Annotated in this window: 69 protein-coding genes and 1 pseudogene (1 of these 70 cut by a window edge); 24 read left to right on the top strand and 46 right to left on the bottom strand. The window is 38.8% G+C overall.

All coding sequences use genetic code 11. From position 1 onward, the window contains the following. The 26 genes from ACKTT2_RS44550 to ACKTT2_RS44425 all read right to left on the bottom strand — a co-directional run. A protein-coding gene (locus ACKTT2_RS44550) for a hypothetical protein (RefSeq protein WP_407898769.1) crosses the window boundary here: on the bottom strand, positions 1 to 54 show its 5' end (the start). 72 nt of this gene lie to the left of the window's left edge; 54 of the gene's 126 nt are visible here — the first part of the coding sequence; it begins with the start codon at positions 52 to 54; the stop codon falls past the left edge of the window. A 260-nt stretch (positions 55 to 314) separates the two neighbouring features. Beyond that, complete coding sequence (locus tag ACKTT2_RS44545; RefSeq protein ID WP_407898767.1) at positions 315 to 464, bottom strand: hypothetical protein; 150 nt, start codon at positions 462 to 464, stop codon at positions 315 to 317. A 294-nt stretch (positions 465 to 758) separates the two neighbouring features. After that, positions 759 to 1,169 carry a hypothetical protein gene (locus tag ACKTT2_RS44540; RefSeq protein WP_407898765.1) on the bottom strand — a complete coding sequence of 137 codons (411 nt, stop codon included), beginning with the start codon at positions 1,167 to 1,169 and terminating at the stop codon, positions 759 to 761. Positions 1,170 to 1,266: 97 nt separating this feature from the next. Continuing rightward, positions 1,267 to 1,440 (bottom strand): hypothetical protein, encoded by a 174-nt coding sequence (locus tag ACKTT2_RS44535; protein ID WP_407898763.1) that lies wholly within the window; start codon positions 1,438 to 1,440, stop codon positions 1,267 to 1,269. A 94-nt stretch (positions 1,441 to 1,534) separates the two neighbouring features. Continuing rightward, on the bottom strand, positions 1,535 to 1,930 hold the full coding sequence (locus ACKTT2_RS44530; protein ID WP_407898761.1) for a hypothetical protein: 396 nt from the start codon (positions 1,928 to 1,930) through the stop codon (positions 1,535 to 1,537). Between the two features lie 927 nt (positions 1,931 to 2,857). After that, positions 2,858 to 3,226, bottom strand: coding sequence for a hypothetical protein (locus ACKTT2_RS44525; protein WP_407898759.1), 369 nt, complete (start codon positions 3,224 to 3,226; stop codon positions 2,858 to 2,860). Between the two features lie 64 nt (positions 3,227 to 3,290). Further along, entirely contained in the window at positions 3,291 to 3,524 is a 234-nt protein-coding gene (locus tag ACKTT2_RS44520) for a hypothetical protein (RefSeq protein ID WP_407898757.1), read from the bottom strand. 10 nt (positions 3,525 to 3,534) lie between these two features. Further along, positions 3,535 to 3,831, bottom strand: coding sequence for a hypothetical protein (locus ACKTT2_RS44515; RefSeq protein ID WP_407898755.1), 297 nt, complete (start codon positions 3,829 to 3,831; stop codon positions 3,535 to 3,537). 323 nt (positions 3,832 to 4,154) lie between these two features. Further along, the gene (locus ACKTT2_RS44510; protein ID WP_407898753.1) at positions 4,155 to 4,340 is read right to left on the bottom strand and encodes a hypothetical protein; all 186 of its coding nucleotides are present in this window, start codon (positions 4,338 to 4,340) and stop codon (positions 4,155 to 4,157) included. Then, positions 4,331 to 4,519 (bottom strand): hypothetical protein, encoded by a 189-nt coding sequence (locus ACKTT2_RS44505; protein ID WP_407898751.1) that lies wholly within the window; start codon positions 4,517 to 4,519, stop codon positions 4,331 to 4,333. The genes ACKTT2_RS44510 and ACKTT2_RS44505 overlap by 10 nt, the downstream gene beginning before the upstream one ends. A 33-nt stretch (positions 4,520 to 4,552) precedes the next feature. Then, the gene (locus ACKTT2_RS44500; protein WP_407898749.1) at positions 4,553 to 4,960 is read right to left on the bottom strand and encodes a hypothetical protein; all 408 of its coding nucleotides are present in this window, start codon (positions 4,958 to 4,960) and stop codon (positions 4,553 to 4,555) included. A gap of 66 nt (positions 4,961 to 5,026) precedes the next feature. Next, complete coding sequence (locus tag ACKTT2_RS44495; RefSeq protein ID WP_407898747.1) at positions 5,027 to 5,710, bottom strand: hypothetical protein; 684 nt, start codon at positions 5,708 to 5,710, stop codon at positions 5,027 to 5,029. Continuing rightward, the gene (locus ACKTT2_RS44490; protein WP_407898745.1) at positions 5,703 to 5,990 is read right to left on the bottom strand and encodes a hypothetical protein; all 288 of its coding nucleotides are present in this window, start codon (positions 5,988 to 5,990) and stop codon (positions 5,703 to 5,705) included. Before ACKTT2_RS44490 ends, ACKTT2_RS44495 begins: the two co-directional genes overlap by 8 nt. Next, complete coding sequence (locus ACKTT2_RS44485) at positions 5,971 to 6,135, bottom strand: hypothetical protein (RefSeq protein ID WP_407898743.1); 165 nt, start codon at positions 6,133 to 6,135, stop codon at positions 5,971 to 5,973. Before ACKTT2_RS44485 ends, ACKTT2_RS44490 begins: the two co-directional genes overlap by 20 nt. Before the next feature lie 111 nt (positions 6,136 to 6,246). Beyond that, positions 6,247 to 6,660 (bottom strand): hypothetical protein, encoded by a 414-nt coding sequence (locus ACKTT2_RS44480; protein ID WP_407898741.1) that lies wholly within the window; start codon positions 6,658 to 6,660, stop codon positions 6,247 to 6,249. Between the two features lie 30 nt (positions 6,661 to 6,690). After that, complete coding sequence (locus tag ACKTT2_RS44475) at positions 6,691 to 7,329, bottom strand: hypothetical protein (protein WP_407898739.1); 639 nt, start codon at positions 7,327 to 7,329, stop codon at positions 6,691 to 6,693. A 64-nt stretch (positions 7,330 to 7,393) separates the two neighbouring features. Further along, positions 7,394 to 7,609, bottom strand: a complete 216-nt coding sequence (locus tag ACKTT2_RS44470) for a hypothetical protein (protein WP_407898737.1) — start codon at positions 7,607 to 7,609, stop codon at positions 7,394 to 7,396. A gap of 29 nt (positions 7,610 to 7,638) precedes the next feature. Further along, positions 7,639 to 7,926: a hypothetical protein gene (locus tag ACKTT2_RS44465; RefSeq protein WP_407898735.1), complete on the bottom strand. Its 288-nt coding sequence runs from the start codon at positions 7,924 to 7,926 to the stop codon at positions 7,639 to 7,641. A gap of 70 nt (positions 7,927 to 7,996) precedes the next feature. Continuing rightward, the gene (locus ACKTT2_RS44460) at positions 7,997 to 8,368 is read right to left on the bottom strand and encodes a hypothetical protein (RefSeq protein ID WP_407898733.1); all 372 of its coding nucleotides are present in this window, start codon (positions 8,366 to 8,368) and stop codon (positions 7,997 to 7,999) included. 682 nt (positions 8,369 to 9,050) lie between these two features. Then, positions 9,051 to 9,338, bottom strand: coding sequence for a hypothetical protein (locus ACKTT2_RS44455; protein ID WP_407898731.1), 288 nt, complete (start codon positions 9,336 to 9,338; stop codon positions 9,051 to 9,053). 224 nt (positions 9,339 to 9,562) lie between these two features. After that, positions 9,563 to 10,441, bottom strand: a complete 879-nt coding sequence (locus tag ACKTT2_RS44450; RefSeq protein WP_407898729.1) for a transcription termination/antitermination NusG family protein — start codon at positions 10,439 to 10,441, stop codon at positions 9,563 to 9,565. 59 nt (positions 10,442 to 10,500) lie between these two features. Next, positions 10,501 to 12,261: a hypothetical protein gene (locus ACKTT2_RS44445; RefSeq protein WP_407898727.1), complete on the bottom strand. Its 1,761-nt coding sequence runs from the start codon at positions 12,259 to 12,261 to the stop codon at positions 10,501 to 10,503. Positions 12,262 to 12,364: 103 nt separating this feature from the next. After that, complete coding sequence (locus ACKTT2_RS44440) at positions 12,365 to 13,021, bottom strand: hypothetical protein (protein WP_407898725.1); 657 nt, start codon at positions 13,019 to 13,021, stop codon at positions 12,365 to 12,367. A 94-nt stretch (positions 13,022 to 13,115) separates the two neighbouring features. Further along, positions 13,116 to 13,274, bottom strand: a complete 159-nt coding sequence (locus ACKTT2_RS44435) for a hypothetical protein (protein ID WP_407898723.1) — start codon at positions 13,272 to 13,274, stop codon at positions 13,116 to 13,118. Positions 13,275 to 13,607: 333 nt separating this feature from the next. After that, entirely contained in the window at positions 13,608 to 14,075 is a 468-nt protein-coding gene (locus ACKTT2_RS44430; RefSeq protein WP_407898722.1) for a hypothetical protein, read from the bottom strand. A gap of 85 nt (positions 14,076 to 14,160) precedes the next feature. Then, the gene (locus tag ACKTT2_RS44425) at positions 14,161 to 14,448 is read right to left on the bottom strand and encodes a hypothetical protein (protein ID WP_407898720.1); all 288 of its coding nucleotides are present in this window, start codon (positions 14,446 to 14,448) and stop codon (positions 14,161 to 14,163) included. A 1,326-nt stretch (positions 14,449 to 15,774) separates the two neighbouring features. On the opposite strand from ACKTT2_RS44425, the gene ACKTT2_RS44420 reads away from it, so the two are divergent. Further along, positions 15,775 to 16,467: a hypothetical protein gene (locus ACKTT2_RS44420; RefSeq protein WP_407898718.1), complete on the top strand. Its 693-nt coding sequence runs from the start codon at positions 15,775 to 15,777 to the stop codon at positions 16,465 to 16,467. 384 nt (positions 16,468 to 16,851) lie between these two features. On the opposite strand, the gene ACKTT2_RS44415 is transcribed toward ACKTT2_RS44420, so the two are convergent. From ACKTT2_RS44415 to ACKTT2_RS44400, 4 genes are all read right to left on the bottom strand, one after another. Further along, positions 16,852 to 17,145: a hypothetical protein gene (locus ACKTT2_RS44415; RefSeq protein ID WP_407898716.1), complete on the bottom strand. Its 294-nt coding sequence runs from the start codon at positions 17,143 to 17,145 to the stop codon at positions 16,852 to 16,854. Positions 17,146 to 17,249: 104 nt separating this feature from the next. Further along, on the bottom strand, positions 17,250 to 17,903 hold the full coding sequence (locus ACKTT2_RS44410; protein WP_407898714.1) for a hypothetical protein: 654 nt from the start codon (positions 17,901 to 17,903) through the stop codon (positions 17,250 to 17,252). Positions 17,904 to 18,206: 303 nt separating this feature from the next. Beyond that, entirely contained in the window at positions 18,207 to 18,359 is a 153-nt protein-coding gene (locus ACKTT2_RS44405) for a hypothetical protein (protein ID WP_407898712.1), read from the bottom strand. Then, positions 18,356 to 18,859, bottom strand: a complete 504-nt coding sequence (locus ACKTT2_RS44400; protein ID WP_407898709.1) for a ClpP family protease — start codon at positions 18,857 to 18,859, stop codon at positions 18,356 to 18,358. The genes ACKTT2_RS44405 and ACKTT2_RS44400 overlap by 4 nt, the downstream gene beginning before the upstream one ends. A gap of 50 nt (positions 18,860 to 18,909) precedes the next feature. On the opposite strand from ACKTT2_RS44400, the gene terL reads away from it, so the two are divergent. Genes terL through ACKTT2_RS44380 form a run of 4 tightly spaced genes read left to right on the top strand, consistent with a single transcriptional unit; the run spans position 18,910 to position 21,305 of the window. Continuing rightward, entirely contained in the window at positions 18,910 to 20,577 is a 1,668-nt protein-coding gene (gene terL, locus ACKTT2_RS44395; RefSeq protein WP_407898707.1) for a phage terminase large subunit, read from the top strand. A gap of 33 nt (positions 20,578 to 20,610) precedes the next feature. After that, positions 20,611 to 20,892 (top strand): hypothetical protein, encoded by a 282-nt coding sequence (locus ACKTT2_RS44390; RefSeq protein WP_407898705.1) that lies wholly within the window; start codon positions 20,611 to 20,613, stop codon positions 20,890 to 20,892. 24 nt (positions 20,893 to 20,916) lie between these two features. Next, on the top strand, positions 20,917 to 21,138 hold the full coding sequence (locus tag ACKTT2_RS44385) for an Acb2/Tad1 domain-containing protein (protein ID WP_407898703.1): 222 nt from the start codon (positions 20,917 to 20,919) through the stop codon (positions 21,136 to 21,138). 5 nt (positions 21,139 to 21,143) lie between these two features. Next, positions 21,144 to 21,305 (top strand): hypothetical protein, encoded by a 162-nt coding sequence (locus ACKTT2_RS44380; RefSeq protein WP_407898701.1) that lies wholly within the window; start codon positions 21,144 to 21,146, stop codon positions 21,303 to 21,305. On the opposite strand, the gene ACKTT2_RS44375 is transcribed toward ACKTT2_RS44380, so the two are convergent. Both ACKTT2_RS44375 and ACKTT2_RS44370 read right to left on the bottom strand, forming a co-directional pair. Further along, positions 21,302 to 21,730 (bottom strand): hypothetical protein, encoded by a 429-nt coding sequence (locus tag ACKTT2_RS44375; RefSeq protein ID WP_407898699.1) that lies wholly within the window; start codon positions 21,728 to 21,730, stop codon positions 21,302 to 21,304. The two genes, ACKTT2_RS44380 and ACKTT2_RS44375, sit on opposite strands and share 4 nt — an antisense overlap. Before the next feature lie 76 nt (positions 21,731 to 21,806). After that, positions 21,807 to 22,100 (bottom strand): HU family DNA-binding protein, encoded by a 294-nt coding sequence (locus ACKTT2_RS44370; RefSeq protein ID WP_407898697.1) that lies wholly within the window; start codon positions 22,098 to 22,100, stop codon positions 21,807 to 21,809. Between the two features lie 128 nt (positions 22,101 to 22,228). Here ACKTT2_RS44370 and ACKTT2_RS44365 point away from each other — a divergent pair, with 128 nt between their 5' ends. The 6 genes from ACKTT2_RS44365 to ACKTT2_RS44340 all read left to right on the top strand — a co-directional run bounded on the left by ACKTT2_RS44365 (position 22,229) and on the right by ACKTT2_RS44340 (position 25,621). Then, positions 22,229 to 22,576: a hypothetical protein gene (locus tag ACKTT2_RS44365; protein WP_407898694.1), complete on the top strand. Its 348-nt coding sequence runs from the start codon at positions 22,229 to 22,231 to the stop codon at positions 22,574 to 22,576. Continuing rightward, positions 22,576 to 22,965, top strand: a complete 390-nt coding sequence (locus ACKTT2_RS44360) for a hypothetical protein (RefSeq protein WP_407898692.1) — start codon at positions 22,576 to 22,578, stop codon at positions 22,963 to 22,965. Before ACKTT2_RS44365 ends, ACKTT2_RS44360 begins: the two co-directional genes overlap by 1 nt. Before the next feature lie 94 nt (positions 22,966 to 23,059). Continuing rightward, the gene (locus ACKTT2_RS44355; protein ID WP_407898690.1) at positions 23,060 to 23,206 is read left to right on the top strand and encodes a hypothetical protein; all 147 of its coding nucleotides are present in this window, start codon (positions 23,060 to 23,062) and stop codon (positions 23,204 to 23,206) included. An 85-nt stretch (positions 23,207 to 23,291) separates the two neighbouring features. Next, positions 23,292 to 24,227 (top strand): KilA-N domain-containing protein, encoded by a 936-nt coding sequence (locus ACKTT2_RS44350; RefSeq protein WP_407898688.1) that lies wholly within the window; start codon positions 23,292 to 23,294, stop codon positions 24,225 to 24,227. Between the two features lie 570 nt (positions 24,228 to 24,797). Continuing rightward, complete coding sequence (locus ACKTT2_RS44345) at positions 24,798 to 25,082, top strand: hypothetical protein (protein ID WP_407898686.1); 285 nt, start codon at positions 24,798 to 24,800, stop codon at positions 25,080 to 25,082. A gap of 341 nt (positions 25,083 to 25,423) precedes the next feature. After that, the gene (locus tag ACKTT2_RS44340) at positions 25,424 to 25,621 is read left to right on the top strand and encodes a response regulator transcription factor (protein ID WP_407898684.1); all 198 of its coding nucleotides are present in this window, start codon (positions 25,424 to 25,426) and stop codon (positions 25,619 to 25,621) included. Between the two features lie 56 nt (positions 25,622 to 25,677). On the opposite strand, the gene ACKTT2_RS44335 is transcribed toward ACKTT2_RS44340, so the two are convergent. Then, positions 25,678 to 26,007 (bottom strand): hypothetical protein, encoded by a 330-nt coding sequence (locus ACKTT2_RS44335; protein ID WP_407898682.1) that lies wholly within the window; start codon positions 26,005 to 26,007, stop codon positions 25,678 to 25,680. A 146-nt stretch (positions 26,008 to 26,153) separates the two neighbouring features. Here ACKTT2_RS44335 and ACKTT2_RS44330 point away from each other — a divergent pair, with 146 nt between their 5' ends. Together ACKTT2_RS44330 and ACKTT2_RS44325 are read left to right on the top strand one after the other, a co-directional pair. Further along, positions 26,154 to 26,363 carry a hypothetical protein gene (locus ACKTT2_RS44330; protein WP_407898680.1) on the top strand — a complete coding sequence of 70 codons (210 nt, stop codon included), beginning with the start codon at positions 26,154 to 26,156 and terminating at the stop codon, positions 26,361 to 26,363. Positions 26,364 to 26,431: 68 nt separating this feature from the next. Beyond that, the gene (locus tag ACKTT2_RS44325; protein ID WP_407898678.1) at positions 26,432 to 26,626 is read left to right on the top strand and encodes a hypothetical protein; all 195 of its coding nucleotides are present in this window, start codon (positions 26,432 to 26,434) and stop codon (positions 26,624 to 26,626) included. A gap of 49 nt (positions 26,627 to 26,675) precedes the next feature. On the opposite strand, the gene ACKTT2_RS44320 is transcribed toward ACKTT2_RS44325, so the two are convergent. The 3 genes from ACKTT2_RS44320 to ACKTT2_RS44310 form a co-directional block, all read right to left on the bottom strand. Continuing rightward, positions 26,676 to 27,173 carry a hypothetical protein gene (locus ACKTT2_RS44320; RefSeq protein ID WP_407898676.1) on the bottom strand — a complete coding sequence of 166 codons (498 nt, stop codon included), beginning with the start codon at positions 27,171 to 27,173 and terminating at the stop codon, positions 26,676 to 26,678. 104 nt (positions 27,174 to 27,277) lie between these two features. Then, positions 27,278 to 27,583, bottom strand: coding sequence for a hypothetical protein (locus ACKTT2_RS44315; protein WP_407898674.1), 306 nt, complete (start codon positions 27,581 to 27,583; stop codon positions 27,278 to 27,280). Positions 27,584 to 27,673: 90 nt separating this feature from the next. Beyond that, positions 27,674 to 28,846, bottom strand: a complete 1,173-nt coding sequence (locus ACKTT2_RS44310; RefSeq protein WP_407898672.1) for an AIPR family protein — start codon at positions 28,844 to 28,846, stop codon at positions 27,674 to 27,676. A gap of 183 nt (positions 28,847 to 29,029) precedes the next feature. Here ACKTT2_RS44310 and ACKTT2_RS44305 point away from each other — a divergent pair, with 183 nt between their 5' ends. Beyond that, positions 29,030 to 29,710 (top strand): hypothetical protein, encoded by a 681-nt coding sequence (locus ACKTT2_RS44305; RefSeq protein WP_407898670.1) that lies wholly within the window; start codon positions 29,030 to 29,032, stop codon positions 29,708 to 29,710. A gap of 33 nt (positions 29,711 to 29,743) precedes the next feature. Here the strand turns inward: ACKTT2_RS44305 and ACKTT2_RS44300 are convergent, their stop codons facing one another. Beyond that, entirely contained in the window at positions 29,744 to 31,000 is a 1,257-nt protein-coding gene (locus ACKTT2_RS44300; protein ID WP_407898668.1) for a site-specific integrase, read from the bottom strand. 869 nt (positions 31,001 to 31,869) lie between these two features. Here ACKTT2_RS44300 and ACKTT2_RS44295 point away from each other — a divergent pair. Further along, on the top strand, positions 31,870 to 33,186 hold the full coding sequence (locus tag ACKTT2_RS44295) for an ABC transporter substrate-binding protein (RefSeq protein ID WP_407898666.1): 1,317 nt from the start codon (positions 31,870 to 31,872) through the stop codon (positions 33,184 to 33,186). Positions 33,187 to 33,490: 304 nt separating this feature from the next. Here ACKTT2_RS44295 and ACKTT2_RS44290 read toward each other — a convergent pair whose 3' ends face one another. Further along, positions 33,491 to 34,366 (bottom strand): hypothetical protein, encoded by an 876-nt coding sequence (locus ACKTT2_RS44290; RefSeq protein ID WP_407898664.1) that lies wholly within the window; start codon positions 34,364 to 34,366, stop codon positions 33,491 to 33,493. Between the two features lie 142 nt (positions 34,367 to 34,508). Next, positions 34,509 to 35,588 carry a RuBisCO accumulation factor 1 gene (locus ACKTT2_RS44285; RefSeq protein WP_407898662.1) on the bottom strand — a complete coding sequence of 360 codons (1,080 nt, stop codon included), beginning with the start codon at positions 35,586 to 35,588 and terminating at the stop codon, positions 34,509 to 34,511. A gap of 339 nt (positions 35,589 to 35,927) precedes the next feature. Here ACKTT2_RS44285 and ACKTT2_RS44280 point away from each other — a divergent pair, with 339 nt between their 5' ends. Beyond that, positions 35,928 to 36,884, top strand: a complete 957-nt coding sequence (locus ACKTT2_RS44280; RefSeq protein WP_407898660.1) for a response regulator — start codon at positions 35,928 to 35,930, stop codon at positions 36,882 to 36,884. Positions 36,885 to 36,970: 86 nt separating this feature from the next. Here the strand turns inward: ACKTT2_RS44280 and ACKTT2_RS44275 are convergent. Continuing rightward, positions 36,971 to 37,057 (bottom strand): annotated as a pseudogene (locus tag ACKTT2_RS44275) (Uma2 family endonuclease); the annotation flags it as partial. A 255-nt stretch (positions 37,058 to 37,312) separates the two neighbouring features. Between ACKTT2_RS44275 and abc-f the strand changes: the two are divergent. Then, positions 37,313 to 39,043, top strand: coding sequence for a ribosomal protection-like ABC-F family protein (gene abc-f / locus ACKTT2_RS44270; protein WP_407898657.1), 1,731 nt, complete (start codon positions 37,313 to 37,315; stop codon positions 39,041 to 39,043). Here abc-f and ACKTT2_RS44265 read toward each other — a convergent pair. Continuing rightward, positions 39,032 to 39,304, bottom strand: a complete 273-nt coding sequence (locus tag ACKTT2_RS44265; protein ID WP_407898655.1) for a type II toxin-antitoxin system ParD family antitoxin — start codon at positions 39,302 to 39,304, stop codon at positions 39,032 to 39,034. The genes abc-f and ACKTT2_RS44265 overlap by 12 nt on opposite strands. 268 nt (positions 39,305 to 39,572) lie before the next feature. Here ACKTT2_RS44265 and ACKTT2_RS44260 point away from each other — a divergent pair, with 268 nt between their 5' ends. Next, positions 39,573 to 40,535 (top strand): pentapeptide repeat-containing protein, encoded by a 963-nt coding sequence (locus ACKTT2_RS44260; RefSeq protein ID WP_407898653.1) that lies wholly within the window; start codon positions 39,573 to 39,575, stop codon positions 40,533 to 40,535. Positions 40,536 to 40,957: 422 nt separating this feature from the next. On the opposite strand, the gene ACKTT2_RS44255 is transcribed toward ACKTT2_RS44260, so the two are convergent. Next, on the bottom strand, positions 40,958 to 42,298 hold the full coding sequence (locus ACKTT2_RS44255; RefSeq protein ID WP_407898651.1) for a serine/threonine protein kinase: 1,341 nt from the start codon (positions 42,296 to 42,298) through the stop codon (positions 40,958 to 40,960). A 218-nt stretch (positions 42,299 to 42,516) separates the two neighbouring features. Here ACKTT2_RS44255 and ACKTT2_RS44250 point away from each other — a divergent pair, with 218 nt between their 5' ends. From ACKTT2_RS44250 to ACKTT2_RS44235, 4 genes are all read left to right on the top strand, one after another. Continuing rightward, on the top strand, positions 42,517 to 42,855 hold the full coding sequence (locus ACKTT2_RS44250; RefSeq protein ID WP_407898649.1) for a DUF6825 family protein: 339 nt from the start codon (positions 42,517 to 42,519) through the stop codon (positions 42,853 to 42,855). Positions 42,856 to 42,937: 82 nt separating this feature from the next. Further along, positions 42,938 to 44,623: an ABC1 kinase family protein gene (locus ACKTT2_RS44245; protein ID WP_407898647.1), complete on the top strand. Its 1,686-nt coding sequence runs from the start codon at positions 42,938 to 42,940 to the stop codon at positions 44,621 to 44,623. Positions 44,624 to 44,642: 19 nt separating this feature from the next. Beyond that, complete coding sequence (locus ACKTT2_RS44240) at positions 44,643 to 45,368, top strand: Stp1/IreP family PP2C-type Ser/Thr phosphatase (protein ID WP_407898645.1); 726 nt, start codon at positions 44,643 to 44,645, stop codon at positions 45,366 to 45,368. Positions 45,369 to 46,000: 632 nt separating this feature from the next. After that, complete coding sequence (locus tag ACKTT2_RS44235; RefSeq protein WP_407898643.1) at positions 46,001 to 46,198, top strand: NblA/ycf18 family protein; 198 nt, start codon at positions 46,001 to 46,003, stop codon at positions 46,196 to 46,198. 454 nt (positions 46,199 to 46,652) lie between these two features. On the opposite strand, the gene ACKTT2_RS44230 is transcribed toward ACKTT2_RS44235, so the two are convergent. Together ACKTT2_RS44230 and ACKTT2_RS44225 are read right to left on the bottom strand one after the other, a co-directional pair. After that, a complete protein-coding gene (locus tag ACKTT2_RS44230; protein ID WP_407898641.1) occupies positions 46,653 to 48,224 on the bottom strand; it encodes a serine/threonine protein kinase in 1,572 nt (523 codons plus the stop codon). Positions 48,225 to 48,556: 332 nt separating this feature from the next. Then, complete coding sequence (locus tag ACKTT2_RS44225) at positions 48,557 to 49,006, bottom strand: hypothetical protein (RefSeq protein WP_407898639.1); 450 nt, start codon at positions 49,004 to 49,006, stop codon at positions 48,557 to 48,559. Between the two features lie 479 nt (positions 49,007 to 49,485). Here ACKTT2_RS44225 and ACKTT2_RS44220 point away from each other — a divergent pair, with 479 nt between their 5' ends. Further along, on the top strand, positions 49,486 to 49,731 hold the full coding sequence (locus ACKTT2_RS44220; RefSeq protein ID WP_407898637.1) for a UPF0175 family protein: 246 nt from the start codon (positions 49,486 to 49,488) through the stop codon (positions 49,729 to 49,731). Between the two features lie 57 nt (positions 49,732 to 49,788). On the opposite strand, the gene ACKTT2_RS44215 is transcribed toward ACKTT2_RS44220, so the two are convergent. After that, entirely contained in the window at positions 49,789 to 50,991 is a 1,203-nt protein-coding gene (locus ACKTT2_RS44215) for an anhydro-N-acetylmuramic acid kinase (protein ID WP_407898635.1), read from the bottom strand. A gap of 254 nt (positions 50,992 to 51,245) precedes the next feature. Further along, the gene (locus tag ACKTT2_RS44210) at positions 51,246 to 52,358 is read right to left on the bottom strand and encodes a universal stress protein (RefSeq protein WP_407898633.1); all 1,113 of its coding nucleotides are present in this window, start codon (positions 52,356 to 52,358) and stop codon (positions 51,246 to 51,248) included. Positions 52,359 to 52,887: 529 nt separating this feature from the next. Between ACKTT2_RS44210 and ACKTT2_RS44205 the strand changes: the two genes are divergently transcribed. Further along, a partial coding sequence (locus tag ACKTT2_RS44205; protein WP_407898631.1) for a DUF4347 domain-containing protein occupies positions 52,888 to 54,652 on the top strand: 1,765 nt, incomplete at its 3' end.

The following is a 54,652-nucleotide window of genomic DNA, read 5'->3' as shown; positions in this document are numbered from 1 at the left end:
ATACAAATACAACCCAGGTACAGCTTGTTTTTCCGTCAAGACTATCCAAACCATTTAAATCTTGTATTTACTTCAATTGTTTCCATTTACTTTCACTCTCTTCTTAACAATTTTTACAGGATATTCTGGTTGATTCTGTCTATAGATAGATAAAGTTTCTTTCGCATCTCTCTTACTATATTCACAACATACTTCTTCCCAACCGTACAAAAAACCTGTATACTGCATGATTTTATACTCGTCTTTTGTCTTTCTAACGTACACAATGTTTGCCTCCATTTTTATTGTAGATACACCCCGTTCATCTTGTCTTATTACATATGTTCGTTAACGTAGCTTCTGATGAGTTTGTTTAACTCATCCTTTGGTGATTTTTGTTTCTCATCGCACAAAGATATAAACAGTTGATACTCAAGAGAGTTAATTTCAAAGCGAACGAGTGTTTCTTCAGTGTTTTTACGCATAGGATAGATGTGCTGTAATAAGATTTAATAGCAGTTACAAGAGCTATGCTAGCAATAGTTTTTTTTCGCTGATAGAATTTAATAAGTTTTTAACAACTTTATACTACTCTTATAAGTATATGAAGAATAGATAAACTACTCTTCATCATTATCTGATGGTTCTTGTCCTGGAATTTGTTCAGTTACAGCGTAAGGATCGTCAATCATATAGTTCCTAATTAATATACAATGGTAGAAAAAGGTGCCGTGTGCTACAGCACCTCAATGAGGTCTTGTATTTTTGATACTAGCGTATTATTCGTTTTCGTCAATACTGAAAGGTACTGTATGACATCCGTAGGGACATAAATGAGCATCGCTCATATTGGAACAACTACGTTGTTCGGAAGTAAAGTTCCATATGAATTCACTCAATTCAGTGAATTCTTCAGTGCTCGTTTTGTGCCAGTTTACAACTAAACTCATGTCATCATGCCCTAACATTTCGCTGTAAACTTGCTCGTCAAAATAACTGGTTGGACAAACTGGATGTTCATCACATTCGTCACCAATTAATATTGAAAGTTGATTGTGTTTTTCTAACGTCAATCTATATGTAATTATTTCAGCAGCTATTATTCGTAGCTGTTCTACATCCATATCTCTAATTTGCTTGCGAACATTATCGTAAGCTTCTTGAGAATGCGACCATTCATATATAGCCATGTTAAACTCCAATGTAAAGTGATAGAAAATAAAAGCACTCAACCATATATACGATTGAGTGCAACGAACACCTTATTCACTTGTTGTTGAACGTTATTTATGCAAGTAGTGGTACACAACAAAGACCTGCTAAACCGAACGCTACAAACACCCATATACCTTGCGGCAATACGATGCCCATAGCTGCTAGCATAATTTGTAGAAAAAATGTAAGCAGGTAAAACAGTGTTGCCATTACAATAAATCCGACAATCAATACTACTAGTTTCACAAAGTTATCCAAAAATGGTCGATACAGTCATAACACAGAAAACAGTTGGGCGCTCGTTTTGTGTAGCAATTTATACTTAAAAATTACTGCTTTGCTATTTTCCTACCTCTTGCTGTAAATCGAATGGAAACAAATCTTGTAGATTCCGCACTGGTAATTGTTCGTGCGTCCAGCATTCAAACGGCGGTTCTTTTGGTTCATCTATTGATTGGAAAGTCAAGACCGTCTCAATTTTTTTTGTTGGGATATATTTGTTCTCGTCATATCCCCACTCAATATTATGCTGGTCTTGAATGTCTATCAATTTGACACGATGAACTAACCATTTATTTTCTCCAGTGCGGTATGATGGCATATAGTAATACACTTGGTCGTCAAATTTGTCTAAAATTCTTTTGTCGTACAGTCGAGTATTTTCGTTTTCCCATGCTAGACATTCCAACTCGTCCGAAAACTCCCGACCATCGAAACTGACATATTTCACTTCCATTTCTACAATCCTTTGCTCTCATTATTTGAACTTTGTGGTAGTAAGTCCTAAATACAAGTTACTACCTTTATATTTATAGCGCATACTGTTTTTTAATGATGATATTGAACACATTATTCAATTCATTACGTCAATACCAGGTTCATTAATACTTAACAACAAACCTCCTTGTATCTTTGGTAGATGATGATTAGTTCATCAACACTATACTCATCTGGTTCTATCGAACATACACTATTAACGAATATTTGTGTTTCGTTGATATAGTCAACCGTAAATAATTCGTATGATATGTTCGTTCTATCCAATACTAATACAGTTTTGATAGTTTTGTTTTCATAAGATACTTCACTCAATACCGCTACTGTAGCGAATACTTCCCCAATGAACATAATGCATCCTCATATAAACAAACAGGTGGTAGACACATTTTTCTACCACCTGTTTGAATAAGTAACGGTATTGAATTCCGTTTGTTTATGAGTTCAGCACCTCATTAATGAGGGATTCTAGGTAACTCCAATCGTCATTGTCTTTTTCTTTATCTTTTTCTTCACGATCTTCTTTTGTGAAATAAATCATATTGTTCTCACCCAAAACACCTATGTTGTTCGATCCTACTTTACAATTTTTGTAAAATCAAATTAGTTTTTCTTATGTGACTCGTGTATTAGAACTTTATAATTTCCACTTTCTTTAAGATTTTTTGATATCTTATGTAAAACAGTACCTGTAATGACGAGTTACAGGTACGATTTGTAAATTACCACTCAGATATTGGTAGTAAGTCTACGGGTTCATTTGTGGATTCTGATTGCCAGTTATTTTCGTAGATTTCCTTATAGAGATTCCAAGGATCTGGATAATAGAAATAAACCAATTAAACCGCTCTAAATTAAAAACCCGATATCAAACCTAAATCAGTCATTAAGGATACCCATAAATTAAATCATCGTTTCCTACGTACAAATCATACTCACCAAACGAGTGGGATAAATCGGTGAGTTCTTTACCTAGCTCTTTATCCCAGAATCCATCCCAGAATCCGCAACCATGACGATTACGAGTTAGCCAGAAATCATGACCAGCTTGTTCCCAGTTGTTGTGTAAGCGATCGCCAGCTTTTTCTTGAAAACTATGGCAATCAGCAATCATTTCCTCTAGAGTAAAAACATGGATGTCTTCGATTGAGTAATGTTTATCCATGGGTTCGTCGTCATCATCAAGAGACGACCAGAGCGCTGCTTCAATGTAAGCGAAAGTGAACTCATCCAGTTTCGGTAATGTAGTTGTCATGATATAATTCCCATGTATATAAGGTTTTTCTCGTGCGGCGTATATCTGAAACGCCGCACGTTTACTATTGATTGAGCGTGTATTCCAGTTGATGCTTAGTGCATTCCAACTGAATTTTTTCTAACGCTTCGTTCAAATCTGCTTCTGTAACAGAACAAAGTCCGGCAAACTTCATGTTCATCACTGAGGCTACTAGGTTGTTAAGTGTTGGTATTTGCTGGTCTAGCGGCAGTCCGGCAATATAGGGCAGATTGCTGATGAAGATGTTGGTAATAAATGTGTTGATGTTGTACTGCATTTTCTAACCTCTAGTAATTTAAACTTTCGCTGTAAATGTCACAGTAGATGTCTCCAGATTCTGGATTTTCCCAGTCTGACTCGAATTCATCACCAAACGAGCATTTGAAATCGACAATGCTCTGGAAATCACCACTATGAGAAAGTAACCATTTTTCTACCTCTTCTCGTGTATACTCGCCAGTTTCGCTGATATTCTCCAAATCGTATGAATTCAGATTGTACTCCATGTGACATACACTGCATCCAGGCTGCCAGATATAACCAAGTACATCTATTGTGTAAGTACGAACTATGTAAATTCCCATGTTGGTTCTCCAAGTAAGTTGATATGTAAAAACCTCCTGATTTACGGTCAGGAGGTTCATGAAGACGTATGTAACTGTTTATTTGTACCGCCCCAGTACGAGAACTACAGACGTGTTGTGGGCGACCTTAGCGTTATTCTTGTGGTAGGGATGGTTCAGATGGTGGATTGCCTACATCATCGTCATCGCCAACAAGATGGAATGGAGTAGAAAAATGTGTGATAGTAGTCATGTAAACTCCTATGTATGATAAAAACCCGCAACCTGTTTGGTGCGGGATTAGGTGTGTGTTGTCAGCTAGTATTCCCAGAATTATCGAGAAACTAACACAATCTACTAGTGTCAATATTTAGTTGTTTCGATAGCGCTCTACAGAGAACGTCGATCTCCATATCATCGAGTATCTGGTATCCCGGCAATATGCGTTCTTTGTCTTCGCGGTCGTAATTGCTGTTGAAATATTGAAGTGCTACTAATATAGTGGCAGCTTGTTGGTTGGTTAATTGCATGACTGTAACAACTCCAATTGTTTTTCTAACTCTTGTATTATCAATTCGTTCCTCTCCCTTTCTATGGGATCGTCTGCTAATTTCTCAGCCATGTTAGACAACTGCCGTTGGTAACTGGATATTTTCGTTAGACGTAGTTGCTCTTTGACGAATTCTAATTCTCTTTGATTGCGGATCATAATTACCTCATTGATTACTGATGGATGGAACTTTTAGTCAAAATTCAGAGATTCACATAATTCGTCAATTTCTTGATTTGAGAGTGGGGAATAATACTCGAAATGGTCATCTAAAAACGAGTCTTTATTGAAACTATATCGACTTTGAAAAAATCGAAGTGCCGCTAATATTGTTGTGATTTGTCGGTTGTTGATTTTTTTAGTAGATGTGTTGTTTTGTATAAAATACCAATGATTCAAAGCTTTGATTATTTGTGCTTCTACGGGTAATTTGCATCCGTTAACAATAATGCAATTATATCTCCAATCAACAAAATCTATTTTTGATAAATCTATTGTTTCCAATGGAGTAAAATCATCGTCTTCGTATGTTTCTACAATTGTCAGCAGATTTTCATTAACAATATATGGTGGTTTGTGATTAAATACTTCGATGGTCATGATTTCCTTTTTTACAGTTCAATTGATTAATGAGCTAGGTGTATTTTAATTGCATGAAATTAGTGTTTAGTTACGAAAATCCTGCACTTCGTACTTCATATCAGGTGCAACGCCTTCCATGATATTCGGAAGCACCTGCGGTAGTGTAAGTACGTTGTTGAAGTTAGCGGCGATTACACCTGCTAATTCAAATACGATACTAATTGTGTTACATTCACCCGGCGCGTACACAACATACTCTGTATCCACGTTCTTGTTAAACACTGGAGAAACGCTGTCTTTCTTGATATCGAAATAAAGAATGTCGTTGACAAAGAATACAATACCATCATCTAATAGTCTGATAATTAATTTTTCCATTTTTCTATCCACTGCTTGGTGTTCCATTTCCATCTCATTATCCTCATCATCACCATACAACAGTACGCACTTCCCTTTTTCTACCAAGTCGTCTACCAACGACCTGACAGCATAACTTTCATCCCAATATATTTTCCCTTCTGGTGAGCGTAACAGTAGTCCACTTGTTAGAGCGCCGATATCTTCTGGAAGTACCGTTGACCATCCGTTACACAGGTGGTATTCAAACAAATCAATGAAGATGCCGTCTTGAGCACAAGCAGCTTCGTATGTTGCACCTCTCGACATTTCCATCTCAATCAGATAGTCGAGTTGCTCTTTAGCTTCATCTGTCAGAGTAACGATGAGATTGTCGTTTGATGAATAGGATATATCACAGTAATTACTCATGGTTCTCCTTGGTAGAAAAAATGGTGAACTTGGTGTTTATCATCCCACACAACCTCTGATACACTTCATCTGTTGATGCGGTATCAAATGCGCCGATCTCAAGGTATTTATATTTCCATGAGATGTATGGGTTATAGTATCCAATAAACCAGCGAGCAACCGGAAAATCCGCCGCCCATTCCGGTACTATCATCTGAGTGATATCTATCATGAAAACACGCAATATTTCATCGAGTTCTTGTATTGCGTGTTCGTTGTGTTCACGAAGGGCATATATCATCTTGACTCTTACCATCTACCTTAGTTAGATTCAACTCAGTATTTAGTATTTCATTCAACATCTCTACATAAGACGAGATGTCTTCACAACCTAAATCGTTTTCAACTGCTTCCGGTATCTTCCTTCTCCATGAATCCTCTGTCATAATATCTGTTAGTTTCTTAAACAAAGAAACTAACATAAAACGCTTTGAACATTTTATTACTCCAAATTTTTTACAGTCACAGTAGGTCATTGAAAATTTTTACGAGATATGTTATCTGTAATCTCTTATTTTGCTCCTATATTGTTCAATGGCGACGATCGCTATCTCGTATTCTTCTGGTGCTACTACGAAACGGAAGTAGCACTGGAAAAAGTTGCCGAATTCATCGCGAGTATCTGGTACTTCTGACCAATTCAGCTTACGAGCAAGAGCTTTTTCTACTGCCTTTGTTTGGTCGATGGATACACAAGATCCATCCGCAACAAATGCTTGGATTGTGCAAGAGATCGGTTGCCAATCGAGTCCGTAGTAATTTTGGTAGATGGATTCGTGACTATCCTCACTACCTGTTTCGTTAGCAGCTAACTTATATGCTGCTTCCTGAATGAGTTCAGGGCTTGACTCAACTGCGTATTCGCGAGTATTTAATTCTCCTTTGACATTGAAACTAACTATGTATAACATAATGATTTTTCTGAAATGATGTGTTACAAACTATTCAACAACACTGACTAATTTATTTTTAGTCAAATCCAAACAAGAGGGAAATGTAGACCCCTCGTATTTGTAGATTTTGTAGTTGTGAATTTCATGGTATGTAGTACCTCTGTCATAAATGACTTCCGGTACTTGCGGGAGAAGACGCAAAAATCTTTCCCACTGGTTCTTCTCGTCTTCAGGCGGTTCGATAACGTCAAGTTCTGTCCACCAACTAAGATAGCATGGGTAATCCCATTTCAGAGATAACAATACAAATTCATCTAACAATTGTTGGTAGTCTGCCGCTACTCCCCATTCTGTTTCGCGCTTATGTTCCTCTCGATATACAAGAGTTGCCACCTTCATGAATGAAAATGCGGCATTTTTAGATAGTAATGGTACAGGAATACATAGTGATTCATCTCTTGTAGCTACTAGAGCTAAATCGTAATACGCTTGATTGTGGTCGTAACCCCATTCTTGAGATTCTACGGTTAGAAAAACAGTATCATTTATTTCATCTGTTACATCTGATAATAGTGATAGTATTTGTACGAAACAAGCGTTGGATAGCGCGTACCATTTGATATCCTTGGCTCGATTACCAAGGTTAATGAAAGCAGAGATTTTTTCTACAGGGGATAAGTTGAACATGATAATTCTCCAATTTGAAATAAAGTGATTTTATTGTAACAGTGTTTGGAAGACCTCTCTTCCATTAACAACGAACAACACTCTGACTCACACGAAACCAGAGTTCGTTAGCTTCAAGCTCATTGAGAGCATACCTACTACGTATTTCCAATGTTTCCATATTTGTGAGGTTTGATTTATCCTCGAGTGATAATGGCGCGATTATTTCAGATATATAATCGCGGTTGATTCGATTTTTTGACGCTGTTATTTCTGCTGCTAGTTGTCTCAAATGTGGCATGGTTATTTCCCCAAATGTGTGTGTAAATTTTAGAACGGACAGTCGGAATAATAGCCGTATCTTTTCTCTTCAGGTATGTCGTATGCCTGAAAATAAGCATCCCATACAGAATCTGGTAAAAAAAAGTCTACTTTAAAATCATAGAAATAAATGTACATTTCTATCAACCAGAAATTTACAAGAACTCTTTTCGGTCTACTACCTTTGTAAACGTTAGGTCTGAAGTAAAAATCTTCTAGTTGAGCACAATGCAGTAACGCCCACAAATAGCAACGTAATTTATTCTTTTCGTCTTGATTTTTTATTGGTTTTAACATTTTATTCCTCTAACTCATCTAAGCATTTATCAATTGTAAGTTATTTTGTAATAAGGTAAGTTTGGTTCTATTATACGTACTTCTTGGCGTACCCCTTGGCATCACTCAGAAGTTTTTTGTAATTGTTGCCGTACATCTCAAAAATGACATCTCCACCTTGGTATTGGTACAGATCGTAAGCCTTTACGTAATCTGGGTTTTTATGCCAATCTGATGTACAGTAGCTTTCGATATCATCTATTTTTTTTTCAGAAATGTTGATGTCAACCAATGATAGACATACCCAATACTTGAATGTTTTATCACGCCCAACATACTCACAATTCTGAATTTCGAGTATGTACCAGTTGTGTTCGCAATACTTATCGGTGTTACGAGCAATCCAACATCCGTCATATCTGGTATAATTGACATCGCCTATGAAATGAGTGAATCTGGTCATATTTTATTTTTTCTGAACGCTTTGTGTTTTACTACTCGGACTTTGTGTACTTCTGCAATTGGTGTTTTTGGCATATGTCGTCTGTATCCAGGTAGTGGAACTATGTGTACTGTGGTTTCACCAATTGCATCCACATATCAGTATAGTGGTACTGGATAGAAATAACCAACTATGTAGTAGGGATATACTATTACGAAGTTATTTATTTTCAACATTACACGAATTTCACTACAACATTAGAACCAACACTAAACACAATATCGACTAGTGATATTTTTTTATTTTTCTACTACTAACAAGCAACGAACATATTCATCAATCTTTTCTTGCATAACAAACGTAGTGTTGATGCTTGTAATTTATTTATCTTATACGTTTGAGTAATACTTTCATCACTCATTCGTTGAATAGTACGTTTATCAATAGTAGGTATAGTATCGGCTAATTTGATTAATGACATGATTTGTTTTTTGATATTTATTGTTAGACAAATATTATGTTCATAGCACTTATCAAACATTATATTCGTTTTAATATTAAATATTAGGTATGATTAGTACTAAATAAAATCTATGTAATATGTGTATATTACATAGACATACAATTAAACCATTATAAGAAGTGAGATGAACTAACCTCACCAAACGCGATATGAATGATATAACATATCGCGTAAAGCAGATTATTTGAGTAAATTGATTATTTCTTGCGGTGTCTGAAAACAACCCGTAATGGTGTGATGGATACGGGCAATTTCTTGTATGTCGTCTTCGTTTTTCACAAACGTATCATATCCGCCGTTTATCCAGTGTTTTACAATTTGATTGTTATCATTGAATATACGATAACTAATGACATACGGAGAATTCCTCCATATTCTAATTACTATTCCTATAAACTGCTCTATACCTTCATAGTAAAAATCGTGAGATCTATCGGAAGCTAATTTTATAGTAATCTCAATTTTCATGATGTTCCTGAAAATAAAGTGAGTGAGAATATCTTCTCAAAAGTGGACACACCACTAGTATCCACTTATTAGAAGATATTTTTTTATTTTTTAAGGAACTGGTAGAAAAATACCGCACGCTACGATCACAAAATGTTACGTATGCGTAGTAATTTGCGGGCATAAAAAAGCCCCATACCGTGAGGTACAGGGCTTGATTCGGTTGGAGGATAAACTTAGATTATTCATATTGATCGTAGATCGAGTATTGACACGGGAAACTTGAATTTATCTTTACTCATAACTTGTAGATGGTCATGATCGAGAACCTTGGTTACTTGCACTTTTCTTTTTTGAATACCATTTTTCGTTTTAATACATAACCAAGCGTATTCACCTATTGAAAAATGGTGTTGTTCGTATATTGATACGCTAGCATTGGCACGTTCCAAGCGCTCATATTCGTCATACGATACTTTTACTGGTGTGGTTACTTTGTCGGCGTAGTATTTGAGTACAGATCTACCTTGTTTGCTGAATTGTTGCTTGAGACGTACAGTTTGCCATCCATTTTCTGTTTTGATGCGACGATCTTCTTGAAGACCGACAAAACCGATAACGTCGATGATATTTTTGAAAAATGGTTCTACTATGTTGTGGAAAATGTTGTTGTCATATATGTTATCTACCTCTACAAATAGGTATGACTTGTAGTTTTCAACGGTTGTGTTACCGGTGAGATCGAATTCATGAGCATATGCGATATCAAGGATGATACTATCGAGCTTGAAATTTTCACGTATGAGTCCATTATCGACGTTACGTTTGAATTCTGGTACTGCATTTAACTTGAGTTGTTCGACAATTGTTTTGATGACATCTTGTTCTTTACCGTACCGTACAAACAACGCATACCAGTTACGTCTGATAACTGGTATTTGATTTTTTATTTTTTCTACCACATTCTGACTTGACATAACAGCAAACAATTCCTCTTGTAATACGACGTGTAGTTTATTGAATCCTGCTTTTGTTTGCACTGAAACATTGTATTCATGGCAAAGTGCCACTAATTCTTGGTAAGTGGCACCGAATAGGCGGTACTTAAGTTTAGCGTATGACATACAAAAAAGACCTGTGATTTTTCGGTCACAGGTCACTAATTATTTGAATTGAGTATTGATTATGGGATGATTGTAAATGGACAAGATTCCTTCGGATGCCAGAGTATCTGACCTTGTTTATTCATTGGTGCGACTTTCAGACCTGTGAGACTTTGCCAGTTAACGTTAATGTGCTTGCTTGTGTCATTAATTGTAACTAGCTTTGATGGTTTGATCGGTTGATTGTGAGCAATACCGTATAGAGATAGAAAACAACATATATCTGTATTGACTTCTATTTTGCTTGACACCATACCAGTAGTTGATTGTTTATGTTGATAACGTTCTAGTTCTGTGTACCAAAGTACAGATCGTACAGATTTATCAACTTTGTTTTTGACTAACTTTTGGTGTATGACACCAATTTTTTCTACTTTACCATTGGGGTATTTGACGCCGATGTAACCTACGATGTTATCGGCGTTATCAATACCCCAACGTTTCATTGTGGAATTCAACCATACAGGATGTTCATATCTACCGTATTCATTTTCCTCTAATTGGTAACGCTTGTAGACAAGTAAGCAATCCCTGTATTGTTTGCTATTGCTAGCGATAATCTCTATCTCCATACTTGTTACACGCTGTGATAGTAACGACCATCCATCCCTATCCTTTGGTTCACAATACGTACCTGTAGATTGAGCGTTAGTACGTTTTACCTTGCCTATGGAACGTATAGATACACTATCCTGTATCTTTGTCTTCACTTCAGATGGCAACTGGAAACCAATATGAAGTTGCTCTGTAAGCTTCCGTACCTTGACTATACGGTCTATGTTGCCTACGTTTAGTTTGATTGCTGAAGATAACACACTGTTTTCATGGGAATTACTAGCATTACCACTGAGTATGTCAAGTGCTATCAATTGGGGACATCTCAACATGGTATCTCTACCCATGTAGTAATTCAACAGGAAGTCGTTATCTATCTTGAGATCGTGTGTACTGAATGACAGGATACGTAGGACTGTGGTCATCTTGATCGATGCCTGAGTATCCCAATTTGGGGAGATCGTGTATATGCGTCCATCGAATATATCATTGCTAGCAACAACCGAGAGATCGATACGACTGCAAAATGCTAGAAAATCATCAAACACTTTTGTGTCTTGATGGATGCATATAAAGGTAAGATAACTTTTGAATCGATTTGATCGATCTATCCATTGTTGGATCTTATCTTTTTCAGTATTGGATGCTACTGCTAGTTTTTGTGTTAGTGTTTCTTCTCTATTAACAGTCAATACCTGATAGTCTGACCATTCTAGGTAACAACGACGTAGCCAGAATATAGGATCTTGACTGTTATCAAGCGATCTCTCGCTATCATGTCGAGTAGTGTTGTTTTGTAACGTACTGACTGCCTTGATATCATCGATAACTGCTGCATTCTCAGATGACTGTGGTATAACGTAACCATCTGGTAAACCTACACTGTAATCATGTTGGGGGATGGTAGAAAAATTGTGTTTGTCGTCTTTAATGAAACTACCATCGAAACCAGTATTATCTGGTAAGTCTTGCGAGCGAACATCGTCTGTAGAATCAAGTACAATATCAATGTTGGGTATGTTTGTCTTGACTGCAATTGTCTCTTGTATTGATTTGTGGTTATTTTCTATACGACTGAATAAATTATCCTTTGCCGCTATAGTAACACGCAATATTTCTTCTAGTTGCTCTTTTTTGATGCCTACATATGTTTTGATTGGTGGCTCGTATCCTATCTGGTTGGATACTGTAACAATCTCATTCCATATTTGTTTTGCAGTTGCCATTGTTTCTACCTCTGATTTACTTGAATGACTTATCTGCTAGCAGTTGACTAACAGCAACATCCCACTAACTCAAACAAGGTAGTGGGATGTAACTGATATTCAACTATGCTTTTGTTTTGACACTGACTGTTTGTGGTTGTGTATCTAGCTGTGTAACTTGTGTTGTACTGCTTATTTGATTGCGTAGCTTCTCAATAAGTTTATTGAGCGTTGTTTTGTGATCGAGTGTCAGTTGATCTTTGATAGCACTTGTCATCAACCATTCTGTAATGTCAATTGCGTTATTAACGTTATCGACTTTTTGTATGGCGCGTACCCAATCATCAATAGTAGCCTTTATCATCTCGGTACTGACCGCGTTAACACGTCGTAGTTCTACGCACTGGTAGACTTCAAACGCAACCACAAGCCAATCAAGTCCGAGTGATGTATCGAGGTATTTCGTGTTATTGGATAGCTCGCTTAGTAGATTGATAAGTTCTATGTTTACCACACCACCTTTACCCGTAGGAATGCTGTACTCAAATCCTAAGTGAAGGTCTAGATGCATATCTAGTAACTTACGAGAGCCGTTACGGAATACTATTGCGTCACCTCTCTTACTTGATAGGAAGAAGTATGTATCAGTTTTATTTTTATCGGCTGTTTTTCCTTCTATGACTCGATCTATCAATGCAATCTGTTGATTGATTCGTGCTGCATTCTTGCGAGCGTTACTAGAAGCTTCTGAAGTAGGGAATGTAAAGTATGAATTAGTCATGATGTAATCCAAGTGAAATAAGGTGAAAGTAGGGAATATTCCCAGTGCGATCTTCAGTCTTGATACTGAAGTGGTAGCCTTTAACTAGATGTTGCTATTTGATATGGTGTTCATCTGGTAACTTGCGTATTTTATCCAGAATGTTTTGATAGACTTGTTTATCATCTTCAGAAAACAACCTACTCATTCTTTCTAGTTTGTCTAACTCATGATTCAGTCGTTTTAGTTGATATGGTGTGAGGTTGGTAGTCATATACTGTACGTATTCTCCCACTTTAACCATTCATCATAGAATTGATCGTTGTAACATGGGCTGTTGTATGCCCGGTTATACATTTCAACGATGCCCGTATTGAATTCCTTATCTGAGAGGTTGCGTGTTTGATACGGCATACATCCGTCCATATCAAATACATAACCGTAACATCCGACCTTTGCTGTCATACCTAACTGGTATAACTTAACAGTCATTCGTTCAATTGACATATGATTGGTTGTTATTAACATGAAATTATCCTTTTTGAGTGTATACGAGACCTAATCAGCCTCAAAAATCAACACTGTTATGTGTTGATTTATCAAGCGATTAGTTACTGTAATGTAACTTTAACCACCTTAATCTGTGATCGTAATCTGATTCCCATATGGTTATATGGGAAAGTTCTTCATCTATATTTGGGTGAGGTAAGGAATGAAGTCTCACTTCACCTGTTTCTTTGTGGCGGTATGCGTCGTAAGTGGACGCTACTCCGTAGTCTTCCGTGGTTCTTTCACCACGGTATATAAAGTGTTCCCATTGAGAGTTTTCACTTTCATATTGCTCGCGTGTTGCGAGCATTTTAGGATGGTTAGGAGGTGCTTGTATCCGCACTTTCTCAAAAATTTCCCCTTGCAGATCGTACAATTCGATCTGCATACAATCAGAGTCAACATAGTAATTGTCTTCTGGTAATTTCTTACCAGAAACAAAAACACCCCACTTACCCTTAGTTAAAGGGTAAGGTTGCTCAAAATCGACAAAATTGTAAGTCACACCGTTAAACTCAATTTTCATAATCTAATCTATCCTCCAATTTATCTAAAACAGGGATAACTCCCATAGCAAATGCAAGCCTTGATGCTTGCACGGTAGCCTTGAACTACTTTCGCTGATTTAGAAATCTTTTGAAAGATTTCTTATCAATTAACATTGAAGCGACCACATAGTGGTCGTAAAATCCTTTATCCTCTTTCGCAAGAGGTAGGTATTCTTCAGCCTCTTTTTCACTGAAGAACAAAGGGGACAATGGTACTGACCCCTCATACTCGATGACGCCGAGTATGTACCATGCCCAGATCTCACCATTCTTGGACTTTTGTTTGAAGACAGGTTTTTCAACCTGTTTGATTTGACCAGGACGTGCAGTTGCCTTGCTAATGTCAACCATAAGTGTGTTCCTCCAACATATATAATAGAGTACCGAAAATCGATACTCTGTAGAAGCGTTGCTAGCCTCTAGAGAATATCGTGATAGAAACAAATTAAACATAAGGTTCCGTAAGTACTCTTCTACCTTGATAATCAATGTAAGTTCTGGATGTACTCTTCTGCTTACGTTAATTATTCGCTATGTTTGCTTCTATCGATATCCCAAACAGTAGATAGATGTTATAACCTCATTACAACTCATGACTGTTACACAAGTTAAATTCAATGGTTACAACATCCATAATTGATATCTATTTAATAGTGGGTTGATGTTTTACACACATTGCTCATAACTGTCATACAAACAATGCTATTCTTTCACAACATCAAAACTATCATGCGATGTTACCCGTGTAAGAACTACACGACTGCTGCAAATCGCTACCACTCAGGCTTCAATCGGTGGAAAGTTCAAGAAGTACTTATCTGCTTTCCAAAGATGTATACACTTAGTACATCACACAGTCACTTCACAGCGAGCGTGTAAGACCCCTACGATTTTACTATGGCATTCACCAGGATAGTACAGCTTATCGGTAACTGCTACGGACATTATCGCGGTCGTGACCACTAGTCAGATATTGAATTTTCATCAAGTAATAGCCGTACACTGTATTAAGATATGCACATACCCCAACAGAATAATAATTCTGACTGGTAACGTGTCTATTAAATGAAGTGCTGCATTCACTAGCAGCTTAATCTACCCATGTGGTAAAACACCTATTAGCGGTAGATTTGGTTTTTTGCTCGTTACTACTGTGTATGTAGAGTAGTCAACAATTTTTCGTTGGTTAACCTAGTCTGTAATTAGCGAGATGCTGTAACAGACTGGTTATGAAATTTTCAAAATTAAGCTACTTTATGTGTCGGTTTTCAGTACGCATAACGAGAAACAGTCGCGTGGCATTTAGCCTAACTTACTAGCCTGATATTTCACTTATTGCCGAATCCTTTTCGTGACGTTCACTACTTAAGGATATCGATTTGTGAAGCCATTGAACTATGCGTTCGCTTGCCTCTATTAACTTACATATATAAGATATCAACTACCGCTAAACAAAGATATGGTTTGTACATATGGTTTGTTATAGTTCAGAAACCGTGGTGTATATCGGTTTCAGGGGTTAGTTGATTGGGGTGTTCGGGTGAGAACATAATCAATATAACAACCACAATATCAAAGTTACAATAGCTGATATATGACACTCACAAATGAATGATGTCACCAAAAAACCCTCCACACTTATATCGCTAAATACACGTAACTCCACAATAACCATCCATGTCAATTCCGCGTTATCCCTGGTTACAGATCGCCAAAGAGTTCATTCAAGGCATTAAAACAAGAAACACAGAAACCAATCAAATTCAACTACACTTTCCTACGCACAGAGAATTAGCAGAAAAGTATGGTTGTCATCTGGGTACACTTCAACAACGAAGTCAAACTGAGAAATGGTCGTTACAAAGGGAGCAGTTCAGACGTAAACTGCAAATCAAAAACACAGAAGTCAATCCAGAAGATCTCCTCGGTTTATCTGCCAAGTTCGATAGCGTTATTCTGGGCAACTTAGAAAACATGACATTCATTGTGCAAGAATACCTACGACCATATGTCGAACAACTCACTCAAAAAGATGATGGATATGAAGGTGAAGAAGAGGGTATTGAAGACCTGAGACCTCTCACACCAAAAGACATCAACGATTTAGTCAAATCGCAAGAATCCATATTCAAGACGGTGAGAGGTATATTGGGCGAACCAAATTCGGAAAACTTATTAGACGATGCGCGTAATGCAATGCTCACTTCACGCGATCGCAAAGGGAAAAAAGTAAACAAAGTATTCCTTGAGCAGGAACTCAAACGTATCTCCGAAATCAAACAACACGAAACAGAACTAGAAATGCGCCGTACAGAAATACTAAAGTTATTGAAAGAAGACGATGGTAGAAAAAATAATGGCAAACAATAAATAGGTGGTATATTGCAACCACCGTTTCCTTTAGAGAGTTAAGACAATACAATAACTTACACAACAATCGATAATCTTAATCGTTACATTATGTAATAAAACAGCGTCTTTATTCGAGACGCTGTATCAATGTCGCTATGTTCAATTACGTTACCATAGATGTCCTGACAATCTAAGACCGCATTTGAATAAGCACGTTTTTATAAAAAGCACTATTATGTTAGCATAATAGTGCGATTTAAGATGCTACACGTGTAGAATACACTCTACATCATATAATCCGATTCAAAAGGGAACACAAAACTCGTTCCATTTATTAGAACACTTGGTTTTATATTTTGTCAACAGTGTATATTAATTTCTGCCAAACAGACGTAAATCAATTTAATAATTCAAATAATCTACTACTTCCGAATATTCGAGTAATTCATTCAATTTGCACATTGTTCTAAAGAATGCTCCTTCTTCCAAGTTTATTTTAAAAACTTTACCTCTTAATTTTGTACCTCTAACTGGAGGTAGAGAATAAAGATCCGCAATTCCAACACAACGAACAATATGCGCCCAAGATTTAGACAAATGGTTTACTTCATTACGAATGTGTTTGATGACATATATAGCTTCACCAATACTTTCCACCGAAAATTTAATAGTATCGTTTATCTTTACTTCTATCATTATTTTCTACCTATAGGGATTAATCGCACTAACATTATATACACAAAATCACCGAATGTAGTATTCGGTGAAAAGATTAACGTCAATCATTAATAGTATTATAATCAACTATCAAACCTATGATAAGTATCTATATGATTACAAACGTATTGTTCAAGCTCATAAGTACGAGCAGATAGTTCGCGTATCATTGATTCTAATATTAGTACGCGTTGTTCGTTATTTACGTTGTTCGTATTGAATAATGTGTGAAGTTTGTTTGGTTTAGCATAATTACCATACTTATCATTCAATATACCATTTATCCATATAACTAAATCATCAATGGTAGAAAAATAAAGGTCGTCTGCTACGTTGTATGAGTGCTTGTTCGTACAAAGTGCGTGTATGGCTGTTATGTCCTGTACGTCATATCTAATTTCAATCATGCGTTCGTCGTCTTCATAAGATGAGCTAACGACACTTCCGCCGATTAATCGATACTCAAATGGTAGATGAGATAGGGCGGTTTTTATCTCAGTAAGATAAGCTTCACCTAAACTACGCGGTTGTAGATTGTCTCGGTTCTTCTGTTTGTCAGCTATGGAGCGCAATACACCTGATAAACGATCGCACCATTCCTCTGTATGAACCTTGTTTTCTATCCCAAACGCTTTATTCAATTCCCATACGCATTCTCTCACACTATGGGCGCACTTCGTACAACAGAGTTCGGTACCTATTCGTTCTATGTGTATGACGAATGGAATACCGAGCATATCTTTAGTTATGCGCGTGTCGTATTCAACTTTTATTTTTGTTACGTTGTCAATGTCGCGAAAATAACCAATCCACTTACCCGTTTTGTTATCATTGAATTCTGATTTAAATGGTAGATGGTATATAGCATTCTTAAATTCCTCTATCTTCTTTTTTCTATCATCATTTTTATTAACGTACATATAGTTCATTCTTTTCCTTATTTGTATAGCTCATTAAGCTTGACCAATGACTGCGTTCGATATGTTGTACCGAACATATTATATATGTATTGTAGTGAATGAGTAGTAAAAGTGTTAACATTATTCCTCACTACCTTCAAATATCTTCTCGATCTTGATAATATGTTGTATTGCTGTAAACACTAGTTCGGGATTATCTAGATAAGTTATATCAAATTTGTATTCAATTGACCAACTACAATCGTCCACGATTACTATTAGATCGTTATTCATATTACCTCATCAATTAGTGCATATTGTTTTGCCTGCTCAGCAGTCAAAAATGTTTCTACATCTATCATAGTTCTAGTAATGAACGTATGTTTATTATATATAGAACAAACAATATCATCAAGAGTATCTAAAAACTTAATGTTACTTTTCAAGTAAGCGAGCGTACCATCATTACCACTACTTATAGGATGTATTAGGAAATTAGTGTGTGCTGTACATAGCCTTCGTTTTGCACCGAGCATGACAATAGTACCACTACTAGCAACATATCCTTCGCAAACTACAGTTACGTTAAGAGAACTCTGATTCAAGATATCATACATCCTCAAAGCACTTGTTACTCTACCACCATCGGAACACAGATACAACGTAATATTCTTATTCTGTTTATCTGAATACCTTGTTTCTAACTCGCGCAAATAATATACAAACTGATGAGCGCTTTCGTTATCGATGTTGCCAGTGAAGTACATAGCGTTCGCTGCTATCTCACAAACCATATGTTTCTTTAATACAATAAAACTATAAGAACATCATAATCGAAACAAACATGATATCGCCAGCCGAACGCGAGAAATTGCGTAAAGAGTTGGAGCGAATAGAAAAAGAACAATTTGAACTACAACTACGCGAACAAGAAAGAAATGATGCCGAAATCGTATCGTTGATAGAAGAACACAACTATCAAGAAGCATATGAATCAAGTTATGGATTTCTAACACACAGTTGGAAAACATTTGAACCAAGTAACTTCATACCTGCCAAACACCTTCATGCAATAGGTGAACATCTAGATGCTTGTTTGCGTGGAGAAATCAAGAACCTCATAGTGAACATACCACCTCGTTGCAGTAAGAGTTCACTAATCACTAAGGCATTTCCAGCATACGTTTGGGTTAAAGATCCGGGTAAGCGTATTATCAACATCAGTTACAGTAAACGATTAGCAGTAGGAGACAGTCTGATATCGCGCCAGATAATAGACAGTCAGTGGTATCAGCACGGTTTAAACACGGTATGGAAAGAAGTCAACGATTGGGAATCTGTATGGGAATTGAGTAAAAGTCAAAACACAAAAGAGGACTATCGCAACACAAGTGATGGTAGGCGTTTTGCTACATCCACCGGAGGTACTTTAACTGGTGTGGGCGGCAACCTAATTATTATCGATGACCCATTAGATCCTGAAATGGCACACTCGAAAATTGAGCGTGAGAATTGCAACGAGTGGTCATCTCAAACACTTCCATCACGTTTGGACGATAAAGTTAATGGTGTGATGATACTGGTGCAACAAAGACTGCACGAGGAAGACCTTACCGGATATTTCTTAGATCAAGGTATTTGGGAACATCTATACATTCCAATGGAGTTTGAAGAGAGTCGCCGTTTTTGGACGAAAATCGGTTGGACGGACTGGCGAGTCAAAGACAAAGAACTGATGGATAACGATCGCCATCCCAGAGAAGTGGTAGAAGAATTGAAACTGAAGATGGGCGAATATGGTTACTCCGGTCAGTACCAACAGAATCCCGTACCTCTAGGTGGTGGACTCATTAAAGAAAACTGGTGGAAAACTTGGTACATTTTACCTTCATACTTTGATAGCACTTGTATGGTGTTCGACTTATCGTTTAAGGGGGATGTGACTAGTGACAATAATGCTCTGATAGTCATAGGACGTAAGGACAATAAATTCTATGTGATAGATCTCGTGTACGGCAAAATGGATATAGTCGGACAATTGGATGCTATCAAAACATTGGTAGAAAAATACCCGTATGTTCGTTCCAAACTGGTTGAAGATAAAGCAAATGGGAGCGCTGCTTGGTCGTTATTGAATCGTACAGTAACAGGACTTAACAAAGTCGATCCGAAAGGTATTGCTAAAGATGTACGTATCATGTCGATGATACCAGAGATAAATGCTGGCAACATTTTTCTCCCAGACCCAGATGTTCATCCTTGGATAAAACCATTGTTAAGTGAAGCAAAGATGTTTCCTAAAGGTAAAAACGATGACGCTTTAGATGCTCTAAGTTATAGTATCGACTATCTTGTTGGTTCAAACAATTTTACACGAATGCCAACGGAAGTTGTTACTGAAACGCCTGAAGTTGTACAACGACAAGATATCAGACAGTATTTTCAAGAAGCGAAGCATTACAACACACCTGTTCAAATATCGCGCAATTACGTGCAAGGATTATTTAACTAATTGTTAGAATAATGAAAATACTTTAGATAATATATGACTGTTGCTCAACAACTGAAACGCGCACAAAAACTTCAACATAAGGTATGTTTGTTTTTAGAGAACGTACCATTTCCATATGAAGATTCTATAGTTAAACACATAGGACGAAGTGATATTACGTTCGTTGTACCACTAATGACGAAAGATGGTAACGCATTATGCGAATATGTTATATCCCGTAAACTTGTAGTAGGTGGCGGATACGTCATTGCATCTGTTGATATACCACCTATGAAAAATGACGATGAAGGTATGAGTTGGTTTGATATAATATAACGTACACTATGTGTACGTATGACAATGAAATTACCAATTGAGGAGTACTTCAAGTATCATCCGCCAAAAACGGACGATAGAATCAAAAAGCACAATATCATCAATGATGCGGCTCTCAGATTTGCAAGAGTAATTGAAGAAAACTGCAAAGATGAAGAGTGTAGAAAAATGGCAATAGTAGCGTTACAGCAAGCAAAAATGTTCGCCAATCAAGGAGCGATGGTTGATGAGTTGGTTGATATGTAAAACATATGATATTCCTATCTGACATACAAACAATTGAATTTAGTAGAAAAATAGGTAGTAAGGATAAAAGTAAAAGGATGCGTCGAGCAATAGCGATCGCAGGTGGTGTAGCATTAGCGAGAGCAGGTGTGAACGGCGCACTTTTATTTCCTATTTGTATGGGTTAGTTGAACGGTACGACTATTTTTGTGTGATGAAAGAATTCATCGTAATTAGAGTTACGTCTGTTTTCATTTCTGTATTTACAGAAACAATCAATACCTTGAAGTTGGCGGCGTTCTTCATCTGTTAGTGAGTTGAGTAACTGATAGAAAAACTCACAATCAAAATCATATTGTCTAAGAAAGTCAGAGCTTACTTTACGAGCGCTGTGCCTGAAAAGTAAGTAGCAGTCTTCATGGAAAAGGTTATTCTCGTTCTGAATAGATATCAGAGATGTAGACAAAACTGTTTTCAGAAGGCGGCGCTCATCTTGTGACAATAAACTCAAATGAAAATGGAATGTTGTGGCACTGTAATCTGGTTTTCTATAAGGAACAGTTACTTTGCGGTTAGTGTTATCTGCGAAAAAGAACTCAACGATATAACTCATATTCTTTTACTATACATTTGAATAATAAATAACCTCCACTTAAATAGTAGAGGTCTAATATTGTGCGATCGCGTAACTATGCAGCTTCGGATTCAGATACTTCGTGACCGTAACGCAACAGAGAACGATATGCGTCGGAAGGAATGAATTTAGGACAATCGTGTTCGGGAACAGTTACTTCACCTTCCGGTAACTTAGCGGTAATTGTATTGCGAATGGTACGTTCAGCAACAGTTACTTTACTGAATGTGCCGAATCCTTTGATTTTAACATCTTCAGTTACAGATACAGCTTTGATAATTTTAAATAATTGAGCTACAAGGAAGCGCATCTTGTATGATGCTACAGGTTCATTGAATTCAGCAAGCATAGCTTTATTTAATGAATTAGATAAATCTTGTACGTTCATGGTGTTTGTATGTATGTTTAATACTGGACGTTTGTTATACTCTTATTATAATGTAGATATAGAATGAATGACAATAGTAAACTAGGTATATGGTAGAAAAAATAAACTGGTATAACGACCCTATTAATGGAAGATATCTATTTGCCAACGAACTCATTGAGCTAGGTGTTAATAGAAGCGAGATATCTGATGCATTCGATATAGACAGACTACGCATACCCGAAGAGATAGCCGAACGACTATTACGTAAACGTTATTGGGTGAAGCGTGAGGATATAGCTGAAGTAAAGAAAGTGTGGTATTCAAATCTTCATGCAAGATGGTGGGAACTGCACTATCGACGCAAAGGTGAGAGTGAATGGTATGACTTATTCAATAATGACCCGGAATGGGTATATGATTTATTGGTTGATACAATAAATAAAGGAGTAGAGTAATGAACGATGATTTTTTGTACAACACAGGTCGCTTTAAAGATGAGATGGTAGAAAAAGCTACGATTGAGTTTTACAAAATGAAAGAAGAGTTAGGATACGATTATGCAAAACACCTTTCAGATAAACTACACGAACAAGTACGGGAGGATTTCAACGAAGCAGTCAAACGAGCAAAAGAGCAACTAACACCCGAACAGATAGAACATCGGAAACTACAATTAAACAAACCTATACTTGGAGTAACACTGGACTTGATTATTATTGACGATCCGTATTATCCAATAAAGATAACAACGGATGAGTTAATTAAACGTCGAGAGGCGATCGTTTACAATCAAAAAGATGAATATGATGAAGTTATAAACAAAAGAATAGAAAATGATAAATAACTGGGAACAATTAGAATTAGATATAATAAACAAAAGATTATACAAACAACTAAGACCAATATACAATGAACTAAAAGTAAAAGGATTTAAAACAATGAGTAAACGTAAAATGGAAGAATCGGCAACTGAAGTAATTAGTATCAAAGTAACTCCATCTCAGAAGAGGGAGATAGAAGAAGCGGCGAAAATGGATAAACGTAGTTTGAGTAGTTACGTCAAGATACTATTGGGTTTATTATAATAATAGGTATACAACATGGACATACAAACTCATCATATATGATGTCCATGTTTGGTAATTAAAACTATAAATTAATCATACAATAATGGAACTCGTAAAAGCATTTGAATTTAACAACGCAGAAGTATACCAACGTCCATCAGACGGATATTGGAATCTGACTCAGATGTGCAGCGCTGGGGGAAAGAGGCTCGACCATTTTTTTGAGAACAAATGGACAAAAGCTTACCTGGAAAGCGTTTCGGCGATCGCCGGAAAACCGGGGAACGAATTAATCAACACAAAAAAGGGTGGCAACAATAAAGAACAAGGTACATGGGCACATGAGGTAATCGCCATTCGGTTGGCTCAATGGTTGTCGCCGGAGTTTTCGGCAAAGGTGGATGTATTTTTGTATCGACTTAAGAAACAATACAAGAATGGGTTTGAGGAGTACGTATTACTGAAAAATCAAAAGCAAGCAAAACCCACACTAGCTCTGTTACCTTATGATGAAGTTGACCTACAATACAGAATTCATAATTGGGTGAATTTGTGTGCAGATAACGCTCGATTCAATGTTGAGGTACCGCTACGAAGTAAATACAACGATACTTTAATTCGAGTAGACTTCATCAAAAACAATCCACGCAACGTAATCGCCTATGAGTTGAAAAAGGAAAAAGTAACGTTGAATGACATCAATGAAAAACTAGCACACAAAGCGTATTTCCAAATAATCGAGCAACATTTTGGAAACCGCCCACTTAAAATTATTTTTCTATCGCCGAAAGGAATTGAGGATGCGGCGCTTACAATGATGTACAATATGCCAAATATTGGTTTTCAGACAGTTCATGAGTTATGCTATACCTACTATATGAAAGGAATCAACAATAAATATAAGCACAATATGATTCAATTACACAATCAGATATTGACCAATCGTTATAATTATTTATTCGATGAATCCTTTGTTGATTTAGTGAAACAAACAATATCTAAAGGTAATGGTAACAAACAACTAGTACTAGCAGCATAACCATATCAAACACTATTATACTCCTATAATGAATATGGCGTTTAAATAAATAGATGAACTATAGGATTAATTGATATGAATGAATATAACGAATATAAACATAAGGTAAATGGTATTGTTTTGATATCCGATTTGATGGGTAAAGTAACGAAACACGTACTCACATTACATCCAAATATTGAAGAGTTTTATTGGAGATACGTAAACGACAAGTATTGTTGTCGAATAACGTTTACATGGTTCATGTATGGACAACGATATAACTTTTCATACAAGATATCGAATCATGTACTCGAACAACTACCATTAGAAATAAATAATATAGTTCTAAATTTTATACGAGAGATTGAAGTGTACTTATAATGAGATGTACCAAGTGCAATAACACCGGAGAATACAAAATTATCCATTATAGTTGGCAACAACAAACTGAAACAATAACACACGTTTGTGATTGTGTGTATGGTAATGAAGTAAGACTTTGGAGGGCAGCACGACCGATAGATACCGAAGGACTGGTTAATGAATTGGAACGATTGATTATGGAAATGGATTGTAAGGCTGACACAAATGAATAAACTCCACAATATAGGTAAGATAATATCTGAAGTAACGAACTATGTATTGACTAATTCATACTACTTTACTGGTAATCTGAAGTGGGAGTATCAGGAATATGTGGATTACCATACAAACGAGATAGACTATATTGATTTACATCTGAAATGGAAGGTTGATAGTACGGAACAAATCTTCATGCGTCGTCTTGACTACAGCTACTTGAATGATGAATCGTACATATCTTACTTAATCAAAGTCACAATTAATGGTTACAACGAATCTGTTGTTCGTTAAAAACAATCGCCCAACCGTGTCCGATGTCAAACATCTGGCAGTGTTTGAACTTAGGACACGAATATTTTAGACGACTGGAAGTTTGTCGCGATTCTTCTGCAAATAAACATACAACAACAATGACGAAAAATCAATGTGACCTATGGAATAATTCAACGTTTCATATTGATGCGATACCAATAACGCAGTCTCATCGTTAGTGCAAATTATCAACCAATATATGATTGAAGCATTTTACATACCGGAATTAGAACAAGAAAGTAATTATTGTCAAGATTTTCGTGCTACACCAATTGAAACTTTATACAATTAACATTGTGTAATGTTTTTATGAAGTAATTATGAATACTATTCTTACAGAACGAGAAAAAGAAATTGCCGAATTGGTTGCTACGGGGATGCGATTGAAGGATATCGCTAAGCAATTATACTTGTCACAATCAACAATATCAACTCATCTTGATAATGTTTATAAAAAAAGAGGGGTGCGAAATAAGACTGAGTTGGCGATACTTATGATTGAAGAAAAGTATAAATAAATAAAAAAGCCTAGTATACAAGATATACTAGGCATCATCAGTCTATGGAAATCTTTTCATTCGTTATCGGAAGTCATATTTTGTTTTTTACGAGATCTTTCAACTCTATCTACGATAACATCAACCAAGTATTCTTCTGGAGTTTTACCCTCAAGTAAAGCTTTTGCTTTTATTTCCGAATCATGAATATCGTTATTATTTTTTGTGTACACGTGCATTGCTGTTGAGATAGAATCTGATATATCTTTATTATTGGCGGCAGCAGCACGTGCTAATTTGATGTATAGCTGAATGGGTATTTTATTTGTTGTTACTCGTTTATCGAGTAAATCGCCTAATACACCTCGTTCGTGCAACATCTCTATGACTTTTTCGATATTTGCCATTTTTTTGAAAAGGGGGTTGACGTTGTACAGAATCATGGTAGCATCTAAATGTAGAAAAAGAAAGGATGCCCAGTAGAAAGTGGCACAACACAATCTACCAGGACTTCTCGCAATGTAGACTACAACTACAAAGGAGCACATTTATCATGTCACAAACTAAGACGATTGCGATCGCTAAAGATGCTGAAAAAAGGAATGAATTATACCCTAATTCGCTACACAATAATGAGTATGTAGAAGAAATAGCGGCAATTCAAGTTCGTAATATACCAGATGGTAAGAAACGCGCACTAATTAAAGCAGTACTTCAACGACAGGTAATTCAAGGTAAACGTGGTGGAGGACGTACCTCTTAATTTTTCTACCACTTCCCATTAATAGCTGCGTCATTTATTGCTCAGTGTATAGCTGAGCTTTCTTATTTATGAATACTGATGATTACTATCGTGTGGAAATTGCTGCTGGCATTGTAGCGTGGGTACGAATAGATCCGGGTGAGTATACAGTTACGATTGAGATAAACAATGGACTGTACTTCAAATACTTTGGCGGATTGTATACTCAGAGTCCGATATCGTTACATATTGTAACTAGGGAAAGAGCGCAACAGGATAATTAGATAAAGCACAGTAGGATATACCCCGTATGTAATGTACGGGGTTTTTGTTTCAAGGTAGTTGTTTAATAGAGTAACAACCTGGATTGCGCCGCACTTTATACCAGCGTTGTTGTTTTTGTCCTTGTTGTAGTTGCGAGCGTATACGATCGCTTGCTACCTTGTGTTGCTCTTTCGGTAAATCACCATATAACTTTTTGGTAATGAAATCAGCGTGAAATGCTTGCTCTGGTGCTTCTAGCATTATAGATTCAACGAGGGATATGATTGTTTTACCTCGATATTCTGGAAGCACTTGTACTGTTGTGGATGCGGGTTTTACTTTCGGTGGAGAATAGTTGATAGGTTGGATTGCCGCCTCTTTTATTTCAGTGATATGAGCTTTCTGTTGTAATGGAGTATGGTGTTCCTCTTCCCTTTTTCTATCCTCTTGTTCGTATCCGAGTAGCAATTGGTTGATGCGTTCTATCTGTAGCAACCGCCAGTCCACTTCGTTTTGGTAGCGTACCTTTTCTTCCAGTAATATTGCAATGAGTTCCGGGTGGTTCATGTTTTTCTACAATCGACATTGATTATTGTAGATAAAATGTGTCGGATGCGACATATTATTTGCTGAATGGGCGCGATTCGGTAAACCGTAATTATTAGTACGGTTTACCGAATCAAATATATAAGTAACAGACTTACAGTTAAACCCAAAATTATAAACATCTTTAACGACTCGTATTCAGCATTTTCTCTAAGGTACGTTTGTACCTCAATGATTCGTTGTTCGTGTCCGGCTATTGCCTCTTCGCGTGTTGAATAACGATACATCGAATAATCGCTATCCTCGTAAAAAACCATTGTTTCATACAGCACTGGTTCTTCGCCGTAAAATAAAGCATGATTGATACAAAGGAAAACTGTAGATATGTAGAATTTACCAATGCGTGTTTTATCGATCGAATTGTTCTTCATGCATTGGTTTATTTTGAACATATCATCATTTGGGACTGCTTCGCCGTTCTCGTCAAGAGTATAATATAGCTATCGCATGATACTTCTCCATCAGCTAGCAATTCTAATAGGTATGGGGTATGTTGTTACGATAACTTTACACATTTCATCCCAGACAAACATATCGACGACTATAGATTCGCTAGTTCTCTCTTGAAAGCGTTGCATTGCTAGAATTTCTTGATAGCGTTTAATCATTTTTCTAATAAGTCCAAGTGCAAGTTTTCGCAAATCTATTTTCCAATAACCATTTTCATCTAGAAGCATTCTAAATGCTGATAGGATGGGAAATACGTACATTCTAGATGGTAATTTACATTTAAGAATCTTACCATCTGGTAGATGAGTGCATTGTTTAATTGTTTTTGGTTGTTTTACATATTTAATCGTTTTAGTAATACTAAGAGAATCTATCTGCTCGGAAATTTCGTTTTGAAGAAAAAGAACATCTTGGATCAGATATGATAATTCTTTAATTCGTGGCATACGTTTATTGCTGCTAATTCCAGTTCTTGCAACATTGATAGGATGGCGTTTACTGAGATCGAGCGAACTAATCCTATAATTAGAATCGAGTAAAAGCAGAAGCGTAAATACTCTTTCTACAGAACAATATATGTCGTCATAAGTATTAGGTTCATTATCGTAAAATCGAATATATGGATATTTTTCTAAATACGGTTTGACCCAATCATATTGCCCTTGGTAATTTCTAATGGTGGATTCGGTCACTTTACCTGAAGTGTTAAGAGCGATCGCAAGGGTGCGAATCTGCTCGTCTGTAAGGTTTTGATATATTCTCAGTGTCAGGTAAACGTTATCGAGAGATGTCGTGTTTTCAAAGAAAGCTGTTCGCAGAGCGAGCAACCTATGTCCGCCATCAAGCACTCCATCGCCAAGCTTTCTACCATTGTCGCCAACTTCTGCTAAAGTCAGATTCAAGATTGTACCACTCGTTCGGTATTTGAGAACGCTTACGGCAATAGGATTTGGTATTTCAAAAGCTTCTTTTCGGGATATAGATTCGCGAATACTGTTGACAATGGATGTTGTGACGTGATTTTTGGCAGGTCGCCGTACATTAGGAACGAGTATCTCCATCCACTGATTGCCCTGTAAGTACGGCATAAAGTCAAAAGCGCGAACCTTGACCTCAAAGTATTCGGTTGCTGCTTTGGAAAAATGAGCGGCTTCAACAATCTTGAGTTGTATTGAGATCGTCATATCTGTAAATTTTTGTTCATTGCGAACAATGTTAGAACAGACAAAAACTTTTATCTTACGGAATAATACTTAAATTTGACCTTTTATTTTATACTAATGTACTGTTTTAGGAATGCAAATTCGAGTCAAGTTATTCGGTTTACCGAACTCTGGATTACGGTAAACCGAATCTGTTGGTGAAAGATGCAGTGGATATTGGGTTATTTGCAGGATATAATGTGTGCATTACAGATCAATTCAAAGAAGGAGAAAATTACACATGAGGATAAATGTATGTCGAAGGTATGTACAAAATGCTTGGTTGAGTATGTAGACGTGGATGGGAATTTCAACAAATGCAAAAAAGTAAAGAGTGGACTACATAGTTGGTGTAAGCAATGCGTAAAGCAGTACCGAAGTAAATATCATTCTGAAAATAAGAAAGAATTAAACGAAAAACGAAGAGAATATAGATCGGAAAACAAAGAAATAGTTAGGGAGCAAGAACAAAAACAGAGATCGAAAGACAGACAAAAATACAATCAAATGCGTATGAATTGGACTATAAAAAATCCAGAAAAAGTATTATTGATAAAAGCTAGAGAGCGTGTAAAATTGAAAAACTTGGAAATGGATATAACGGAAAATGACATAATAATTCCAGATCTTTGCCCCATGTTAGGGATACCTTTGATATCACACAGAGGTAAGGGTATACAGAGTGACAACTCACCATCGCTTGATAGAATAGATCCAAAACTAGGATATATAAAAGGTAATATTCATGTAATTAGCGTAAGAGCCAATAAAATAAAAAACGATGCAACGACAGAAGAACTAGGTTTGATCTACGAATACCTGAAATCGCTGGAGAAGGCAGCATAACAGAAACCCGGAGCCGTAAACTCCGGGTTTTGTTTATTTTATTAGAGCTTTCAATCGCTCTATTTCTTCACGTAACCAAGCATTTTCTAATCGCAATCTTTTCAATTCGCTAGCTTCTCCTTTACCTTCCATCATCTTGTCGAATGCCTTGTTAAATGTCGTAATGCTCATCCACTTCTGATAAGTTTTAGCGTGTTCTTCCAAGCTATGCCCCATCCATTTACTAGCAATGTCAACTGGTATTTCCAGTTCTGTTGCGCGAATAGCATAGCGATGTCGCAGGTCGTATGCAGGTTGATTGAATCCGGCTTTGTGAAATAGTTTGTTGAGCCAACTGATTTTGTATTCTAGTTTGCTAGATGAGGTTTTGATACGAAATACATTCTTAAGATCGAATCGTTCAACCCATTCTGGATGCAACGGATAAACTTCTCTCTCTCCTGTTTTAGTGTCTTCTGGTACATAAAGAATATGTCTCTTATTAGATGGATCTGTGAACTGAGCAAGTTCGCCATCTGTTAATTGAAACAGTTCGGATGGGCGCAATCCATAAGTGGCAATCATACCAAACGACCAACCGACATCTGGAGCCATATTGTCAAACGTAGCTTCAATATAACCATCAGTCGGAAGCGATCGTTTATTTGGTTTGTATCTGCATTTGAACTTTTTCCAATCTATTTCATCCTTAATTCCAATATGATCTGCTAGACATTTTACGACACGAATGAGGTCATGTCTTGGTTTGCTATTTGGTTGTGTTTTTTCTATCCATTTGAAGATATTCGTCTCTGTTAGTAAGTCGTCGTCTGGAATCTTTAGAAAAATATCAGAGTAACTTTTTTCCCAAGTATTGAGAGTTTTGCGAGTTTTTTCACGAGACAACCAGTAACTATTTTCAAATTCAATTTTGAGAATGCTAGCTGGCTTTGGTTTGGATGCTTCCGATTTTTTCTCTTGAAATTCGGGAAGCAAGCTCCACCATTCCTTACCACCAGCATTGAGATAACTATCTATTTCACGACACTTTATTTCAGCTTCAGCGACTCCAGATAGCGTCGCATCTGTAAAAGGTATCCAATAACGTTTAGTAGGCGTTTCACCATCATCGGGCATTGTAGGTAGCGTTCCACGAATGTAAATTCGTTTTGTCTTTCTATCAACCAATGCTCTTGATTTACCGTTGATATTCAGACGTTCGTTTGTGGCAATAATTGCCGTATCAACCAACACCAGTATGTTTTGCTGACTCATGCGAGATTCTTCCCCAACGTAACCGCGATTGACCATATTTTTCTACACTTTTTTCTACAATCGATTTATTTTGATGTCATCAGTGTATGTACTGAAAGACTTGCAAGTCCTATTATAGCATAAGTCAGACAGATTGCTAATCTGTTGGGGCGTTTTGGCGCTCCCGAGGGTTCGAATCCCTCCCTCTCCGTTGTTTCAGTGATTAATGAAGACTGATGAGAAGCTATTTTTATCAAAATCTTCATCAATTTTGCATTTGGAGAGTAAATTTATTAAGTAATTAACTGTTGTATTAATTGTATAAATTTTATCATATTTTTCATCAGTACATTCAAGTTGGTTTTTTTATAAATCTGTCTTTGGAGTAATGCAAATAAATGCTATGTTTATGTCTTCTTTCAAGTTATTGGACAAATTTATCAGATAACTTTCAGGATATTAGCTAATAAAAAGCTTGGTTATAAGCCTAGCTTCAATATTGTTCATTTTGCTAGTGTGCTACCAGTGTGCTACTCAGACTTTTTGGTAAGCCTCTAATTGCGCTTTTAACTTTGTAATCTCTTCTTTTAACCAGGCATTCTCTAACCTTAGCTTTTCAACTTCTGTACTACTTCTCTCAACGCAAGAAACTCCGGCACAACTGATTAGTGGTCACTGATTACTGGTCACTGTTATTATTTATCTTCTGGAGCCAATATAAGAGTTGAACTCACCTAATAGGGTAGTACATTACATAATATTTTGATGAGTTAAGCTCAGTCTAGCTCCCCGACTTCTTGAAGAAGTTGGGGAGCTGAATAAATTTGAGCAAGCTTACCCATTAGAACTTATACGACAGGGTACTACTCAAAACTTCATCTTATATTTAAGCTCTTAATAAAGAAGAGAGGAGTGAAATTGACTGTATGCAAAGAACGAGCACAGCCTTAGTCTTAGCTTTAATAACAACAGGAATTGGTTTCCTGACAGCAGCGTGTGACACCCAAGCCCCTAATACCCCAACAACTAGTAGTGGTAACACAACACCCGGAAGCTCAAATACAACTGCTAGCGGTAGCGGGTTAAAAATTGGTTCCTTACTTCCGGCAACTGGAGATTTGGCTTCCATCGGACAGCAAATGATACCCGCCGTTCCCTTTCTTGTGGAAACTGTTAATGCCTGTGGCGGTGTCAATGGTCAACCCGTAACATTAATTCAGGTAGACGACCAAACCGATCCTAAAGCAGGTGCAGCTGGTATGACAAAACTAGCGACTGTGGATAAGGTAGCAGGTGTGGTAGGTTCCTTTGCTAGTAGTGTTTCTACCGCAGCTGTGTCAATTGCCGCACAAAACAAAGTCATGCTCATTTCTCCCGGTAGCACAAGCCCCGTATTTACCGAACAAGCAAAAAAAGGAGATTTTAAAGGCTTTTGGGCGCGTACCGTTCCACCTGATAGCTATCAAGGTCCAGCCCTTGCAACATTAGCAAATAAAAGAGGTTACAAGCGAGTTTCTACCCTTGTAATTAATAATGATTACGGTGTTGGTTTTGAACAAGCATTTGTAAAAGCTTTTGAAAAATTAGGGGGAACTGTTGTAAATAAAAGCAACCCAGTTCGCTACGACCCCAAATCAACTACCTTTGAGAGTGAAGCTGCAGCAGCTTTCGGAGGTAAACCGGATGCAGTTCTGGGAGTTTTTTACGTAGAAACAGGAAGCTTGCTTTTAAAATCAGCATACCAACAAGGATTGCTACAGGGGGTTCAGGTGATGCTGACTGATGGTATGAAGTCAGACGAATTTCCCCAACAAGTTGGCAAAACAAATGATGGAAAGTATATTGTCACTGGAGTTATTGGTACGGTACCGGGTTCTGATGGGAAAGCATTAGATTTTCTTACCAAACTTTGGCAATCGAAAAAAGGGAGTTCGCCAGGAGAATTCGCTCCCCAATCATGGGATGCAACTGCTTTACTAGTACTAGCGGCACAAGCTGCTAAGGAGAACACCGGTACGGGTATAGCAAATAAAATCCGTGAGGTCTCTAATGCTCCGGGTGTAGAAGTCACCGATGTTTGCGAGGGATTGAAGTTACTGAAAGAAGGGAAAGATATTAATTACCAAGGAGCGAGTGGCAACGTTGATGTTGATGAAAACGGTGATGTCATCGGTATCTACAATGTCTGGAGTGTTGAAGCTGACGGTAAACTTAAAACAATCGATAAAGTGAGTCCAAAGTGACACCATTTTGGATTTTGGATTTACCCCACCTTAGCCCAGAGCTTGGAAAGGGGAGGGAACTTAATTTCTTGTTTTCCCCAATCCATCGGCTACGGTGTACACACATTTTTGGAGATCCCCCTAAATCCCCCTTAAAAAGGGGGACTTTAAGGATTTTTCCCCCCTTAAAAAGGGGGACTTTAAGGATTTTTCCCCCTTTTTAAGGGGAGCCAGCGCTCTGGTGGAGGGTCAGCCCGACCTCACAGCGACTGGCGTGGGCTGGGGGGGATCGAGATGGGAGTAAATTCGACTTGTTTTGCCTTCTTTAACGGCCAAAGAGACTGCCGAAGTTATAACCAATACCAATTGCCAAACCAACATCCGTATCATCAAAAAAGGCTGCATTAATAGCGGCTGTTGCTGTAAACCGAGATGATATTGGTACGTCAATACCACCTGTTAGCAAGAAAGCAACGTCGGCATCATCACTAGTTTCAATAGCAACACCAGCCCCAACATAAGGCGCAATAGGCAATGGTTCGGAGAAAGGATCTACCGAACTGAATGAAAAGTCATAAGTTACGGGAATGAGAATAGCTGTATCATCTCCTATCACGGCTGACGGACGTGCAGATAACACACGTGTCAGTCCGATTTTACTAAGAACCATAAAGTTACCATCTCCCAAAGCAGAGTCACCACCTAAACCGATGTTTCCTCCTATTCCGATATAGCTCGATCCACCGCGAGTTCTTCGCCCTGGATCGACAGTCGTAATATCGGATTGTGCTACTTTAGAGGTAGATGGCTTAACCTGAGTTTGTGTTTCTTGTGGAGTAACAAGCGCTGCAGATGATGTAGCTGTCGTTCCTGGAACAGGTGTAACTACTACATTATTAGAAGTTTCCTGTTGTGTATTGTTTTGTATTGGTTGTATCGAATCAACCATGGCAGCAGATGCCATGGTATTTTCGGAAACAGAAGATTTCTCTATAGATGGAGTAAAGACATTAGGGTAGAAGTTTTCTACTTCAATAGTTGTTACTTGGGGAGACGCTTCAGTTCCAGAAGATGAGGTTAACTGCTGGCTGCTTGTATTTTCTGCTACTTGAGCAAAAGCAGGTACACTGACACCTAAAACCGCCACCGCTGATATGCTCAGCACGCGAAAAGCATTTTTACGCAAAAAAATAGTGTTCACAATCACTCCTCAAAAAATATTGCCTGAATAATTAAGTTGCTATATCTTTTGTCAACTCTTGGCAATATTCACCATTTAACACTAAAAAAATCATTCCATCATCCTCTGTGGGATCAGACTGTGCAAAAATTTGAGTTCTAACTTATTCATCAATTTGCCAAGAGTCTTTGGTTACATTCTCATCCAAAATTCTCCGAGGTTTTACGATGGTGATGATTCTGCCTAAAAGAGGAACTTCTGGGGATGTGTCAAACCACTGAAAATCTAATTCTCCAGAATTGTCTACCACAAAATAACTGTTAGCGTTCCACTCTCGTTGAGCACGATCTATAACGACCAACACTGATTCCGTTGGATTTTGTGTCTGGTTGGGAAATTTTCCGCTCTTACACAAGATAACCACTGGATCTTCTGCACTTAGCAAGACTTGCCACCCAGGTAAAGGAACCCACGCTTGCTCTCCAGCAAACTTGACCATGCGAAATGGTTCTATCTCCTCAATTATAGGTACTGCTTGTAGCTCTCTTTGCGTCAGTGGTAACTCGCCAACTACTGGTATAATACGGCATAAGTCACCTTCTGATTCCAATCGATAAAACGGTAGAGAAGGGGCAGGGCGATTGGGAACTACGGTAAAATCAGTGAGTAATTGTTCGATTTGTCTCCTTGCTGTTTGGGAGTGAGCAAAGCGTAAGCCTTTGGCAATTAAGCGGGAACGTTCTTGTAAGTCGGAGTTTTGACGGGCTAACTTCCACGCTTGATAGGCAACGGCATCACCGGGATGATTCTCAAATCCTTCTGGTAGAGTACGAAAGCGGGAAAACTCTTTGATTGCCTTGGCAATTTCTTTGGCTCCATCAGCGTCAATTTTATTTTGGAAGGCGAGTTCGGCTGCTGCGGTTCTTTCTTCTTGTGTTAGCAAGCGAAATTCGTACAAAATATCGCTACCTCTGGTGGAGTAATACGATCGCACTTCTGCCGATGTATTTGCTTTTTCTATAGAATTGTAAACTTGTGCGCCAACAATCACTTGATTTTGTTGTATTGGTTCAAATCCAGTCGCTTCAAAAATTTCTTGGGGATTGTAACCAAGTTTTTGCAGTTGGGCGATCGCAATTCCCCATTCCACCCAGTTACCTTGCTTTTGTCTGAGTTTTCTCAGCAACTCTGGTGCGACATCGTTGTTATTTGGCTCTTGAATATTGAGTGGTAAATCAGTCATAAATGTCTCAGCAAGCTTTCAGAGGGGAAGATATGGTGAACTACCCCAACGAGCTCTTGCGCTTGAAGTTGGGGCTTCTGAATAAAATTTACAAGAAGACAGGCAGGGGGCATAAGGGAGAAGGAAAGATTAAATTACAATTAACAAGCCTTAACATTACGTAAATTTACGTATATAAAAATTTGAAATTATCTACAATTTTTATTGTTGTTTTTGTCAAAAATGAGTATAACCAGTTCATAGTACGATAAAAAACTACTTATGACTTAGATTGTGTTAAGTTTTAAGCTCGCTAAGTACGAAATATAACAAAAAATCAAGATTAAAAGGAACCCTTTTATGAATAATCCCCTTCCCGAATTAGACCAAATCCGCCGTCAGCTCGGAAATGTGGAAAGCCGCAAAAAGGCAAAAATGTTAGTTGTGGATGACGAACCCGATAATCTCGATTTGCTTTATCGCACTTTCCGCCGAGACTTCCAAGTTCTGAAAGCAGACAGTGGGGTGAATGCGTTGCAAGTGTTGGCATCAGAAGGAGAAGTCGCCGTTATTATATCCGACCAAAGGATGCCAGAAATGAAAGGAACAGAGTTCCTCAGCAAGACCGTTCCTCAATTTCCCGACACAGTTAGAATTATTCTTACAGGCTTTACTGATATTGAAGATTTAGTCGAGGCAATCAACGCTGGGCAAGTTTATAAGTACATTACCAAGCCCTGGGACCCCATTGAACTGAAGGCAGTGGTACAGAGAGCGGTAGAAACCTATGAATTACTAAAGCAACGGACTGAAGAATTGAGACGCGCCAATGCTCAAATGGGATTACTGGCTGTTCTCGTACAAGTGACTCAACAAGCTTCTAACCTAGACGCAACCCTCGATCCTATTGCCAAAGCCTTTGGTGAAAGTTTTTCAGCAGATGGATGTATTTTGCAGCTTGTAGAAGGCAATGCTTTAGTTTTCAAGCAAGGGACTTACAGTGTTTTTGGCACAGTAGAAAATTGGCTCGCTCGAGATCCGCTCACAACAGAAGCTATTGCCAGTCAGCAACTACAAGTTTCAGTCAATGTACCCAACGATCGCAAGCTAGCTCGTGTTTCTCACTATGAGTCTAACAGCATCCAAGCCCACTTGATTATTCCTATAACTTTCCGCGAAGAAGTTTTAGCAGTGCTGTCTCTACAGTGGAAACAACCTTGTACTTTACGTGAAGACGAACTGAAACTCATTCATCTATCAGCACAATTAGTTGCGATCGCACTGACTAGCACTCGTTACTATCAGCCAACTAAGTAACCCAGAGTGTCGGGAATTCCATGAGATAAATTATCCCATATTGTAGAACGGGCAGGGATGCCCGTTCTCTATGAGGATGTTAAATTTTATTCCCAAATTTGTTGCATATTAAGTACAAAACCAGGTAAAACATTTTCTCCTGAGAGAGTTTGAGGTGATTTTAAAACTTCCACACCTATATCTATTATACGGAACAGCCATAACGTCCTGTTAATTTTCACTTTTTTAATGACCTTTCCGAAATCCCGTGCTACCATGATGTAGATAGTATCGAATTTCAATACGCCTCGGATAGCTGAAATGAAGTAGTCGCAAAAACCTTTGCCCAAAAGCAACAGAAACTGACAAAAGAATTTTTTGACTTTAAGCAATGTCTCACCTTATGTGGGGCAGATCCCTCGTCTCAAAAGCATAGGGAAATACCTCTTGTGAGACGAAAGCATAGGGAAATACCTCTTGTGGGACGGGCGTCTCGCCCGTCATCTCCTGTAGACATATGCGCTACACAGTTTTATCGAGGTTTGAAAAGAATGCAGAAAAAATCAATATTGTTTGCAGAGAACTTGGGCTATGAACTTAGCGCAACCAAGACTTTATTTCAAGGCGTTCATCTCAGCATTGCAGAGAACGATCGCATTGCTTTGATTGGCGCTAACGGGATAGGAAAATCGACTCTTTTAAAAATTTTAGCTGGTCAACTCAATCCCACAACAGGTTCTATTAGGCGTCAAAGCACAATATACTACTTACCGCAAACCAGTACCATTAGACAAGAAATCAAAGCAGACACGGTTCTCGAGCTTCTCAGTTCTGTTTCTGAGGAATGGTGGAATATCGAAGCAATTCTGGAAACACAATTCAATACTAGACTTGACTTATCCTTACCACTTTTTAATCTCAGTGGTGGCGAACTCACAAAACTATTCTTGGCTATTGGTTTAGCGCAACAACCAAAAGTCTTACTATTAGATGAACCGACTAACCACATGGATTTAATGGCGTTAGAAAGTTTAAAAGATTTTCTCAATAATTTTGAAGGAGCGTTTGTCATTGTTTCCCACAAACCATTTTTTCTAGACCAAGTGACAGATACAACTTGGGAACTCACATCAAATAGAATCAAAGTTTATGGAGGTCATTTTTCTTTATACCGAGAACAAAAAGAAACAGAGTTAGAAGCAGCATTGCGATCGCATGAAGTTGCTAGAAAAGAACTCAAACGTGCAAAAGCTTCAGCATTAAAGGAACAACAAAGAGCAGATCAATCTCGCAAAAGAGGTGAGCAACTAGCAAATAGCGGTAGCATTCCTAGAATTGTGGCTGGAGCCATGAAACGAAAAGCAGAAGTGTCAGCAGGAATTGCAAAACAAAAACATGAAGCTCTTGTTGAGAAAGCAACACAGAAATTAACAGAAACAAAAGTCAGAACAACAAAGGCTACTAGTATTCAATTAGAAGAAAGAAGCCAAAAACGGAGAAATCTTATCGAGATTCAAGGTGCAGACCTTTGGGTAGAAGAACGCCTGCTGATTGAAAACATTCAGCTTCATATTTCCTCAAGCGATCGCATAGCTATAGCTGGTGCAAATGGCTCTGGAAAATCAAGTTTGGCAAAAGCTATTTTAGCAACAAATCGAACGGATAAATTATCTCTAAAATCTGGAGATAACTCATCTACTAAACTCGCTTTAACATCCACGACTAAAGCTGTGTATCTCGACCAAACTTATGAAATAGTTAATCGCAAGCAAACACTTCTCGAAAATATGCAAGCTGCTAATCCGAATCTAAGTTATCAGCTTTTGCGCCAACAGTTGGGACACTTCCTATTTAAATATGATGATGTCAATAAACCAGCATCGGTGTTGAGTGGGGGCGAATTAGCAAGGTTAGCGATCGCAATTATCAGTATTTCCGAAATCGATTTACTGATTCTTGACGAGCCAACAAACAATTTGGATATCGAAACTGTCAATCAAATGATAGAAGGTATCAATGAATATCAAGGTGCGCTTTGGGTGATTTCCCACGATTTGGATTTCTTAAGCCGCATTGATATTAACCAAGCTTACAAGCTGAGCGAGCAAACCCTGCAAAGAACTGCATACCTACCTAGCGAACCCGAACAATACTATCAAGAGTGCTTGTTAGCTATGTAGCTGCCCTAAGCGTCTACGAGCTTCCTGCTTGATAGCCTCAATATCGCTATACTGCCCAGACCCACTTTCAATGCCCTCCTGCCAAAGGCGACGCAATTCGTCAATATTCTGTAACTGAAGCAAGCGCTTTTGCTTCCAGTCACGTAGTGCTTCGCGGATTACTTCGCTACTGCTAGCATATTCACCTGATTCTACGGCATAGCGTACAAAAGCCGCCATTTCTGGTGTCAAGGCAACACTGATTTTTTCAACGTTTGGCATAACTTTTTTTCGTCTTTTACTCTAAAGTAGTAAAGATTGCTACCAAGTCACAATAAAAATTAGACTGCGTTGCAGGTCGTGGCTCAATAAGCTAATTCTTTAGCTTACACAGGCTTAGTAAACATACTAAAAATGTAAATTTTTGTACACAAAAAAGGGAGGTATATTAAAGCTAAAAGCTCTATTCTCCAGTTTTAATGTACCTTAGAGTTAGGATGTTAACTGTCATCTTTATACCTAATTTTGCAAACATAGGAGGTGATAAAAGTTGAAAAAAGTACAACATCACATCGTCACTATTTGGAAACACCAATTAAATAAACTTTGGTTTCGTGTAGTTATTGCTTTTACGATCGCTTATACCGTTATGGTAATAGCTAGTTTTATAGATAAATGGTCTAACGACCAAGAATTGTGCCACATTCAAGAACCTTTACAGAATTGTTATTTTAGACAAATAATCTCTATATTTGCACCAAGTAACATTGAAGGCTTTAGTATATTAACAGTATCAATTTTATATATTTTAGAGAGCCATGAGCGTCGAGAAAAGAGAATATATGAGGCGTGGCAAGTTGTTGATAATGCAGCAGCTGCAAAAGTTTCTACTAGCTACGCAAGAATTAGAGCACTAGAAGAGTTGAATAAATACCGAGTTTCTCTAAAAGGAATTGATGTTCCTGGTGCTAATTTAAGTGAAATCAATCTAAGAAATGCCGATCTAAAAGAAGTTGATTTTAATGATTGCATCTTTAGTAATGCTGACCTTAGCAATACCGATTTGAATGGTGCTAACCTCAGTGATGCTCATCTCATCTCCGCCAATCTCAGCAGTGCCAATCTCTTTTTTGCGACCTTAAGTGAAGCTAATTTGAGCGATGCCAATTTAAATCACGCCATACTTTTCTTTGCTGACCTCAACAATGCCGACCTTAGTAATGCTAATCTGAGCAGTGCCAATCTTAACAGTTCTATTCTTAATAATGCCATCCTATTTTCAGCAGACCTCCGAAATGCCGAACTTTGGAGTGCTAACCTGAGTAATGCCGATTTGAGCGATGCTAACTTGAGCGGTGCTAATCTTAAAGGTGCTAACTTGAGTGGTGCTAACCTAAGCGGTGCTAATCTTCAAGGAGCTAATTTGAGCAGTGCTGATTTCAGAGGTGCTAAAGGTCTTAAGGCTGAGCAAATCAAATCCACCAAAAATTGGGAAGAGGCACTGTTTGATTAATCTTTGAAAAAATTTTAGAGGATGTTTGTGAAGTCTCAATTCATACTTGCCAAAGCGAATAGAATTCGCACGGCAGGTGCTACAACGGGGGGCTTTGGAGTCCCCTCTGGGGTTGGGGGGAGACCCCCGCAACGCACTGCCTCGGCTATACAGCCAAAACCCACCTACGTGGGTTTAAATCCTTTGATTCCTTGGAGATTCTTTATAGCGGTTCTCATCCGAATAAGGTACAGTTTTATCCGCGTGCTTTGCTGTGCATCTGCGGTTCCATAACTCTTTTATCTATTGCATCCAAGTGAGAACCGCTATATTAGTCCGCGCAGGCGGACTTAGTTTGTATAGTAGCGAATTATATTCGCCCAGAACTTCTAAAACATCCAGTTAAACTTCTTCAATCCAAAATCCACGCATCCAAAACCGTATTACCTCAATCCCAGCCAATCTTTCATCTCTTGAACGACCCAAAGACATTCTGGTTCGCCAGTTTTAAAATCAAAATCTCCAAATTTATATTTATCTTCTCCTGCTGCAATAATAATCTTCATGATTTCTGAAGAATTTTCTCCTCCCTTGGATTGATAAATATAAACATAAACATTGTGTATGTCGAGTGTTTTCCCTTGTAGTTGTCGATAGCGCTTACCAAATATGCTCCATGTAATTGCAAAGGAATCTCTTTGAATATTAATGTTGGTTTCCGTCAAAGGAGCAATCAGGTAACCTAATGAAAGAGATGAACCAACTAACCAAACTAATACTGATAAACCAGATCCAATACCAAACAAGCCAGCAATAAATAAACTAGCAAACAAAGAAGATGCCACAAATCCAAGTATTAAACCTACAAAATCTAAAACTCTCAACCCTCTTTTGGGAAGTTTGATGTTGAGTTGGTGTAAAGATTTCTTAATCTGAATTCGGCTGTTTTGTGGTTTATGAACTGGGAGGTAAGTTTTGGGGTTTTGAGGTGTATCGAGTGCTTGTAAAGCTTGACGAGCCGTGCTAAATCGCTCTTCTACATCGGGGTCTGTCAAAGTTTCAATCCATTTTATCAAATAGGGGTCTATAGTGACGCGATCGCTAAACTGAATCCGCATCTTTCGTTGTGGTAAATCGGCTGGTGGGACTCCTGTCAGTAAATGAATTAAACTAGCTCCTAAAGCGTAAAGATCGCTTGCTGGAACGGCTCGACCGCCAAATTGTTCCATTGGTGCATAACCGTAAGTCCCTATTACGGTAAAAGTGGCTCGTTCAGAGATGGATCGATCTTGTACTGCACCAAAGTCAACGAGATAAACTCGCTTGTCTTCTCCCAGAATTAAATTACTGGGTTTGATGTCTCTGTGAAGCACAGATGGGTTGATTTCGTGCAAATATATCAAAATATTTAAGATTTCTGTGGCAATGTGACGAATTTGCTTTTCCGAAAATTTCTGCCTTCGATTTAGCAACTCTCTTAGGGAAGAACCGGGTATGTAATCTTGAACTAGACCAAACCATAGAATGCGATCGTCTATGGAAAAATAATCTCGATATTTGGGAATTCGAGGATGGTCTAACTGTTTGAGAATCTCAGCTTCTCGCTCAAAGAGTCTCAGGCTTTCCCACTGCACTTGGTCGCCAAAGGTTAGCAGTTTCACAATGACATTTTCCCTAGGCTGTGTTGTTAAATCTTCTGCTAGCCAAGTTTGACGCCCAGCATTTTGCCCTAAATTTTCTTTGAGTTGATAGCGAGTTTGTAATATCTGTCCTACTTCTAGCATCGCCAATTCCTCTAAACAAAGTCAAGTGAGCCTCAACTCCTCACTTATGGCAGATGCGGCTCGCTATCCCATATATCTTTTATACCTTTCCAATTAAACATTCTGCCTTCTGCCTTCTGCCTTCTGCCTTCTTTTTCCAAAAGTCCAGTACTCAAGCAGAAGCACCAGGGTAAGCGAGCAAGTTATAATTCTTTAGCGAACGATCGTAACAAAAATTTATGAGTAACCCTCTAGTACAGGCTTTTTTTGTTGGAAGAGCAGTTGCTGAAGTCCTCAGCGAAAAATTGGAGTTTGCCGTTACTGACGCTTTAAGCGAACTTGGTAAGTGGGATGCCGAACTCCGGGAGCAAATGCGCGAGTTTACAGAAGAAGTCACAGAACGTGCAAACCGGGCATCTGCTGCGGCAGGTGCTGCTTCTACTTCTTCAGTTTACTCTGGAACTACTACGTCGGCTCCTGTTGATACACAAGCTACTATCGATGACTTACGAGCAGAAATTGCCACACTGCGAACTGAGTTACAGCGATATCGCAATCAAAGTAGTGCTAATCAGTGACCAGTGACCAGTGACCAGTGACCAGTGACCAGTGACCAGTGACCAGTGACAAATGACTAGTGACCAGCGGTAAGCAAAAGATATGGAAAAAGGTTATTCGGATAAGGCATACCGTTGGAATCGGGAAAATTACTCTCGCAGACGGCGCTTTGTGGATATTTGGTCTTTTGTCTTGACTTTGATGTTCAAGCTTTGGCGTTACAACAAGTCTTGGAGTTATCCTGGTGGTGTGACGGAAGCTAAGAAAACCGCAAGGCGAAAGGCTCAAGCAGTATGGATTCGCAATACTCTTTTGGATTTGGGACCAACTTTTATCAAGGTTGGGCAACTTTTTTCTACTCGTTCTGATATATTCCCTGTTGAATATGTTGAAGAATTATCTAAGCTCCAAGATAGAGTACCTGCTTTTAGTTACGAACAGGTAGAGGCGATTATCGAGCAGGAGATGGGTAAGAAAATTCCTGACCTCTTTCAGAATTTTGAGCCAATTCCTCTCGCTGCTGCTAGCTTGGGTCAAGTCCACAAAGCTACCCTACATTCGGGGGAAGCAGTTGTTGTTAAAGTGCAGCGACCGGGGCTTAAGAAGTTATTTGAAATAGATTTACAAATTCTTAGGGGAATCGCACGTTATTTTCAAAACCATCCCGACTGGGGGCGAGGTCGCGATTGGATGGGGATTTATGAGGAGTGTTGTCGCATTCTTTGGGAAGAAATTGATTATCTTAACGAAGGTCGCAATGCCGATACTTTTCGTCGTAATTTCCGCGATATTGAATGGGTAAAGGTACCGCGAGTTTACTGGCGTTATACCTCGTCTCGTGTCGTGACTTTAGAATATCTTCCAGGTATCAAAATTAGTCAGTATGAGGCTATTGAGGCAGCTGGTTTGGATAGGAAGGAAATCGCCCGTCACGGTGCGGAAGCTTACTTACATCAACTGCTGAACAACGGATTCTTTCATGCAGATCCTCATCCAGGGAATATTGCTGTCAGCCCAGTAGGCGCTCTTATTTTCTATGATTTTGGGATGATGGGGCGTATAAAAAGTAATATACGTGAAGGGTTGATGGAAACGCTGTTTGGTATTGCCTCAAAAGATGGCTCGCGCGTTGTTAAATCTCTCATAGATTTGGGTGCTCTTGCTCCTGTAGATGATATGGGACCAGTGCGGCGTTCTGTCCAGTATATGCTGGACAATTTTATGGATAAGCCCTTTGAAAATCAATCAGTGGCGGCTATTAGTGACGATTTGTACGAAATAGCATATAATCAGCCATTTAGATTTCCTGCTACTTTCACTTTCGTCATGCGAGCTTTTTCGACTCTCGAAGGTGTGGGTAAAGGGTTAGATCCTGAATTTAACTTTATGGAAGTAGCAAAACCTTATGCAATGCAGCTTATGACTGATATGAATGGCACAGAAGGCAATAGTTTTCTCAATGAATTGAGTCGCCAAGCAGTTCAAGTCAGCAGTACAGCACTAGGGCTACCGCGCCGACTCGAAGATACACTAGAAAAACTAGAGCGGGGCGATCTACGAGTGCGAGTAAGGTCTCTAGAAACCGAAAGATTGCTGCGCCGACAAACAAATGTTCAACTGGGAATGACTTATGCTGTTATTGTGAGTGGTTTTACCCTTTCAGCTGCTGTTCTATTGTTGAAAGACTATATCTGGTTGGCTGCGCTTGCTGGTTTAATCGCGGCGGCTGTTTCGTGGCTGTTAATTCGACTGCTCATGCGTCTCGACCGCTATGACCGTATGTATTAATAAATTTTGTAGAAACTATATGAAAATTAACTCTACTGGGAAAAGTGACCCAGGGCTTATTCGTTCTAATAACCAAGATGCTTACTACATTGACCCGGAAGAACGCTTTTTTATAGTCGCTGATGGTATGGGCGGTCATGCTGGAGGCGAGCAAGCAAGTCGTATTGCTACACAAGAAATTCAAACTTATTTAACAGAAAATTGGAATGCTTCTAAATCTTCCGAACAATTATTAGAAGAAGCTTTGCTCAAAGCCAATGAAGCAATTTTGCTCGACCAGCAAAATTACCCAGAACGGGCTGATATGGGAACAACTGTTGTCGCCATCATGTTTCGCGATCGCGAATCACCTTTGTGCGCTCATGTTGGGGATTCCCGGCTGTACCGTTTGCGTAACTCTCAACTCGAACAAATCACTGAAGATCATACCTGGGTAGCACGCGCTCTGAAAATGGGCGATATCACCTCAGATGAAGCTAGAATTCATCCCTTCCGTCACGTGTTATCTCGCTGTTTGGGACGTGAAGATTTACATCAAGTTGATATCAAGCCAGTAGATGTTAAAGCAGGCGATCGCCTTTTATTATGCAGCGACGGACTTACAGAAGAACTTGCCGATCAAACGATTAGTTCTTTCCTTCAAGAAAATTCAGGGGGAGATAAAGCAGCTTATTCCCTCATTGAATCAGCTAAAGAACAAGGCGGACACGACAATATCACCGTTGTCATCGTGACTGTTGAGTGATTGGCGATTGGCGATTGGCGATTGGCGATTGGGAATTGGGCATTGAGCATTGAGAATGGAACTTTCTTAATTCCCAGTCCCCAATCATTGGTCACTGGTCACTGGTCACTGGTCACTGGTCACTGGTCACTGATTTTGTTCAGCTTGAGCATTTTTCTGGGTTACAACTTGATACATATATTGTTAAGCCTCCGTAGCTAGCGACTTCGGAGGCTTTGTTTAGAATGTTTCAGTGTAATTGACATCTTGCACCTAATAAGGTAGGGCGCATATAATTCTGATTTACTACCTCTTGCATCTCTTGTAACCCAAACAAGGGATTCACAGGCAGTCGGGAAGACAAAACGAGAGCGATCGAGTCTTTCCATAGGACTTTACGAGTGTTGGTTTTTGTTTTTCCCGATCTAAGTACCCGAAATTCGCTTTAGCGGACTTGAGGTCTATATCAGTAGAATGAGCTGCAAGAAAATCAAACTGAAAAATTACCCATTAGGATGTGGGCAATTCGTCAAACAGTTGTTATCTTTCGTAATATGTAAGAAGAACAATTGTATGCCTAGTCAGAGTCACTCCCAGCATAACTCTGGTTTTTCTGACTCTATCAATTTACGTAACCTCTTAGGAGATATCTTATGAATCAACCAATCGAATTGACTTTAGAACAACAATTCAGTATTCATTCTTTTGCTAGTCAAGTTCAAAACATGAGCCACGACCAGGCAAAAGACTTTTTAGTCAAACTCTACGAGCAAATGGTAGTTCGTGAAGCTACCTACAAAGAGCTTATCAAGCACCAATGGGGACTAGATTCTGGTTCCACTTGGGCATAGATTTGTGATGTCGCAGTGGGCGACCTCCTTCTCTTGCTCTATTCCAAGGAGGAAAGGAGCTGGGGATGCAGGGGCGTCAACTCCGAGGAAAAACTCAAACTTACGAGAGCTTTTATAACGGGTCATTGGCCTAAAAAAATAATTGTCTGCTTTACTACTCAAGCAGTCGTATATTCCTATGAAGTTAATAGCTGTGCGGAGCGTCTACTAAATTTCAGCCCGAGAGGCTAGGGCGACAAATTGAATTGCCATTGGTTTTCCCAAGCGGCACTCTAAGCATCTATAACCGTTCGCACAGCCTCTAGTCTACTCAAATTCCACACCCGGTAACTTATCTATTTATATTTCTTATAACTTTCTGCAGCATCTTGTATAGAGGTTTTTAACAATTTGTAATATAAACCATCAAGATTGCTGAAGAACTTACAAAGAACAACTAAGTAGTATATTTCTCTCAACCGGAAAGGTCAAACGGAGAATCTGTATCAATCGCTTGTATTTTCGCCAAAATCTGAGGTTTTATCTTCTCGTACTCAACTTTTAGCAAACTTTTACTAACTTGCGGGTCGGTAGTAGATATCAAGGTTTCGCTAATCTTAACCCAATCTTGTAACCTATGGCGTTGAGCGGACGCAATGCTAGAAAGGAGTACGTGAGCGCAGCGGTTAGGTGCTTCTCTAGAAAAGAATAACAGGCGATACGAGCCTGTTTGCCCGAGTAAGTAAGTTACTTCTTGCCCAAAAGTGGTTTTTAAGTCTAAGTAGTACGGCAACCACTTTGAACCTTGCTTGCGATTGTATATGAGAGTAATCCATAACAACATGGGGTGAGGAGCCGTGATAAAAAGAAATTGGTTGTAGCGCGTACAAACTAGACGCTTCAAAATTTCTTGTTGTGGTAGCATTACCCATAAAGCAGGAATGACTTCTCCTTCAGGGCTTCGGATTAGCTTTGGAAAAACAATATCAGCAATAGGTTTATTAGCAGGCCATGAAGCTTGTTGTGCTATTTCATCAGTTAGCATAGAGGGCAAAAGAACTGGTGTCCTTTGCTCTGAGCCTGTTTTTACTGTAGAGGTATTAGTAACTGTATTGGAAAAAATATCGCTTTCTGTTTGCGGTAAGACTTTACGAATGCCGTAGCTTTGTTCTAATGAGACTAAAACTTTTAGAATTTCATCAATATTTTGCGGGCGCGAACTTGGCGATTTAGCCAAACAACTTAAGACTAAATTTTCCACTTCAGTTGGTACTTGTCGTGTAGGAACAACCTCCGAGATAGGACGCGGAATTTGCTTATGATGTAATTTATACCAAGCGCCGAATGAGTGGCTGACAGCGACAAGTGGTAATTTACCAGCAAGCATTTCATACATCATTACACCCAAACTATAGATATCAGAACGGTTGTCTAATTCCTTACCATCCATTTGTTCGGGTGAAGAATAAGCCAGAGTTCCTAAATAATAGTTAGTATAATTAGCATCAGACATAAGGAGTTTGGCAATACCAAAATCCAACACTTTCACAAGTTCGCCAAAACTAGCATCTTGAATAACTAGCATATTACTTGGCTTAATATCGCGGTGAATAATTGGACAAATTTTGCCATCAACCGGGATACCACTGTGAGCGCAGTGTAAACCCAAACAAATTTGGCGTGCAATACTGAAAAATCTTGGTAAAGATAACTGTTGCTTGCGGATGATGTGACTGAGGTTTGTTCCTTGTAAGTATTCCATAACATAGAATGGAGTACCATTCTCGTCTACGCCATAGTCCATAACGCGGACAATGTGGATACTTTTTTGACCTAGTAAAGCACAGGTTTTTGCTTCTCTTTCAAAGCGTTCCAGCACCCGCATTTTTTGGTTTTGAATTGATAGGGCAAGAAATTTAACAGCAACAGGAACACCACCCAACAAAACGTCCTTAGCACGATAAACTCTACCCATGGCTCCGGTACCGATAATGTCCTGAAGCTCATAGCGTTTGCTGAGTAAACGACCAGTGTTGGGGTCTGACATACAAAATTCGACTCCAATATCAAATAATCTTAGGAAATTTCTGCTTTATACACACCTCCGGAAATTCAAGAGGAGTATTTACCTGGAGTAATACTAAATCCACTTTTACAACCCCTTTTGCTCTAACGATTAGAAATCGCTGCTATACAAACGAAGTCCGCCTGCGCGGACTGAATTATAAAGGGGTACAAGATGTGGATTTGGTAATTGTCAACGAAACCGGATCGATATGTCCGGTCTTTCTGAGGCATCCAGTACTGTAGTTACTATTTATATTTCCCAATTTTTACTCGTTAAATAACATATGACCAGTGACCAGTGACCAGTGACCATTAACTAGGAGTTTGTCTCTCTAAGTTGGCTTCCATTGTACTGGTTAAAAAATGACCAGCTAATACGCCACTGGTTAAGTAGTAAGTGTTATCAGATACTCTGTGTAAGGTTTCAAAGCCACTACGACGCTCGCGATCGCTCAACACCCAATACCTCTGAACTATCGTTTCTAGACCAATCCAGCCTTCCCCTTCTACCTGTCCCAATAAATTATGTTGAAGTAAAAAATTATACTGCCTTTCTCCGCGATCCAAACGACCTTTATACTGTAGGGCAATTTCTGAGTGTTCGGTATCGGGAAACATTAATTTTGTCGCCATTGTGAACCAATTATCTCGATTCCAAGCAACCAAGGTCAAACCTTTGACGCTAATTGGCATACCATTACGTTCCAGCCAGGTTCCTTGTAGAATCCAGCGCCCCGGTTCTAGTAAAAAAGTGTGTGGCACCTTGTACGTTCCTTGCTTTGCTCGAGTACCGCCAAGACTGGATATTAAAACATTAAGATGTCAGGCAGTAAATAAGTACAGTATATCCATTGTGCCAAACCTTGGGAGGACACATTTTAACATAGTTCATCGTTTTTCTCCCTACTTATATCGTAAGCGATTATCCGAACGTGATATAATTCCCTCTCCCTATAAGCGCGAAAGGCACTACGAACACCATGTCATCATATTACGACCGCCTAATTACTTACAAACAAAACCCCACCCTAGCTCTCTTTCAAGGGTAGGTATTTAAAAATCAGGTAGTAGAGTGGGTGATTTCAAAGACATGAAGTTGTGGAATGAAGTAAAATTGTAGACTCTGAAATATATTTAGTTTTCTGCTCTTAGAACTTTGTCCAGAGATCTTCTCCACTAGGCGGTAGCCTAATCTGACTGCTACGATGCAAGAGACACAGTTAAGAGTTAAGGGAACAACCATGAGCTTGGTAATTTCAGATGACATTGTGAAAGCAAGTGGCTTATCAGAACGTGAACTCTTGCTGGAAATTGTGATTATGCTCTTTAAGCAGGATAAGATTAGCCTGGGAAAAGCTAGTGAATTAATAGGGATACATCGGATGCAGTTTCAAAAATTGCTGGCTGAGCGGAATATTTGTGTTCACTACGATGTAGCTGAATTCCAAGAAGATCTCAAAACGTTGCAGGAAATGGGTTGGCAATGACTATTGTGAGTAACACTTCACCAATCTCGAATTTGGCAAAGGATTTTAAAGCTCTTATTAGGAAACTTCTCCCAAAAGCACTTCTTGACGTGCGCCTGTAGCCGTTGGTAGGTTTCCAGGGGTTCCCATGTATCGCCAGTAAGCTAACACGGCAAATGCGATCGCTTCTTTAAAATCAGCATTCAATCCCACATCGTCTGTTATCATGACTGGTACTGAGTCTAACAGGTGCTGTATCCGAGCTTTTAAATAAAGATTGCGGCTACCACCCCCACAGAGTAATACTCTTTGTGGAAGTTGTGGCAAAAAAGAACGGTAACTATGAACAATCGAAGCTGCTGTCAGTTCTGTTAGAGTTGCCAATATATCAGCTGGGCTGAGTTGATAAGCTTCAGCATCTTGCAAGCAATTTTGAAGGTAAGAAACCCCAAATAATTCTCGACCTGTAGATTTAGGCGGTGGTAGATGAAAGTAGTCTTGAGTGAGCCATTGTTCTACTAAAGGATGGCAAGGATTGCCACTTGCAGCCCAAGCACCATTTTCATCATAGGTTTTTGTCCCAGAGGATAAATGCTCTACTGCTAAATCTAAAAGACTATTGCCAGGTCCTGTATCCCAACCACGAAGTTTTTCCAACCAATTGCTGTCACGACGAGGCGGTATATAAGCCACATTACCAATTCCTCCAATATTTTGGATACAACGTCCTTCGTTGAAATCACTGAGTAATGCTGCATCTATACGAGGAACTAGAGGAGCGCCGTGACCGCCGACAGCAATATCGGCTGCACGAAAATTACTAACAGTTTTTATCCCTGTCAGATGAGCAATGACTGCACCTCGTCCCAGTTGTAGACTGTAACCTAGGAGGGGATAGGGGGTAGGGGGTAGGGGGTAGGGGGTAGTTGTATTCCCTATTCCCCATTCCCTATTCCCTATCCCCTCTTTTTGAGGTGGTCTATGATATACTGTTTGACCGTGAGAACCGATAACAGAAGCAGGTGAATGACCGAGTTGAATGTTTTGTGCGGAGCGGGCAAAGGTATATGCGATCGCATCATCCAATTCTGCTAGCTCAGCCATAGAAAGGGCTTCTCCCGCACAAACTGCTAAAATGCGTTCTCTTAAAGGTGTTGGGTAAGGATAAGTCGCGCTAGCTACTAACTCAATTTCGATATCCAAATCTGTTCCAGAAATATCAACTAATGCTGCATCTATACCATCTACAGACGTACCACTGATTAAGCCTATTACACGCATATGAATTATGAATTATGAATTATGAATTATGAATTATGAATTATAAATGAATGGTGATTGAGCTATTTGGGAAAATTTATAATTCTTCTCACTTCTTCTGAAAGACTTTCAAATAAAAAGTCTCCCAAAAGTTCTTGTAATTTGAATCTACCACCAGTTCTTGTGGTGCGGGCGTCTCGCCCGCCACTTATACAGGACAGGTGGGACGCCTATCCCACATCCCACAAAATAAATAATTTATTAAAAAAATTAACTTACTGAAGACTTTTTAAAGAATTACTTCTATCTTCAGAAATAATGTGTAAATCGATGTTTTTGAGCAATCGCAAAAGTTTGTGAGTGAGAGACCCCTTAAAAAGAAGTTGCCAGCGCGATCGCTGACTCGCACCAATTACAATTTGAGTGATGCGGTATTGTTGGGCAACTTCTGCAATTGACGTAGCTACATCATGGCTGTTAACCCGAAGAAATTCACCTTCAAATTCTTGACAGAGCTTTTCGCAGGTTTCTACATACAAGCTTTCTTGTTTAGTCAGAAAGCGCTCCGGTTCAGAAACATACAAACAAAAAAGAGGAGCGTTCATATACTTAGCTAGTCTAGCTCCTCTTCGTAATAATTGAATTGAGTTAGGATAAGTTGATACGCAAACTAAAACTCTTTCATGAATATTGCAAAGATCGCCATTGAGATTGTTAGCGACTGCATTTTCCTCAATGTTATCTGCAACCTCTCGAAGTGCTAACTCTCGTAAAGCAATCAAATTGCGACGTTGGAAAAAGTTATCAAGCGATTGTTGAATTTTTTCTGGAGCATAAATTTTACCTTCTAACAAACGTTCCTGTAAAGTTTCAGGAGTGACATCGATGGCGACAATTTCATCCGCTTCATCTAGAATGCGATCGGGAACACGTTCTCTGACAATCACACCAGTAATTCTAGCAACTAAGTCATTCAAACTTTCAAGATGTTGAATGTTCATTGTAGAATAAACGTCAATGCCTGCTTCTAAAATGACCTCCACATCTTGGTATCGTTTTTCTCGAATTGAACCAGGAATATTGGTATGTGCTAATTCATCCACTAGAGCTAATTGGGGCGATCGTGCTAAGATGGCATCAACATCCATTTCTGTCAACACCAAACCACTCCGAGAAATTTGCTGACGAGGAATTATCTCCAATCCTTCTGCTTTTTTTGCCGTTTCTTTGCGTCCGTGAGTTTCTAAAAGCCCAATGACCACATCGATCCCTTCATCTTTTAGTGCATGGGCTTCTTCCAACATTCGGTATGTTTTACCAACCCCCGGTGCCATCCCAATGTAAATTTTGTGTTTACCTCTCCGTACTTGGCTCAAATCATTAGCCATTAGCCCAATTACCTATTTTGCTGACGGTTAAACTCATCTAAATTTCAAGCATAATTCAACTTTAAAATCTTCACTCCCAGTTCATCAAAAATACCTAAAATTTAGATACTGTATACATAGTTATATATTAGTTAAAAATCTAACTTTTATAATACTTAAAAACCTAGAAATACCGAAAAATACTGAAGTGCTTTGTTTATATAGATGCTAGATTGAATCGGAATGTGGAAGTAAATAGGTCTTGTTGAAAGAGATAGGCAACTCAGACCGGAGTGTTGCCAGAAACATCAGCTTCAACATCCTATTTTGCTCAATGGAAGGCTTGAATTCAAAACGGCAGAACATTGGCTATGGCTTGCTAAGCAATGTATAGGCAAAAGAGCCGCAATAATCACTCTTTGAGCATGAAAACTTATAACTAACCACATATAAGTGCATCTGCCGATATTTGCCACAAGTTCCTTAACGAAGGTTTGAGGACGTCTATTGGCATGGAAAGAATTATTACTTAATCAGGTTAACTATCATTATGGATAATTTTCAGGAAACAACATTAGCTCGTGGATTGGCAAATCATTCTAGCAGTTTAATCCCAAGTTTTGGCAATTCTGATGCCCCGTTTGGAGAAGTAGCATTGCAAAAAGAGAACAGACCAGGCATGCTCTTCATTGATGACAAGGTGGAAGATTGGCAATTATTGGCTGGAGAAATCAACTCAGGTTTAGAAGTTGTCAGGATAGATAGCACTAAAGATGGCATTGCCCAAATAACACAAGCACTTCAAGGGCGCAGTCAGTTATCTTCGATCCACATTGTATCCCATGGCGAATCGGGAGATTTGCAATTAGGCAATACAGTGGTAAATTCTCAGACATTAGATATCACTGGGCAACAGTTACAATCTTGGTCATCAGCACTTGCTGCTGATGGGGACATTCTTCTGTATGGATGTAACTTAGCTGCCGATGATATAGGAAAAGCTTTTGTACAAAAAATCCAGGCTTTGACAGGAGCGGATGTTGCAGCTTCGACTGACTTGACAGGAAGCACAGCAAAAGGTGGGAACTGGAATTTAGAATACTCCATCGGCAAGATAGAGGCAGCTAATGCGTTTAATACTGAAGTCACCCAGGCATATACAAGTGTTTTGGCTACTTACAGTGTTAATGCTGGTGATGTTTCTGACACGGGTTCGGGAACCACTGGGGGATTGGTTTGGGCAATTAAGCAAGCTAACTCGACGCTAGAAGAAGACACCATTAACTTGGCAAAAAGTACTTACAGCCTGAATCAGATTAATAACTACTGGTATGGTCCGAACGGACTGCCAGAAATTAAGAGTCAAATCACCATTGAGGGGAATGGGGCGATCGTTGAGAGAGCTACAGCTACAGGTACACCTAACTTCCGCTTCTTCTATGTAGCAGGAAGCCTCAATCCAGCCCCTTATGACATTGCTCCAGGGAATCTGACGCTGAAAAATCTCACCCTACAAGGTGGTGTTGCCAAAGGCGGTGATGGTATGGGTGGCGGCGGTGGTGCAGGTTTTGGAGGTGCCATCTTTATCAGGGCTGGCAGTTTAAACCTCAGCAACACTACCTTTACATCTAACACAGCAATTGGCGGCAGTGGTTTTCAGTCAGCAGGTCAAGGCAAGGGCGGTGCAATTTTTGCTGTGACTGAACAATTCACAGCAGTAGCAGGCACACCCACAGCTCCTACAATCAAATCTTTCAGTGGGCTGCCGACTTTCAGTGAAAATACGGCTCCCAATGCTTCTAACGAGACAGGTGATACAAAAGACGTATTTGGAACAATTACCCTTGCCGATATCACCGCCCCCACTCTCAGCAGCACCACACCAACTAGTAATGCCACTAACGTTGCTGTTGCAGCCAACTTAGTAATTAACTTCAGCGAAAATATTGTTCTTGGAACGGGAAACATCACCATTCACAAAGCCAATGGTACAACTGTTGAGACCATTGCCACCACTGAAACTACCAAACTCACCATTGAGGGCAGTAAACTCACTATCAACCCCACTCCAGACTTGGCAGGTGAAACTGAATATTACGTGCAAATACAACCTGGTGTTATCAAAGACTTAGCAGGCAACAGCTACAACGGAATCAACGATGCCACAACTTGGAAATTCACTACTGCGGATATCACCGCCCCCACTCTCAGCAGCACTACACCAAACAATAATGCTACCAATGTTGCTGTTGCAGACAACTTAGTCATCAACTTCAGCGAAAAGATTGCTTTGGGTACGGGAAACATCACCATTT

The organism is Scytonema hankhaensis NUACC26, assembly GCF_045865695.1.
Taxonomy (GTDB): Bacteria; Cyanobacteriota; Cyanobacteriia; order Cyanobacteriales; family Nostocaceae; genus Scytonema.
The sequence above is the reverse complement of the archived record's forward strand: the minus strand, read 5'-3'. Positions and strand labels throughout refer to the sequence as shown.

Coding starts and splice junctions, on each gene's coding strand:
- ACKTT2_RS44545 (WP_407898767.1), bottom strand. CDS start 464: ATGCGTAAAAACACTGAAGAAACACTCGTTCGCTTTGAAATTAACTCT.
- ACKTT2_RS44540 (WP_407898765.1), bottom strand. CDS start 1,169: ATGGCTATATATGAATGGTCGCATTCTCAAGAAGCTTACGATAATGTT.
- ACKTT2_RS44530 (WP_407898761.1), bottom strand. CDS start 1,930: ATGGAAGTGAAATATGTCAGTTTCGATGGTCGGGAGTTTTCGGACGAG.
- ACKTT2_RS44525 (WP_407898759.1), bottom strand. CDS start 3,226: ATGACAACTACATTACCGAAACTGGATGAGTTCACTTTCGCTTACATT.
- ACKTT2_RS44520 (WP_407898757.1), bottom strand. CDS start 3,524: ATGCAGTACAACATCAACACATTTATTACCAACATCTTCATCAGCAAT.
- ACKTT2_RS44515 (WP_407898755.1), bottom strand. CDS start 3,831: ATGGGAATTTACATAGTTCGTACTTACACAATAGATGTACTTGGTTAT.
- ACKTT2_RS44510 (WP_407898753.1), bottom strand. CDS start 4,340: ATGCAATTAACCAACCAACAAGCTGCCACTATATTAGTAGCACTTCAA.
- ACKTT2_RS44505 (WP_407898751.1), bottom strand. CDS start 4,519: ATGATCCGCAATCAAAGAGAATTAGAATTCGTCAAAGAGCAACTACGT.
- ACKTT2_RS44500 (WP_407898749.1), bottom strand. CDS start 4,960: ATGACCATCGAAGTATTTAATCACAAACCACCATATATTGTTAATGAA.
- ACKTT2_RS44495 (WP_407898747.1), bottom strand. CDS start 5,710: ATGAGTAATTACTGTGATATATCCTATTCATCAAACGACAATCTCATC.
- ACKTT2_RS44490 (WP_407898745.1), bottom strand. CDS start 5,990: ATGATATATGCCCTTCGTGAACACAACGAACACGCAATACAAGAACTC.
- ACKTT2_RS44485 (WP_407898743.1), bottom strand. CDS start 6,135: ATGACAGAGGATTCATGGAGAAGGAAGATACCGGAAGCAGTTGAAAAC.
- ACKTT2_RS44480 (WP_407898741.1), bottom strand. CDS start 6,660: ATGTTATACATAGTTAGTTTCAATGTCAAAGGAGAATTAAATACTCGC.
- ACKTT2_RS44475 (WP_407898739.1), bottom strand. CDS start 7,329: ATGTTCAACTTATCCCCTGTAGAAAAAATCTCTGCTTTCATTAACCTT.
- ACKTT2_RS44470 (WP_407898737.1), bottom strand. CDS start 7,609: ATGCCACATTTGAGACAACTAGCAGCAGAAATAACAGCGTCAAAAAAT.
- ACKTT2_RS44465 (WP_407898735.1), bottom strand. CDS start 7,926: ATGTTAAAACCAATAAAAAATCAAGACGAAAAGAATAAATTACGTTGC.
- ACKTT2_RS44460 (WP_407898733.1), bottom strand. CDS start 8,368: ATGACCAGATTCACTCATTTCATAGGCGATGTCAATTATACCAGATAT.
- ACKTT2_RS44455 (WP_407898731.1), bottom strand. CDS start 9,338: ATGAAAATTGAGATTACTATAAAATTAGCTTCCGATAGATCTCACGAT.
- ACKTT2_RS44450 (WP_407898729.1), bottom strand. CDS start 10,441: ATGTCATACGCTAAACTTAAGTACCGCCTATTCGGTGCCACTTACCAA.
- ACKTT2_RS44445 (WP_407898727.1), bottom strand. CDS start 12,261: ATGGCAACTGCAAAACAAATATGGAATGAGATTGTTACAGTATCCAAC.
- ACKTT2_RS44440 (WP_407898725.1), bottom strand. CDS start 13,021: ATGACTAATTCATACTTTACATTCCCTACTTCAGAAGCTTCTAGTAAC.
- ACKTT2_RS44435 (WP_407898723.1), bottom strand. CDS start 13,274: ATGACTACCAACCTCACACCATATCAACTAAAACGACTGAATCATGAG.
- ACKTT2_RS44430 (WP_407898722.1), bottom strand. CDS start 14,075: ATGAAAATTGAGTTTAACGGTGTGACTTACAATTTTGTCGATTTTGAG.
- ACKTT2_RS44425 (WP_407898720.1), bottom strand. CDS start 14,448: ATGGTTGACATTAGCAAGGCAACTGCACGTCCTGGTCAAATCAAACAG.
- ACKTT2_RS44420 (WP_407898718.1), top strand. CDS start 15,775: ATGTCAATTCCGCGTTATCCCTGGTTACAGATCGCCAAAGAGTTCATT.
- ACKTT2_RS44415 (WP_407898716.1), bottom strand. CDS start 17,145: ATGATAGAAGTAAAGATAAACGATACTATTAAATTTTCGGTGGAAAGT.
- ACKTT2_RS44410 (WP_407898714.1), bottom strand. CDS start 17,903: ATGCTCGGTATTCCATTCGTCATACACATAGAACGAATAGGTACCGAA.
- ACKTT2_RS44405 (WP_407898712.1), bottom strand. CDS start 18,359: ATGAATAACGATCTAATAGTAATCGTGGACGATTGTAGTTGGTCAATT.
- ACKTT2_RS44400 (WP_407898709.1), bottom strand. CDS start 18,859: ATGGTTTGTGAGATAGCAGCGAACGCTATGTACTTCACTGGCAACATC.
- terL (WP_407898707.1), top strand. CDS start 18,910: ATGATATCGCCAGCCGAACGCGAGAAATTGCGTAAAGAGTTGGAGCGA.
- ACKTT2_RS44390 (WP_407898705.1), top strand. CDS start 20,611: ATGACTGTTGCTCAACAACTGAAACGCGCACAAAAACTTCAACATAAG.
- ACKTT2_RS44385 (WP_407898703.1), top strand. CDS start 20,917: ATGAAATTACCAATTGAGGAGTACTTCAAGTATCATCCGCCAAAAACG.
- ACKTT2_RS44380 (WP_407898701.1), top strand. CDS start 21,144: ATGATATTCCTATCTGACATACAAACAATTGAATTTAGTAGAAAAATA.
- ACKTT2_RS44375 (WP_407898699.1), bottom strand. CDS start 21,730: ATGAGTTATATCGTTGAGTTCTTTTTCGCAGATAACACTAACCGCAAA.
- ACKTT2_RS44370 (WP_407898697.1), bottom strand. CDS start 22,100: ATGCTTGCTGAATTCAATGAACCTGTAGCATCATACAAGATGCGCTTC.
- ACKTT2_RS44365 (WP_407898694.1), top strand. CDS start 22,229: ATGGTAGAAAAAATAAACTGGTATAACGACCCTATTAATGGAAGATAT.
- ACKTT2_RS44360 (WP_407898692.1), top strand. CDS start 22,576: ATGAACGATGATTTTTTGTACAACACAGGTCGCTTTAAAGATGAGATG.
- ACKTT2_RS44355 (WP_407898690.1), top strand. CDS start 23,060: ATGAGTAAACGTAAAATGGAAGAATCGGCAACTGAAGTAATTAGTATC.
- ACKTT2_RS44350 (WP_407898688.1), top strand. CDS start 23,292: ATGGAACTCGTAAAAGCATTTGAATTTAACAACGCAGAAGTATACCAA.
- ACKTT2_RS44345 (WP_407898686.1), top strand. CDS start 24,798: ATGAATAAACTCCACAATATAGGTAAGATAATATCTGAAGTAACGAAC.
- ACKTT2_RS44340 (WP_407898684.1), top strand. CDS start 25,424: ATGAATACTATTCTTACAGAACGAGAAAAAGAAATTGCCGAATTGGTT.
- ACKTT2_RS44335 (WP_407898682.1), bottom strand. CDS start 26,007: ATGGCAAATATCGAAAAAGTCATAGAGATGTTGCACGAACGAGGTGTA.
- ACKTT2_RS44330 (WP_407898680.1), top strand. CDS start 26,154: ATGTCACAAACTAAGACGATTGCGATCGCTAAAGATGCTGAAAAAAGG.
- ACKTT2_RS44325 (WP_407898678.1), top strand. CDS start 26,432: ATGAATACTGATGATTACTATCGTGTGGAAATTGCTGCTGGCATTGTA.
- ACKTT2_RS44320 (WP_407898676.1), bottom strand. CDS start 27,173: ATGAACCACCCGGAACTCATTGCAATATTACTGGAAGAAAAGGTACGC.
- ACKTT2_RS44315 (WP_407898674.1), bottom strand. CDS start 27,583: ATGAAGAACAATTCGATCGATAAAACACGCATTGGTAAATTCTACATA.
- ACKTT2_RS44310 (WP_407898672.1), bottom strand. CDS start 28,846: ATGACGATCTCAATACAACTCAAGATTGTTGAAGCCGCTCATTTTTCC.
- ACKTT2_RS44305 (WP_407898670.1), top strand. CDS start 29,030: ATGCAGTGGATATTGGGTTATTTGCAGGATATAATGTGTGCATTACAG.
- ACKTT2_RS44300 (WP_407898668.1), bottom strand. CDS start 31,000: ATGGTCAATCGCGGTTACGTTGGGGAAGAATCTCGCATGAGTCAGCAA.
- ACKTT2_RS44295 (WP_407898666.1), top strand. CDS start 31,870: ATGCAAAGAACGAGCACAGCCTTAGTCTTAGCTTTAATAACAACAGGA.
- ACKTT2_RS44285 (WP_407898662.1), bottom strand. CDS start 35,588: ATGACTGATTTACCACTCAATATTCAAGAGCCAAATAACAACGATGTC.
- ACKTT2_RS44280 (WP_407898660.1), top strand. CDS start 35,928: ATGAATAATCCCCTTCCCGAATTAGACCAAATCCGCCGTCAGCTCGGA.
- ACKTT2_RS44265 (WP_407898655.1), bottom strand. CDS start 39,304: ATGCCAAACGTTGAAAAAATCAGTGTTGCCTTGACACCAGAAATGGCG.
- ACKTT2_RS44255 (WP_407898651.1), bottom strand. CDS start 42,298: ATGCTAGAAGTAGGACAGATATTACAAACTCGCTATCAACTCAAAGAA.
- ACKTT2_RS44250 (WP_407898649.1), top strand. CDS start 42,517: ATGAGTAACCCTCTAGTACAGGCTTTTTTTGTTGGAAGAGCAGTTGCT.
- ACKTT2_RS44245 (WP_407898647.1), top strand. CDS start 42,938: ATGGAAAAAGGTTATTCGGATAAGGCATACCGTTGGAATCGGGAAAAT.
- ACKTT2_RS44240 (WP_407898645.1), top strand. CDS start 44,643: ATGAAAATTAACTCTACTGGGAAAAGTGACCCAGGGCTTATTCGTTCT.
- ACKTT2_RS44235 (WP_407898643.1), top strand. CDS start 46,001: ATGAATCAACCAATCGAATTGACTTTAGAACAACAATTCAGTATTCAT.
- ACKTT2_RS44230 (WP_407898641.1), bottom strand. CDS start 48,224: ATGTCAGACCCCAACACTGGTCGTTTACTCAGCAAACGCTATGAGCTT.
- ACKTT2_RS44220 (WP_407898637.1), top strand. CDS start 49,486: ATGAGCTTGGTAATTTCAGATGACATTGTGAAAGCAAGTGGCTTATCA.
- ACKTT2_RS44215 (WP_407898635.1), bottom strand. CDS start 50,991: ATGCGTGTAATAGGCTTAATCAGTGGTACGTCTGTAGATGGTATAGAT.
- ACKTT2_RS44210 (WP_407898633.1), bottom strand. CDS start 52,358: ATGGCTAATGATTTGAGCCAAGTACGGAGAGGTAAACACAAAATTTAC.